Annotated in this window: 51 protein-coding genes and 2 pseudogenes; 14 read left to right on the top strand and 39 right to left on the bottom strand. The window is 38.9% G+C overall.

Annotated elements, in window-relative coordinates:
• Window positions 1-135 precede the first annotated feature (135 nt).
• Entirely contained in the window at window positions 136-552 is a 417-nt protein-coding gene (locus tag H5186_RS19940) for a VF530 family DNA-binding protein (protein WP_145233938.1), read from the bottom strand.
• A gap of 189 nt (window positions 553-741) precedes the next feature.
• On the opposite strand from H5186_RS19940, the gene H5186_RS19935 reads away from it, so the two are divergent.
• A complete protein-coding gene (locus H5186_RS19935; protein WP_182718835.1) occupies window positions 742-1,308 on the top strand; it encodes a hypothetical protein in 567 nt (188 codons plus the stop codon).
• A gap of 211 nt (window positions 1,309-1,519) precedes the next feature.
• Here the strand turns inward: H5186_RS19935 and H5186_RS19930 are convergent, their stop codons facing one another.
• Both H5186_RS19930 and H5186_RS19925 read right to left on the bottom strand, forming a co-directional pair.
• Window positions 1,520-2,512 (bottom strand): MDR family oxidoreductase, encoded by a 993-nt coding sequence (locus H5186_RS19930; RefSeq protein ID WP_182761831.1) that lies wholly within the window; start codon window positions 2,510-2,512, stop codon window positions 1,520-1,522.
• A 63-nt stretch (window positions 2,513-2,575) separates the two neighbouring features.
• Entirely contained in the window at window positions 2,576-3,211 is a 636-nt protein-coding gene (locus H5186_RS19925; RefSeq protein WP_149981105.1) for a TetR/AcrR family transcriptional regulator, read from the bottom strand.
• 729 nt (window positions 3,212-3,940) lie between these two features.
• Here H5186_RS19925 and rmf point away from each other — a divergent pair.
• Complete coding sequence (gene rmf / locus H5186_RS19920; protein ID WP_182718838.1) at window positions 3,941-4,111, top strand: ribosome modulation factor; 171 nt, start codon at window positions 3,941-3,943, stop codon at window positions 4,109-4,111.
• A gap of 80 nt (window positions 4,112-4,191) precedes the next feature.
• Here the strand turns inward: rmf and fabA are convergent, their stop codons facing one another.
• Window positions 4,192-4,707 carry a bifunctional 3-hydroxydecanoyl-ACP dehydratase/trans-2-decenoyl-ACP isomerase gene (fabA, locus tag H5186_RS19915; RefSeq protein WP_182718839.1) on the bottom strand — a complete coding sequence of 172 codons (516 nt, stop codon included), beginning with the start codon at window positions 4,705-4,707 and terminating at the stop codon, window positions 4,192-4,194.
• A gap of 204 nt (window positions 4,708-4,911) precedes the next feature.
• On the opposite strand from fabA, the gene H5186_RS19910 reads away from it, so the two are divergent.
• From H5186_RS19910 to H5186_RS19900, 3 genes are read left to right on the top strand one after another with little or no spacing between them, the layout of a single operon-like run.
• Complete coding sequence (locus H5186_RS19910) at window positions 4,912-5,769, top strand: 6-carboxytetrahydropterin synthase (protein ID WP_149981106.1); 858 nt, start codon at window positions 4,912-4,914, stop codon at window positions 5,767-5,769.
• Window positions 5,762-6,577 (top strand): M23 family metallopeptidase, encoded by an 816-nt coding sequence (locus H5186_RS19905; protein ID WP_182759275.1) that lies wholly within the window; start codon window positions 5,762-5,764, stop codon window positions 6,575-6,577. The genes H5186_RS19910 and H5186_RS19905 overlap by 8 nt, the downstream gene beginning before the upstream one ends.
• Before the next feature lie 5 nt (window positions 6,578-6,582).
• Window positions 6,583-7,014 (top strand): acyl-CoA thioesterase, encoded by a 432-nt coding sequence (locus H5186_RS19900; RefSeq protein WP_064666260.1) that lies wholly within the window; start codon window positions 6,583-6,585, stop codon window positions 7,012-7,014.
• Between the two features lie 174 nt (window positions 7,015-7,188).
• Here the strand turns inward: H5186_RS19900 and H5186_RS19895 are convergent, their stop codons facing one another.
• From H5186_RS19895 to H5186_RS19875, 5 genes are all read right to left on the bottom strand, one after another.
• Complete coding sequence (locus H5186_RS19895; RefSeq protein ID WP_145233952.1) at window positions 7,189-8,511, bottom strand: Na+/H+ antiporter family protein; 1,323 nt, start codon at window positions 8,509-8,511, stop codon at window positions 7,189-7,191.
• Entirely contained in the window at window positions 8,508-10,505 is a 1,998-nt protein-coding gene (locus tag H5186_RS19890) for a DUF3488 and transglutaminase-like domain-containing protein (RefSeq protein ID WP_182794855.1), read from the bottom strand. Before H5186_RS19890 ends, H5186_RS19895 begins: the two co-directional genes overlap by 4 nt.
• The gene (locus H5186_RS19885) at window positions 10,492-11,319 is read right to left on the bottom strand and encodes a DUF58 domain-containing protein (protein ID WP_182779199.1); all 828 of its coding nucleotides are present in this window, start codon (window positions 11,317-11,319) and stop codon (window positions 10,492-10,494) included. Before H5186_RS19885 ends, H5186_RS19890 begins: the two co-directional genes overlap by 14 nt.
• A gap of 168 nt (window positions 11,320-11,487) precedes the next feature.
• Window positions 11,488-12,393, bottom strand: coding sequence for a MoxR family ATPase (locus H5186_RS19880; RefSeq protein ID WP_182794854.1), 906 nt, complete (start codon window positions 12,391-12,393; stop codon window positions 11,488-11,490).
• A 27-nt stretch (window positions 12,394-12,420) separates the two neighbouring features.
• Window positions 12,421-12,801 carry a response regulator gene (locus H5186_RS19875; RefSeq protein WP_145233960.1) on the bottom strand — a complete coding sequence of 127 codons (381 nt, stop codon included), beginning with the start codon at window positions 12,799-12,801 and terminating at the stop codon, window positions 12,421-12,423.
• A gap of 701 nt (window positions 12,802-13,502) precedes the next feature.
• Between H5186_RS19875 and H5186_RS19870 the strand changes: the two genes are divergently transcribed.
• The gene (locus H5186_RS19870; protein WP_182761820.1) at window positions 13,503-14,210 is read left to right on the top strand and encodes a metallophosphoesterase; all 708 of its coding nucleotides are present in this window, start codon (window positions 13,503-13,505) and stop codon (window positions 14,208-14,210) included.
• Window positions 14,211-14,263: 53 nt separating this feature from the next.
• Here H5186_RS19870 and H5186_RS19865 read toward each other — a convergent pair whose 3' ends face one another.
• The 3 genes from H5186_RS19865 to H5186_RS19855 form a co-directional block, all read right to left on the bottom strand.
• Window positions 14,264-14,836 (bottom strand): tRNA-(ms[2]io[6]A)-hydroxylase, encoded by a 573-nt coding sequence (locus tag H5186_RS19865; RefSeq protein WP_149981156.1) that lies wholly within the window; start codon window positions 14,834-14,836, stop codon window positions 14,264-14,266.
• A gap of 101 nt (window positions 14,837-14,937) precedes the next feature.
• Window positions 14,938-15,570, bottom strand: coding sequence for a sulfotransferase family protein (locus H5186_RS19860; protein ID WP_182718846.1), 633 nt, complete (start codon window positions 15,568-15,570; stop codon window positions 14,938-14,940).
• Window positions 15,571-15,945 carry an MAPEG family protein gene (locus H5186_RS19855; RefSeq protein ID WP_182718847.1) on the bottom strand — a complete coding sequence of 125 codons (375 nt, stop codon included), beginning with the start codon at window positions 15,943-15,945 and terminating at the stop codon, window positions 15,571-15,573. It lies immediately after the preceding gene.
• Window positions 15,946-16,308: 363 nt separating this feature from the next.
• Here H5186_RS19855 and H5186_RS19850 point away from each other — a divergent pair, with 363 nt between their 5' ends.
• Entirely contained in the window at window positions 16,309-17,658 is a 1,350-nt protein-coding gene (locus tag H5186_RS19850) for a DUF2254 domain-containing protein (RefSeq protein ID WP_182740523.1), read from the top strand.
• 8 nt (window positions 17,659-17,666) lie between these two features.
• Here H5186_RS19850 and H5186_RS19845 read toward each other — a convergent pair whose 3' ends face one another.
• From H5186_RS19845 to ggt, 3 genes are all read right to left on the bottom strand, one after another.
• Window positions 17,667-18,377, bottom strand: a complete 711-nt coding sequence (locus H5186_RS19845; protein WP_182794853.1) for an SIMPL domain-containing protein — start codon at window positions 18,375-18,377, stop codon at window positions 17,667-17,669.
• Between the two features lie 126 nt (window positions 18,378-18,503).
• The gene (locus H5186_RS19840; protein ID WP_182718850.1) at window positions 18,504-20,198 is read right to left on the bottom strand and encodes an NAD-dependent malic enzyme; all 1,695 of its coding nucleotides are present in this window, start codon (window positions 20,196-20,198) and stop codon (window positions 18,504-18,506) included.
• Window positions 20,199-20,359: 161 nt separating this feature from the next.
• Window positions 20,360-22,153, bottom strand: coding sequence for a gamma-glutamyltransferase (ggt, locus tag H5186_RS19835; protein ID WP_182794852.1), 1,794 nt, complete (start codon window positions 22,151-22,153; stop codon window positions 20,360-20,362).
• An 88-nt stretch (window positions 22,154-22,241) separates the two neighbouring features.
• On the opposite strand from ggt, the gene rrtA reads away from it, so the two are divergent.
• Window positions 22,242-22,829, top strand: coding sequence for a rhombosortase (rrtA, locus tag H5186_RS19830; RefSeq protein ID WP_182794851.1), 588 nt, complete (start codon window positions 22,242-22,244; stop codon window positions 22,827-22,829).
• 28 nt (window positions 22,830-22,857) lie between these two features.
• On the opposite strand, the gene H5186_RS19825 is transcribed toward rrtA, so the two are convergent.
• From H5186_RS19825 to H5186_RS19795, 7 genes are all read right to left on the bottom strand, one after another.
• Entirely contained in the window at window positions 22,858-25,350 is a 2,493-nt protein-coding gene (locus H5186_RS19825; protein ID WP_182794850.1) for a prolyl oligopeptidase family serine peptidase, read from the bottom strand.
• 105 nt (window positions 25,351-25,455) lie between these two features.
• Complete coding sequence (locus H5186_RS19820; protein ID WP_182794849.1) at window positions 25,456-26,625, bottom strand: endonuclease/exonuclease/phosphatase family protein; 1,170 nt, start codon at window positions 26,623-26,625, stop codon at window positions 25,456-25,458.
• Complete coding sequence (locus tag H5186_RS19815) at window positions 26,622-27,557, bottom strand: putative sulfate exporter family transporter (RefSeq protein ID WP_220496400.1); 936 nt, start codon at window positions 27,555-27,557, stop codon at window positions 26,622-26,624. Before H5186_RS19815 ends, H5186_RS19820 begins: the two co-directional genes overlap by 4 nt.
• 13 nt (window positions 27,558-27,570) lie before the next feature.
• On the bottom strand, window positions 27,571-27,795 hold the full coding sequence (locus H5186_RS19810) for a DUF2798 domain-containing protein (RefSeq protein WP_145233348.1): 225 nt from the start codon (window positions 27,793-27,795) through the stop codon (window positions 27,571-27,573).
• Window positions 27,796-27,842: 47 nt separating this feature from the next.
• Complete coding sequence (locus H5186_RS19805) at window positions 27,843-28,991, bottom strand: 5-(carboxyamino)imidazole ribonucleotide synthase (RefSeq protein ID WP_182794847.1); 1,149 nt, start codon at window positions 28,989-28,991, stop codon at window positions 27,843-27,845.
• 1 nt (window position 28,992) lies between these two features.
• On the bottom strand, window positions 28,993-29,475 hold the full coding sequence (purE, locus tag H5186_RS19800) for a 5-(carboxyamino)imidazole ribonucleotide mutase (RefSeq protein WP_145233343.1): 483 nt from the start codon (window positions 29,473-29,475) through the stop codon (window positions 28,993-28,995).
• Between the two features lie 153 nt (window positions 29,476-29,628).
• Entirely contained in the window at window positions 29,629-31,215 is a 1,587-nt protein-coding gene (locus H5186_RS19795; protein WP_145233417.1) for an ABC-F family ATPase, read from the bottom strand.
• 301 nt (window positions 31,216-31,516) lie between these two features.
• Between H5186_RS19795 and H5186_RS19790 the strand changes: the two genes are divergently transcribed.
• Window positions 31,517-32,725: a porin gene (locus H5186_RS19790; RefSeq protein ID WP_149981168.1), complete on the top strand. Its 1,209-nt coding sequence runs from the start codon at window positions 31,517-31,519 to the stop codon at window positions 32,723-32,725.
• Window positions 32,726-32,789: 64 nt separating this feature from the next.
• Here H5186_RS19790 and H5186_RS19785 read toward each other — a convergent pair whose 3' ends face one another.
• Window positions 32,790-32,990: a hypothetical protein gene (locus H5186_RS19785; RefSeq protein ID WP_182740530.1), complete on the bottom strand. Its 201-nt coding sequence runs from the start codon at window positions 32,988-32,990 to the stop codon at window positions 32,790-32,792.
• A gap of 110 nt (window positions 32,991-33,100) precedes the next feature.
• Here H5186_RS19785 and H5186_RS19780 point away from each other — a divergent pair, with 110 nt between their 5' ends.
• Window positions 33,101-33,622, top strand: coding sequence for a TetR/AcrR family transcriptional regulator (locus H5186_RS19780; protein ID WP_182794846.1), 522 nt, complete (start codon window positions 33,101-33,103; stop codon window positions 33,620-33,622).
• 403 nt (window positions 33,623-34,025) lie between these two features.
• Here H5186_RS19780 and H5186_RS19775 read toward each other — a convergent pair whose 3' ends face one another.
• Window positions 34,026-34,904 (bottom strand): alpha/beta hydrolase, encoded by an 879-nt coding sequence (locus tag H5186_RS19775; RefSeq protein ID WP_182761815.1) that lies wholly within the window; start codon window positions 34,902-34,904, stop codon window positions 34,026-34,028.
• Window positions 34,905-34,985: 81 nt separating this feature from the next.
• The gene (locus H5186_RS19770) at window positions 34,986-35,483 is read right to left on the bottom strand and encodes a GNAT family N-acetyltransferase (RefSeq protein WP_182718859.1); all 498 of its coding nucleotides are present in this window, start codon (window positions 35,481-35,483) and stop codon (window positions 34,986-34,988) included.
• Window positions 35,484-35,564: 81 nt separating this feature from the next.
• Between H5186_RS19770 and H5186_RS19765 the strand changes: the two genes are divergently transcribed.
• Window positions 35,565-35,768 carry a hypothetical protein gene (locus H5186_RS19765; protein ID WP_182794845.1) on the top strand — a complete coding sequence of 68 codons (204 nt, stop codon included), beginning with the start codon at window positions 35,565-35,567 and terminating at the stop codon, window positions 35,766-35,768.
• A 20-nt stretch (window positions 35,769-35,788) separates the two neighbouring features.
• Here the strand turns inward: H5186_RS19765 and H5186_RS19760 are convergent, their stop codons facing one another.
• The 3 genes from H5186_RS19760 to H5186_RS19750 all read right to left on the bottom strand — a co-directional run bounded on the left by H5186_RS19760 (window position 35,789) and on the right by H5186_RS19750 (window position 37,051).
• Window positions 35,789-36,133: a hypothetical protein gene (locus H5186_RS19760; protein ID WP_182794844.1), complete on the bottom strand. Its 345-nt coding sequence runs from the start codon at window positions 36,131-36,133 to the stop codon at window positions 35,789-35,791.
• Between the two features lie 162 nt (window positions 36,134-36,295).
• Window positions 36,296-36,673: a hypothetical protein gene (locus H5186_RS19755; protein WP_182794843.1), complete on the bottom strand. Its 378-nt coding sequence runs from the start codon at window positions 36,671-36,673 to the stop codon at window positions 36,296-36,298.
• A gap of 90 nt (window positions 36,674-36,763) precedes the next feature.
• The gene (locus H5186_RS19750) at window positions 36,764-37,051 is read right to left on the bottom strand and encodes a hypothetical protein (RefSeq protein WP_182794842.1); all 288 of its coding nucleotides are present in this window, start codon (window positions 37,049-37,051) and stop codon (window positions 36,764-36,766) included.
• Window positions 37,052-37,377: 326 nt separating this feature from the next.
• Between H5186_RS19750 and H5186_RS19745 the strand changes: the two genes are divergently transcribed.
• Both H5186_RS19745 and H5186_RS19740 read left to right on the top strand, forming a co-directional pair.
• Window positions 37,378-38,433 carry a hypothetical protein gene (locus H5186_RS19745; RefSeq protein ID WP_182794841.1) on the top strand — a complete coding sequence of 352 codons (1,056 nt, stop codon included), beginning with the start codon at window positions 37,378-37,380 and terminating at the stop codon, window positions 38,431-38,433.
• Between the two features lie 39 nt (window positions 38,434-38,472).
• Complete coding sequence (locus H5186_RS19740; protein WP_182794840.1) at window positions 38,473-39,120, top strand: leucine-rich repeat domain-containing protein; 648 nt, start codon at window positions 38,473-38,475, stop codon at window positions 39,118-39,120.
• Between the two features lie 71 nt (window positions 39,121-39,191).
• On the opposite strand, the gene H5186_RS19735 is transcribed toward H5186_RS19740, so the two are convergent.
• The 5 genes from H5186_RS19735 to H5186_RS19715 form a co-directional block, all read right to left on the bottom strand.
• Window positions 39,192-39,596: a hypothetical protein gene (locus H5186_RS19735; RefSeq protein WP_182794839.1), complete on the bottom strand. Its 405-nt coding sequence runs from the start codon at window positions 39,594-39,596 to the stop codon at window positions 39,192-39,194.
• A gap of 96 nt (window positions 39,597-39,692) precedes the next feature.
• Window positions 39,693-40,124, bottom strand: a complete 432-nt coding sequence (locus tag H5186_RS19730; protein ID WP_182794838.1) for a hypothetical protein — start codon at window positions 40,122-40,124, stop codon at window positions 39,693-39,695.
• Between the two features lie 702 nt (window positions 40,125-40,826).
• Complete coding sequence (locus tag H5186_RS19725) at window positions 40,827-41,051, bottom strand: DUF4304 domain-containing protein (protein WP_182794837.1); 225 nt, start codon at window positions 41,049-41,051, stop codon at window positions 40,827-40,829.
• Between the two features lie 74 nt (window positions 41,052-41,125).
• Window positions 41,126-41,569: a GNAT family N-acetyltransferase gene (locus tag H5186_RS19720; protein WP_220493326.1), complete on the bottom strand. Its 444-nt coding sequence runs from the start codon at window positions 41,567-41,569 to the stop codon at window positions 41,126-41,128.
• Between the two features lie 166 nt (window positions 41,570-41,735).
• Window positions 41,736-42,293 (bottom strand): GNAT family N-acetyltransferase, encoded by a 558-nt coding sequence (locus tag H5186_RS19715; protein WP_182794836.1) that lies wholly within the window; start codon window positions 42,291-42,293, stop codon window positions 41,736-41,738.
• A gap of 452 nt (window positions 42,294-42,745) precedes the next feature.
• On the opposite strand from H5186_RS19715, the pseudogene H5186_RS19710 reads away from it, so the two are divergent.
• Window positions 42,746-43,036: pseudogene (locus tag H5186_RS19710) on the top strand (hypothetical protein); the annotation flags it as partial.
• 267 nt (window positions 43,037-43,303) lie between these two features.
• On the opposite strand, the gene H5186_RS19705 reads toward H5186_RS19710, so the two are convergent.
• The 6 genes and pseudogenes from H5186_RS19705 to H5186_RS23400 all read right to left on the bottom strand — a co-directional run.
• On the bottom strand, window positions 43,304-44,332 hold the full coding sequence (locus H5186_RS19705; RefSeq protein WP_182794834.1) for an effector-associated domain EAD1-containing protein: 1,029 nt from the start codon (window positions 44,330-44,332) through the stop codon (window positions 43,304-43,306).
• Window positions 44,329-46,821 carry a hypothetical protein gene (locus H5186_RS19700; protein WP_182794833.1) on the bottom strand — a complete coding sequence of 831 codons (2,493 nt, stop codon included), beginning with the start codon at window positions 46,819-46,821 and terminating at the stop codon, window positions 44,329-44,331. Before H5186_RS19700 ends, H5186_RS19705 begins: the two co-directional genes overlap by 4 nt.
• Window positions 46,818-47,645, bottom strand: coding sequence for a hypothetical protein (locus H5186_RS19695; protein ID WP_182794832.1), 828 nt, complete (start codon window positions 47,643-47,645; stop codon window positions 46,818-46,820). Before H5186_RS19695 ends, H5186_RS19700 begins: the two co-directional genes overlap by 4 nt.
• Window positions 47,632-48,338: pseudogene (locus tag H5186_RS19690) on the bottom strand (hypothetical protein). Before H5186_RS19690 ends, H5186_RS19695 begins: the two are co-directional and overlap by 14 nt.
• A 281-nt stretch (window positions 48,339-48,619) precedes the next feature.
• On the bottom strand, window positions 48,620-49,576 hold the full coding sequence (locus H5186_RS19680) for a GTPase-associated system all-helical protein GASH (protein WP_182794829.1): 957 nt from the start codon (window positions 49,574-49,576) through the stop codon (window positions 48,620-48,622).
• Window positions 49,577-49,606: 30 nt separating this feature from the next.
• Window positions 49,607-49,700, bottom strand: a 94-nt coding sequence (locus H5186_RS23400; RefSeq protein WP_404936147.1) for an IS3 family transposase, incomplete at its 5' end; no start/stop codon positions are given.

Here is a 49,700-nt window from a genome sequence, read left to right as displayed (position 1 = left end):
GCCCGCAAAAAATAACAACATAATACTCAGAGATGCATTGGGTGCAAACCAAGTAATAACGCCAAAAATAATTGCAATGAGGCCGCGTACTAACAGTACTGACCAGTTTTTTGAAAGTGTGGTGGCACCTAGCACCTAGTTACCCCAAGGATTACTGGCATTTGAGCGTTGTTTGCGCGTCCGTGCACGATCTTTGGCTTCTTTTTTCGCTTGAATACGTTTTGCGTCACTAAAACTTAACTCACATGGTTCACCCGGTTTATGATCTTCAGGAATAACGCGGTCACGTGGTGGTAGTTCATATTGAACATCATCGGGTTTAGGAAGATTTTTTAATCTATAAAGATAAAAGTTTTCAACTTTATCTTGTGCCCACTGGGTTTTACGCAAAAATTTAACTGCAGATTTGATGTCAGGGTTGTTTTTAAAACAATTTAGCAGTAGATAAGCATGTAAAAGCTCCCACCCATATTGATCAACTAACTCTGATACAACTTGCTCAAGTTTAACGCCTTGTAGCGGGTTATTGCCGAATAAATCTTCATTACTCATGTTTTACACTCTTTTTCTAAAATCTAATCCCAGAATTATAATTTTTATCACGATAATTTGATACAAGAATATCAAGTCAGTTTGCTTGTGTAATTTACATTTGTTTAGTTTATCGGTAATATTAGTGCGCTTTAATAAGTATTGGCATGACGCCACAACATTGGATGATAGATTTAAGGAATAATATACATGGGTCTTTTTAATAAAATTAAAACACAAGCTACCACTATTGGTTCAAATATCAGCGAATCAACGTCTAAACTAAGCTCTGATATGAGCACCTCAATGAAAGAGAACTCAAAGTTATCGGCGATCCGCTCTGAGATCACTTCAATAGAAGGGCAGCTAAATATTGGTTATCAAGATATTGGTAAAAAATACGTAGAAAATTTACTAGAAAACCAAGGACAAAATATCGAAAGTGCTTTGCAAGAAGCATTAAACCGTGTTGAACCGTTACTTGAGAAAAAAATTGAGCTTGAAGATGAAGCTATTGAAATTGAGAAAAAGCTAAAAGATCAAATCATCATTCAAGAAAAAGCAATTTTTCAAAAAGAATACGATCAAGAAAAAGAGAAGCTTGAAAAAGCCGTTAAACTTGATGTGATCTCTGTAGCAGAAAAAGAACAGAAATTAGCTAAAGCACGATTAAAACTTGATAATTTCGACACTATTCGTAAAGTTAAAAAACAGTATGAAATGAGTTTAATTTCAAAAGACGAATTAAACGAAAAGCTTGCTGCTTTAGGCATGTAATGACGAAAAAATTAAAGCTTCTTTTACAAGAAGCTTTAATATACCAATTGAGTTAAATATTTAACCATTCTAGCGGGCTAAATGAAGCGCTAAATACGTCAGTAATTTTTCAAGTAGAACAACGGCATGTCAAAATTCCTGTCTTGTTATCACTGTATTTCTCCGTCGCTATAAATACTTAGTAACTTAACACGATTGGTATAACTTATTTTTACTGTTGGCAATTTACTACTACACGGCCTCGGATATTTCCGGCCATCAGCTCATCAGCCGCGTTAATAACCTGCTCTAAATTAATTTCAGTCGATATTTTATCTAAGTAGCTCTGCTCAACAAGCTCACCTAGACGTTGCCATGCTTGGATGCGGTCGACCTTTGGACGCATTACACTGTCTATGCCGATTAATGAAATACCACGCAAAATAAACGGCGCAACGGATGCAGGAAAATCCATGCCTTGTGCTAAACCGCAAGCAGTAACTACACCGCCATACTTTAAAGAAGCACAAATATTAGCAAGGGTATGACTGCCAACCGAATCAATGGCTGCAGCAAAACGTTCTTTTGCTAATGGCTTACCTGGATTTGATAGCTCATTTCGATCGATCACTTCAGAGGCGCCAAGTTGTTTTAAATGTTTGCTTTGATCTACACGACCTGTTGCTGCAACTACGGTAAAACCTAGTAGATTAAGTAAATAGACGGCAAAACTACCTACACCACCGTTTGCACCCGTAACTAAAATATCACCAGATTCGGGAGTGATGCCTTGCTTTTCAAGCGCAATAATACTGAGCATCGCGGTGTAACCGGCAGTACCAATTTGCATGGCCTGTTTAGGTGTTAACGACGTTGGGAGTGGGAGCAACCAATTGCCATTAACAGCGGCTTGTTGAGCCAGACCCCCCCAGTATTTTTCGCCAACACCAAAGCCATTTAGTAATACCAACTGATCAATAGCGAACTCGCTAGAATCACTGGCTGTTACTTTACCCACTAAATCAATACCCGGCACCATAGGAAATGAGCGCACCACGGGGCCTTTTCCTGTAATAGCTAGACCATCTTTATAATTTAGGGTGCTGTAAAGCACATCTAGTTTGACAGGGAGATTGGGTAATTCGCTATTATTTAGTGTTTGTACTGACGCGGTATACTTATCGTCAGTATTATTTATAACAATGGCTTTAAATTGATTGTTCATCTGGACTCCATTTAGACCGATCGTCTTTTAATTGTTATGAATAAAGAGCAATTACTTAAGCCGTTACCTAAGCAATGCACGTAAAAACATTTCAGTATATAAAATAAGTGGCTGAGTATTTTTAGTTAGCTTGGCACGCATTACAGCACCTTCCCAGCCAATCCAAAAAAATTCACTCATTTGTGTGGTATTCACGTTGGCTGCAATAACACGATCCTGCTGAGCTTGTGCCAGGCAAACTTGCACATGTTGTTGCCAAATCTCGTAGCTGGTTAATAGTTTATTTTTAAAGTCATCGCTGAGATGGTTTAGTTCCTGATTTAAATTACCGACTAGACAACCGCGACTAAAATCGTACTTTTGCATACCCCTTGCTGCACTTTGGGTGAAATTGATTAGTCGCTCTAAAGGAGGGATATCGCTTGCCCCTAGATAGCGAATAAGTTTAGCAACAAAGTAATCGTTATAAGCGTCTATAACAGCTAAGCCGTAGGCATCTTTATTATTAAAGTAGTGGTAAAAAGAACCTTTTGGAACACCTACTTTTTTTAAAATAGTATCAAGTCCTGTGGCACTGAAGCCAAACTCGGTAAGTGTTTCTACCCCCGTAGCAATAAGTAACGCTTTGGTGTCGGCATTACTGCGGGCAACTTTTGGTGGGCGACCACGTCGTGGTGGATTTTGACTGTTTTTTAGCATAAACACATATTAGACCGATCGTATTAATATACCCAAACCACCTCAAGATGCGAGTTTCAGTTGGAATTAAAAGCGATTTAGGCAAGGCATTGATTGCAAGTAATAGTGGTTCTATTGTTAAAATCAATAACGCAGTATAAATCGCTTTTAAACCAACCCGTTGGGCGTTTCACAGGCACTTACTCTCAGCGTTGTTACTTCTTAAAAGGGGCTGCCATTGTTGCAAAGTAACGCCTTGATACTAAGCCCCTGTGAAACGCTGAATTCTGTATATTGAGGTGGTTTGGGTATAGTTGCAAGGATTAATTATTAAACAATTTAAAAATGTACGTGAAATGTGGGCTAATTAAGTGTGAATAAGCCGCAGTAAAGTGGTCTGAAATAAGTTCAAAAATTAAACTTCTTTACTATTAATGAGTTGAAATAAATTTGTCATAATTACATTTTTTATAGGAACTTCACCCATAAACCGCAGTCACAATTAGAGCAGGAAACTGCGTGTTAGTGATTAGATAGTCGTAATTTTTTGTACATATATGGGTCGCACAGAAGATGGTACGACCACTTTACTTTTTTATATGTTAATTCATTTTTGCATCAGCAGCTTAGTTAAAGTCAATTTATTTAATTGCTTTTGTGATTTGAATTTAACAGTTTTATTAACTATTCATTAAATGTAGATGTCACGAACACTACAAATATATAAATATAAAAGGTGAGGATTTACCTATGAAGAGACAGAAAAGAGATCGGTTAGAAAGAGCTCATTCTCAAGGCTTTAAAGCAGGCCTCGCGGGCCGTTCAAAAGACCTATGCCCTTATCAACAAATAGACCCAAAATCAGAGTGGTTAGGCGGTTGGCGCGAAGCGATAGAAAATCGCAATATGTATAAAACCTAATTTTTAAGTATTGAATTAAAGCAAAAACGCCGCTGTTTATGAAACAGCGGCGTTTTTGTAGCTGGGTTTTAATTACAAAATTAAAACGCGCTAGTATCTTGGAATAAACCAACTTTTAAATCTTTTGCTTCGTAGATAACGCGGCCATCTACTTCAACAGTACCATCAGCCATCCCCATGAATAATTTACGTTTAATAACGCGCTTCATGGTCAAACGGTAGGTCACTTTTTTTGCTGTTGGTAAAATTTGCCCAGTAAATTTAACTTCACCTACACCTAGCGCACGGCCAAGACCAGGACCACCAGACCAACCAAGGAAAAAGCCAACCAGTTGCCACATTGCATCTAAACCAAGACAACCTGGCATGACTGGATCACCTTTAAAGTGACAAGCAAAAAACCAAAGATCAGGGTTAATATCAAGCTCAGCAACGATTTCACCCTTACCATGCTCTCCACCGTCATCAGTGATTGAGACGATACGGTCCATCATTAACATGTTGTCACTTGGTAGACGACAATTGCCTTCTCCAAACATTTCACCTTGACCACATAGGATCAAATCTTCTTTTGTATAACTATTTTTAGGTTCCATAACACTTTTCATCGCTTAGAAATTGCCACGTACTTTAGCGTACACTTGTACGCTAAACAACTCGGAGCAGTTAAAAAAATAATTTATTTGCACGAAATACCACCGCTTAGGTGAAGAACATGCTAATTACACGATTAAATCGCGCAATTACTAGCAAAAATCATTATAATTACCGTGATTTTTTAACCAGTATAAAGGAAGTTTATGATCCTTTTTGTTAACGCACTTACCGTAATTGATTTTTCTTACTTGTGTAATAAACGAGGCGCAGTTGGCGAGAGCTGGATTGTTGATTTAACCTTGCATGGCAAGTTAAATGAAGAGTCTATGGTGCTTGATTTTGGCTTAGTTAAAAAGCAAATCAAAGGCATTATCGACCAATGTATTGATCACAAGCTGGCCATTGGCAACCAAATTAACGGCCAAGTTGAAAACCATGGTGACTACACAACACTTGATTGTACTTTTGGTGATGATCACCACTTAGCAATGAGCGCGCCAAACCAAGCGTTTTGTTTAATTGATGCTGATGTTATTAATGAGCAGTCAGTTATTGAATTTTTAATTGCTACAATCATGCCGCAGTTACCAAGCAATATCGATAAAATCGAAATTGAGTTAAAGCCAGAGCATAGTAAGAGCTTTTATTATCACTATAGTCATGGCCTTAAAAAGCACGACGGTAATTGCCAGCGTATTATTCATGGTCACCGTTCGCAAATTGGTATTGCCCTTGATGGAATGGCAATGCCACGATTACAAAAGCAATGGGCTGATAAATGGCAAGATATTTATTTAGCTACAGCAGAAGATCAAATTCAAGCGCCGCAGCTACAGCACATCAGCGCCAAAGAAAATGACCTCTGTTTTGCCTATACCGCCGCACAAGGCTATTTTGAAATGGCAATAAGTAAAGAACGGTGTGATATTTTACCCATTGATACTACGGTTGAATGTATTGCAGGTTACCTTGCTGAGCAAGTTAAAGCGCAGCATCCTGACAATGACGTAAAAGTCACAGCATACGAAGGTGTGGCCAAAGGGTCCATTTGTTATGCGTAAATTATTAGCCGTTTCGTTATTTGCTACTGTGAGCTTTTTTGCTGATGCAGTGGAGCTAAAAGGTCACTTAACCCAAGGCGGGTTAGTGACTGGTCAAATTGATGGGGTTAAGTCAGTTATTTTTAATGGCCAAGCATTAAAAACCACCGCACAAGGTGAGTTTGTATTTGGCTTTGGCCGTGATGCTGAATTAACCCATCAATTAGCCTGGGTTGATGCAGACGGTGTCAAACATCAGCAAGCGATTGAGATCACTAAACGTGATTATAAAATTGATAAAATTACTGGAGTGGCAAGTAAATATGTGTCACCGCCAAAAGCGGTAAGTGAACGTATCAGCCGCGAAGCTGTGGCAGTAAGAAATGCCCGAAAAGTTGACTCTGAGCTTAGGTATTTTTTAGATCCAGTTTACAAACCTGCACAAGGGCGTATTTCGGGTGTGTATGGTAGCCAACGCTATTTTAATGGTGAGCCTCGTCGGCCACATTTTGGTTTAGATATAGCCAACAAAACAGGCAGCCCTGTTTATGCGCCTGTCAGTGGTACCGTTGTTTTTGCTGATAACGACCTTTATTACTCTGGCGGCACTTTAATTTTAGATCATGGCCACAGTGTCACGTCTACCTACATACACTTAAGTAAGCTTGATGTAAAAGTAGGGGATACCATTAAACGTGGTGATAAAATAGCTGAAATTGGTGCGACTGGTCGTGTAACTGGTCCTCATCTGGATTGGCGTTTTAATTGGAAAGGCGAACGCCTTGATCCTGCACTTATGATGTTAGATAAATTAGCAAACCAAAAGTAGAGAACATGACAACTCAAGTAAACCGTGAAGAAATAATTGCTCAGCGCATTAAAGACTCAACGACTTCGGTCACAAAAACAGTATTTCCTGGGCGCACTAATCACCACAATACCTTGTTTGGTGGTGATGCATTGGCATGGATGGACGAAGTTGCATTTATTGCTGCAACGCGCTTTTGCCGTAAACCATTGGTAACCATTTCATCAGATAGAGTTGATTTTAAAGAAGCTATTCCAGCTGGAACCTTCGCTGAATTGATCTCAAAAGTTGTGCATGTAGGCAATACAAGTTTAAGAGTAGACGTTGAAATATTCTTAGAAACAATGCACAGGGATGATAAACACTCGGCAATTACTGGGAGTTTTACATTCGTTGCGGTCGATGACAATCACAGACCTACGCCGGTTGTATGCGATAAGATGATTTATGGTTTTTAAACCGAGTTGTTAAGTTAAGAAAGCACTTTTATGGTGCTTTCTTTGCTATATAAAAAGAACACATCATACTATGTTGCACTGTTATATATCTTTAGCATCTGCGTTAAAACAATAATTGAGTAACCAAGTAGGGGTCTTAATCTATTCTCTGCTTGGTTACTCACATTCAAGGTATTAAAGCACCATAGCGGCTATCCAGCCAAATATTAGTAATGGAATATTAAAGTGGATAAAAGTAGGCACAACTGAATCCCATATATGATCATGCTGACCGTCAGCGTTTAAGCCGGAAGTTGGTCCTAAGGTTGAATCGGAAGCAGGGGAGCCAGCATCGCCTAAAGCACCTGCGGTTCCCACTAAAGCTGCGGTTGCCATCATTGAAAAGTTAAGCTCTAAGCACAGTGGCACAAACAAGGTTGCTATTATTGGCACTGTGGAAAATGAGCTGCCAATCCCCATGGTGATCATTAAACCAACTAATAAAATTAGTGCAGCTGCCAAAGGTTTGTTGCCATCAATAATCAATGCGGCGCTTTGTACTAAGCTAGTCACATCGCCTGTCGCTTTCATTACAGAGGCAAACCCTTGAGCTGAGATCATTATAAATCCAATCATTGCCATCATTGCTACGCCTTTACTAAATACGTCGCTATTTTGCTCCCACTTAACTACGCCAAACAAACTAAAAATCATCACCCCAACTAAGCCACCTAAAATCATTGAACCACTGACATTTTGTGCTGCTAAAGAGGCTAATACCGCTGTAATACCGACTAACAATACTTTTTTAGGTTGTTCTACAACCACATTAGTTGCGTGCTCTTGATGTTCGTCATGCTGATAATCTCGATGTTTTCTATAACTGATAAACACCGCTACAATTAATCCAACTAACATGCCACAGGCAGGAATGATCATCGCCATAGGTACTTGGGTATTAATGATTTCTAAGCCATTTTCCACTAAGTTTTTATGTAAAATCGAGTATAAATAAATTCCACCAAAGCCATAGGGTAAAACCATATATGAGGTTGCTAGACCAAACGTTAAAATACAGGCAATAGCACGTCTGTCTAACCTTAGTTTATTAAATATAACCAGTAGCGGGGGGATCAAAATTGGTATAAAAGCTATATGAACTGGGACTAGGTTCTGCGATGAAATTGCACACACTAAAATTATCAGTAAAATAAAATAGCTTAAATTTGTTTCGCTATTACTACTATTGTTATTTACTTTAGCGAGTAGTTTTGCAGCTAAAATGCGCGTTAAGCCTGATTTTGAAATCGCAACAGCGAATGCGCCTAGCATTGCATAGCTTAGAGCGATCTCAGCTCCGCCAGAGAGGCCTGCGTTAAATGCGTTTAGGGTATCGTTTAAGCTAAGTCCGGCGGTTAAACCGGCGACTAAAGCACTTAAAGTCATAGCAACAATTACATTAACGCGGGCTAAAGTAAGGCCAAGCATTAAAATAACGCCAATCACGACTGCATTCATAGAGTTCTCTTAGTTGTTGTTTTAATTAATTTTACCAGATTTTTACTGTGTTTTTTACGATAAGCGCTAAATATTAGCTGGCGATAACGCACATCGGAGTATAATTGCGCAAATTGCATGATATATGTCCGCTTGTTAGGCAGCTGTTGAGCTGCATATGCTAAAAATTGCAGCGGCGTTTGATTTGACGGTGCAGAAATACCTTGCTTATTACACCAACGCACAACAGTAAGGTAGTCTTTTGCGAGTGAATGCGCTGGCGATTCTGGCTTTTTAGGCCAAGACAAATACACAAAGTAACAAATAAAGGCTAAACATACGGTTGCTATCACGATCAGTGAAATTTGCCAAAACTGTTTATTACCGAATAATTCTTTTAGCAGGGAAGATTGCTTTTGCTGGTCAAAACCTAACACCCAATTTGTCCATTGGTAATCAAGATTTTCAAGCTTAAGCCTTAACCAGTTAATACCAGCAATATTACTCAATCGTAATAAGCCAAAACTCAAGTTGCTAGTAAATTCGCTATTAAGCTGCAAGTGCTGTGATAAAGATCCGTTTAATCGTTCAGGTGAAACAACCGCAGTTGCATCAAAAATTTGCCAACCTTTATTTTTTATAAATACTTCAACCCATGCATGGGCATCATATTGATAGATGCTCATATAACTATTTTGTTGATTATACTCACCACCTAAGTACCCCGAAACAACGCGGGCAGGAATACCAACACTTCTAAACATAAATGCAGCCGTGCTGGCATAATGGCCACAAAAACCACGTTTATTAGCAAATAAAAACTGGTCAAGGGTGTTGTTACCGGTAATTGGATCCGGCGTTAAGGTATAGCTAAAGTTATTATTGGCAAAGTAGTCATCCAGTGCTGAATAAAAAGCCTGATCATCGTTATTATGTTGTTCATACAGACGTTTAGCTAAAGACTGCGACTGTAAATTAGTCTCTTTAGCTAATAAACTAAGCTGCACGTTTTGATAGTGTGCAGAGCGAGAGAGTTCAGCCAAGCTAAAAGCATAACTCTGGGCTGTATAGCTGATACTATTAGCTAAAAAACGTTTCCGCAGTAGTAATCCATTGCTGGTTGTTTTTACATCTTGATGGGCCGAGTCGGCAAACTGTAAACCATAAAGCCAAGGCTTAGCGCCAGGCTCTGCAAAAATTTGATAACTATATAATGGTTCACCACGTTCAGCTGAGGTGATTTGGTCAATTACTTGCTGGCTTTTTAAAATGTCCGATATTAACCAGCGTTTACCATCAAACTCATCATGTATAATCGCTCGCCAGTAATAGGGGGAAGATGGCTTTTGCTGATCAAATTTAGCTCGAAATACTAACTCATCTGAATTAGACAGTTTGGCTATATCAAATGGATCAACACTTTCTGACAAACCGGTTTTAGCGAGTTTTGGCCCCGGTAATTGCCAAAATGCGGGAAGTTTCGGTAACAATAATAATAAAAATATCGCTAAAGGTAGTGCTAGCAACAAAAGTTTGCAGCTGTCTTTAGCTGCAATTTTTAAACTATGTTTAGATTCAATCAGCGCTAAAAGCGCAAAATTTAAAATATATAGCATGCTAATTACTAGCGTAGCAAATAAGCTCTGAGAAAATAGATATACTGTTGAGAGACTAAAAAAACTTAACAAAATGATAGTTTGATAATGCTTTTTTGTATTGGCTTGCAGTAATTTAAATAAGCTAGAGAGGATCAGCATCGCAACAAATAAAGTCACCGTATCGCTAAAACCTACGTCATAAAACAAGATCAATAGACTCAAACCGGCCAAAGTATTTGCTAATATGGCAGTGGGTTTATTTCTTTTCAATAAGGTAACGGCTAGATTCCAAATACACAAACTAGCTAATAATGTATTAAATAGAGGAGGTAACTCAGTAAAAATAAAACTCAGCACTAAAATATAAACAATAGATAACGACAAATTGATCGCGGTTAAATTATCAGTGACTTTCATTTTCATCCTTTGCAAAACGGCTTAGTGCTTCTAAACACTGTTTACAATGTTCTTTGGTATCACTGATCGCGTATAGTCCTGCTTCTAATTGCAGGCCATAACTAACGCCTTGTGAGTAAGCCTGAGTTACTAAATAGCTTAATTGTTGTAGGCGGGATTCGGTATTTCCTTGTAACTGATTAAAATCAAAAACAACACTTTGGGCTGAATAATTTACAAACTCTTTTACCATTAATTGCTGAGTTTTTGCGTAATGTTTCCATGATATTCGTTTCATATTCATACCAGGTTGATGAATATTTAAACCATCAAATTCATCACTACCATGGCTGTTTTTATGCAGGCCATCATCAGTGTTGTGGTTATTTTGCAAACTAGCTTCATGCAATGGTTTGAGTTGTTGCGGGTAGACAAATACCGTATGTGCTAATTGCATATAGCTCCATACCGATACTAATCCAAACGGGTACTTGCTGATTATTTTTAATCGGCGCAAGGGGTATTCACCACGTTCTTTTAATCCTAAATCTAAATTAACTATTTGCTTTTGACTGGTTATTTCATCAACGGTTGTGAGGGTTTTATTTTCATAAATAAACTGCAATGATTGACATTTTTTTTCGGTTTTTAGTTGCAGCTCTAATAATGCAGAGCAGGGAGCATAGCTAGCTATATGATTTTTATAATCAATTTTTAATCCTTTAAGATTGCTATAACCCATAAGTAGCGAAAATATCATTACTACAAGCATTAAATAAGCCATCGCTAAAATCAGATTATTCTGATAATTAATGCCTAATATAAAATTAAGCATAGTAACCACTAAAAAGCTCACGCCCAATTTTGATGGCAAAACATATATTGTGTTATGCGTTAAGGTAAGATGTTCGGTATTATGTTTATTTCTTAGTAATAGCTTGAAAATCTTAGCTTTAAACTGAAACCAAAAAGTAGGGCGCTTTCCTGTTTTATTGTTCATACCTTAAAGTGGCACATCAACAGTATTTATTAATTGTTTGATCTGTTGTGAGCTAACATCATGCTGCAGACCTAAACGATGTTCGGTAACACTAGCAAAAATAGTTTGCACATCATCAGGGGTAACAAAGTCACGACCATCAATAAACGCCCATGCTTTCGCGGCTTTGCCAACTGCAATACTGGCCCGTGGAGATAACGCATTAGCAAATTGGCTGTTATTTCGGGTAGCAGATACAAGCGCCAAAATATAATCAACAACTGGTTCACTTAACATAACAGCACTTACTTTATTTTGTATTTCAATTAATTGTTGTGTATCGATACGTACAGGTAAGTGTGCATAATCACGATTATGTTGGCCTAAAATGAGTTTACGTTCAGCTTCTTTAGGTGGAAAACCCAAACTAATACGCATAAAAAAACGGTCTAATTGAGATTCAGGTAAAGGATAAGTACCTGATTGATATAAAGGGTTTTTAGTTGCTATAACAAAAAATGGTGTTGGTAGGGCATGTTTATCACCATCCATAGTAACTTGGTTTTCTTCCATTGCCTCTAATAAAGCGCTTTGTGTTTTTGGACCTGCGCGATTTATTTCGTCCGCTAAAACAACTTGACTGAAGATAGGCCCTTTATGAAAAGTAAATTTATGCTCATTGGCATTAAAAATACTTGAGCCCAGTATGTCTGAGGGTAATAAATCACTGGTAAATTGCACTCGTTGATATGATAAACCTAATACCGCAGCAAGTGCATGCGATAAAGTGGTTTTACCCATACCTGGCAAATCTTCAATTAATAAATGACCTTGGCTAAATAAGCAGGTTAACGCGAGTTTTATTTGTTGCTGTTTGCCAAAAATAACCTGAGATAAATCATCAATGATCGCTTGTACGGACTGTTTCATAGTAACCTTGTAGGTTGATAAATTACATTAAATGAGTTCGAGGCGTTTCATGACCGTATCAACTTTTTTAGCATTAAATGGTTTTGCAATAAAACCTTTAGCACCTAGTTCCCAAGTATTTTGAACATTTTCGAGGCTGTTATGGCCAGAGCACATGACAACATGTGTATGTGGGTAATTGTCATTTAAGTATTCAAGAATTTCTGTACCATCGGTATCGGGCAGTTCAATATCGAGAAAGATAACATTCGGGGATTTTTCATCAATCAACGTTTTAGCCGATTCAAAATCTCTGCTTTCAAGAATATCTTCAAAACCTAACTCAGTTAAGATCTGATTTAAGTAGTCACGTATATCTTGAACATCATCAATTATTAGGATTGGTTCTAACGGGCGCACAAATTCCATATTGTTTACTTCTTGTGATACAGCTTAAATTGTATTTTTAATACTATGCTAAGCGATAATGAAGCTCAAGAAAGATACTCGAATTAAACTGTATTATTGAAATAAACCACCACTAAGTCCGATACCGACTAGTATTGGACTTAGTGCCCATATAAACACACCCCAGTTAAGCTTATTAATTGATAGCCTATAATTTATATTATGTTAAATAGAGTGAGTTTTATAAGTAACAACCTAATTACCGTGATAAATAAACGCTATTTTCCCTACTTGCATGCAAATTTAGATTAAATCAGTTACATCAATTTCAAATACCTAACTCACACATAACTAATTGTTAAGGCTGGTCGTTTAACTTTGATTCTAAGCGCACTTTAAATCTGTTTTATATTAGCTGACTTTGAGCATTGCTCATTTACACACAACTATATGGTTGAACTATGGTCCTAGCTCTACGATCATTCGTTCGTGTATTTGCTCAATTGTACGTGACAGCTCGTTTAGTATATTCACAGGCAAGTGCCCTAGCGTAAGATGCGTTTTTTATTGCTGACTATCTGGTAGCGACTTTTTAAGCGAGAACTACGGCTTGATTATTTATGACCAGTAAACACTTCGCTTATTTATAAATTGTTTTAGCTTACATAGCTACAATGTTAGCGTATGAAGAATTAGTAAAATCACAGGAGTAATTTGTTTTGATGGGAATTAGCACGAATAAAATACGGTATGCGTCCCCTAATAAAGTTATTGATATTCCGGCTGATAAACGTGTGTTTGTGATTGGTGATTTAGATGCTGATTATAATAAATTTCTACAAGCCATCCATTCAGTAAGTTTTGATCCGCACGCTGATGTACTAATTTCATTAGGTGATGTTATCGACCGTGGCAATGATAGTTTAAAGTTGTTAGATACCTTTTCACAGTTGGGTGTCTATATGGTCTTGGGTAACCATGAGCATATGATGCTCGAGGCACTTGCTAAAGATCAACAAGCGTATGACTTATGGATAAAAAATGGCGGTCTATGGCACAAACATAGTGATAAAAATAGCCTACTAAATGCCTGTAATAAATTAATATCATGCCCACTATCAATTTTATTGAACTACCAAGGCGAAAAAATTGGTTTGTCGCATACTTTAGCTACATGTTGGGATTGGCAGCAACCTATGAAAGTAAATGCTCAACTGATCAGTGACTTATTATGGGATAGACAAATAACGCAGAGTAAAAAACTGGTTCAAAACCTTGGCGTGCTGTTCTCTATTCATGGACATAACGCAACCGCTAAGCCATATTGGATCGACAATACGTACCATATTGATACCAATTATTTAGGCGGGAGCCCTACAATTGTTGAGTTAAGTGAATTAATCAAAAATTTTAAAACGTTGATAAGTTAGTAACTTACAGTTAGGCACTAGATAAATAAAATTACCAGCTAGTGCCCATATGTTTAATGCAGCGCTGCAGTAAATGGAATGTTTTTACATATTTCAGCTTCAGCGATAAGAATTTCTTCTAATCGTGCATCGACCTCATTTTTATCAAAATATTCATAAGCCAGCTCGACAAATAAGTTCTTATGTTTTTCTTCCGATTTAGCTATTGCCACATAAAAATCTTTTTCTTTGCCGATTGGTAATGCTTGTGCAACTAAAGAGAAACGCTCGTGTCCCCTCGCCTCAATTACGGCACCGACTAATAATCTATCCATTAAGAACTCGTCGCGGCCATTTCTAAAAATCGCGCGAATTTGTTTCACGTAGGGATCTTTTTGGTCGTTGCCTAAGTTAACATCACGATCAAGCAGTAGCTTTAATACTTGTTTAAAGTGGATCATTTCTTCCAGTGCTAAATCTGTCATTGCTTTTACAAGCTTGCGGCGATCTGGATAATGCGACAACATCGACATAGCCATACCGGATGCTTTTTTTTCTGCAGCGGCATGATCTTGTAAAAAGGTGTCAAAGTCTGCCATCACAGCTTCGGTCCATGCAAATGGAGTGTGGTATTTTAATTCGAACATAAATATTTTACCTAAAAACTAATGGCGAGATTTTAACGCAATTGAACTACAAAATCTTGTTACAGCAATAATTTTTAATCACCTTGAGTAGTTACTTCCTATCAAGACGATGGGTATAGATATTTATCGATTTTACCATTTGCTGTTGAAGCAACTTTTAGTGGATGTTTTACTGCATTCCAAGCTGTTACTTTGCCACCAATATTCATTTTTTCAAACTCTGTCAGTTCAGTTTGTAATTGCAAAAAATCACAAAGCTGATTAAAACTGTTTGGATGGGCGATATCTATTGATAAAAAGTCAGCTGTTCGCTTAGCAAAATAGTTATGCGCAGCACTTTTGTGTTGCTCATAGCATTGTTGCAAATAGGCATCACTGTGTAACTCATCAACAGAAAAACGGCCAAAGGTATGCAGATAACAACGCTTAATATGAGGGTTGAACCCCCCATCCGCTCGCATCAAGTTGGTGTGCATTCTCAGTAATAATTGGCGAATTGAAGGCAGCCATTTATCTGCTTCTCGCTCTAAATAGATAAATTTAGCACCTGGATAAAGTGAATCTAAATATTCGTAATCATTAAAAATTGGGGTGTCAGCGATCACTTGCGCTTGGTTAAAACATTGCTTGGTATAGGCTGTATGGGCACAACTAAAACCAAGTTGTAAAAATGCATGGCATACACTGGTTGTGCCCGTACGAGGTAGGCCAATTATAAAGATTCTCTCTGACATTTAATAAAGGCGTGTAAGTAATAAGATAAACGCATTTAACACTATTATTAAGAAGGTTGTTAGCGCGCCAATTTGGCGATAGCGGAGATTTTTATCGACAATACCCAAATTATGAAATACGCGCCCTATCAGTAATGCTGCCCCAAATGCGTGGCAATAATGACTGGCTAAACCTTGATACTCGACTAAAAACAATAAAATAATTGCAAGAGGAACATACTCAATAAAATTACCATGCGCGCGCATGGCGCATTGCAGTTGTTGATTACCACCATCACCAAGTGAAATTCGTTCAGCTCGACGAACTTTAACTACGTTCATCGTTAAATAAATATAAAAAAGTGCTAATAAAGCAGCATATAAAGATACAATCACAATAAACCTAATTTTTATCTAAGTGTTTATAAAAACTTGTGTATTACCAAGTCTCCCTAATTATTGGTAGTACTATACAACTATTGTTATTTAAATAACAAATGATAATCAACCAGTACAGTATCAATGGCGTTTACTATTTATCCGATTAATCATGATGAAATATAAATAAAGTAACAACATCTTACCGCCCGCGATTAGAAGCCCATATATTATAGATTTTAAACCTGCAGCGGACAAAAAATACGTTCCTATTGGCACTGTTACTATTAATAATTAGACCTGCAACAAAGTTTGTTGTTAAGCTTACTGCATAAACTAGCTGTTGTTGGTGCAACAACTAAGTCATCTTAGGGTTCATATATGTTTACTCCGCGAAAATTTGCCGATAATTACCGAGAATTAGTCAGTAGTATTGGTTTCTATCCATCGTTATTATCGGTGATATTTTTATTGTTTGCAGTACTTGTTACCACAACAGAGTACACCTCTTTTGTTATGGAGCTTAAGTCGCTGCTTGAGGTACTATTGGTTGATAGCGAAGAAAATGCACGAACGATTCTAAGTACATTAACGGGTAGTATTATTTCGCTAACTGTTTTTAGTTTTTCTATGGTTATGGTGGTACTAAATAGTGCCAGCGCAAGTCTATCACCAAGAGTATTACCGGGGCTTATAACGCGTAAATCACATCAACTTGTTTTGGGTTTTTATCTCGGCAGTATTATTTTTTCAATCGTTATGCTGATCAACATCCGTACTATGGATAATGGTGAAATAGGAATTCCTTCATTGGGCATACTTTTTTCACTTGTTTTTGGCCTGATATCGTTAGGCTTTTTTGTATTTTTCATCCATTCAATTTCAAGGGCTATTCAAGTCGATAACGTATTAAACGACTTATATAAGAATACTAAAAATGAATTGAAATCGATTATTAGCATGCAAAAAGATAACCCTATCGATGTATTTCCTAACTTTGACGATTGGTCGAGTATTTCAAGTAAAACAGAAGGTTACTTTAAAGGCGTGAATAGCGATAAACTATGTGCCCTTTGCCAACAACATGATATAAAAATTTATGTTGTAGTTAAGCAGGGTTTTTTTACTGTTGAAGGCTATCCGTTTTTAAAATGTAATCATGATTTATCTGATAACGTGCAACTCCTTGAAGATCTACTTAATTGCTTTATTTTTTATATCGAAGAATATGTAAGTGACAATTATAGGTTTGGAATGACACAGATTTCAGAGATTGCAGTGAAAGCGATGAGCCCGGGTATTAACGATCCTGGTACTGCGGTAAAGGCGATCGATATGCTCAGTATTTTACTCATTGATCGATTAAGCATATATAACGTTAATTACTCTTTAAAACATAGTGATGATAAACAGCCACTGTTATATTTCCATGAAACATCATTTGATGAATTATTGCATGATAACTTCACGCCAATCCGCAACTATGCAAAAAGTGATGGTTATGTGATGAATAATGTACTCGAAGCGTTCAAAAACATTTTGTTCAGAACCCACCAGAACAGTAAAGCAGCGCAGAGTCTATTTACTTATTTAGATGCTATTATCGATGATGTAAATGAGAATATTAGTAATCAGTATGATCGCGACCAAATAATTAATATGCTTAATGCTATCGCGAGGATCTCCCCTGAAATGGGAGATAAATTGGTGGCGAAATTTCGCCACCAATGAGTTGAGTGTTAATTTTTAATTAAATAAATTGCATAACTGTCTGCTGAAATTGTGATTTCGCCAGCATGATAGGCATCAGGTACGAAATTGCCTGAATTACTGTCTGACAGCATGGTTTTTTCAGCACGCATGTAAGGTTGAGCTGATACGTTCATAGGGGCATTTGAAGCACTATACAAACCTTTGAGTTCTACGTCGTATTCAGCTGCAAATTCTTTTGCCGCTGATTTTGCATCTGCAATTGCCATTTTTTGCACTTTCTTTTGCAATGACTCGTAACGACTCGATGTGAACTCAGTTTGATTTATTTCATTAATGCCTGCGTTCACTAAACTTTGCAGCAGTAATGGATATTTTGTTACATCCGTCAGTGTGAGTGAAAGTGTGCGACTAACTCGGTAACCAATAAAGTCTTGTTTACCTGTTTCACGGTTGTATTGATTTTCTCGGTTAATTGAGATTTGTGAACCATAAATACTTTTTTCATCAATCCCCTGCTGCTTTGCTAATTTAATCGCTTTAGCCATAGTTTGATCAGCTTTTTGTTTAGCGATCATCAAGTCCTTATCAACTTCAACAATTGCAACGCCTAACTTTACATTATCGGCAATAGTGGAGATTTGCGCTTGGCCTTGAATATAAATGTGTGGGGCATCTGGTGTACTGGCTGCAAATACATTGAAACTTAGAGTCGCGGCTAACAATGGTAAATAACGCATACATATCCTTAATAGTTTTAATAACGTTATTAGATACCGTACGCGGTTAATTTAAAATGAACAAGCATAAAAAAACAGGCCGAAGCCTGTTTCTAGATAATTTACTAGTTAATCAGCAGTGATCACTTAGATACTACAACGTTTGTAATTACGGTATTTTGGTAACCAGTAATTTCTGTCAATTGCCGCCCATAACATATCATCGCTGATCTCAAGTGCAGCCCCCTCTTCGATGGCTTTTTTAGCCACCCCAAAAGCAATGCGTTTACTCAGTGTTTCAATTTCTGTTAGTGCAGGTAATAAACTCCCTTTACCGGTATTAGCTCGAGGTGATGATTCTGCCAATATTTCACTCGACACCATGAGCATTGCATCAGTAATACGGGTGGCCTTCGCCGCAATGACACCTAAACCAATACCAGGGAAAATATAGCTGTTATTACATTGTGGGATTACAAATGTTTCACCGTCATAAACAACCGGTGCAAATGGGCTGCCAGTTGCAACAATCGCTTTGCCTTGTGTCCAATTGATCACATCTTCCGGCAGTGCTTCAACTTGCTTAGATGGATTACTTAACGGGAAAATAACGGGCTGTTCGCATCCATTATGCATGGCGCGAATAACTTGCTCAGTAAATAAACCAGGTTGCCCTGATACACCAATGAGAATATCAGGAGCTGTGCAGTGCATCACATCTAGCAATGATGCGTATTCACCGCTGTATGTCCAATCAGCTAATTTATCTGTAGGTTGAGCAAGTGCTTGCTGGAAGTCGCGCAGTCCTTCCATACCTTGAGTTAACAAACCAAAACGATCAACCATGAAAACTTGGCTGCGAGCTTGTTCGTCAGAAATACCTTCCGACACCATTTGCGTAATGATTTGCTCGGCAATACCACAACCTGCGGAGCCTGCGCCTACAAACACTACTTTTTGTTCTGATAATTGTTCATTCTTCACACGACATGCAGCAAGCAACGAACCAACTGTAACCGCTGCTGTGCCTTGAATATCATCATTAAAACTGCAAATTTCATCACGGTAGCGTTTTAATAAAGGCATCGCATTAGGCTGTGCAAAGTCTTCAAATTGTAATAACACATTTGGCCAACGACGCTTAACGGCTTTAATAAATAGATCTAAAAATTCATCGTATTCATCTTGTGCAATACGTTTATGGCGAGCACCCATATACATAGGATCGTTTAATAACTTTTCGTTATTCGTTCCTACATCAAGCATAACCGGTAGCGTATAGGCTGGGCTTATACCACCACAGGCGGTATAAAGTGATAGTTTACCAATTGGAATACCCATGCCACCAATACCTTGGTCGCCTAAACCAAGAATACGTTCACCATCGGTAACAACGATAACTTTTACTTTGCCTTTGGTCGCATTACGTAAAATATCATCGATTTGATAACGATCTTCATAAGAGATAAATAAACCGCGCGCGCTACGATAAATATCTGAGAATTTTTCACAGGCATCACCCACGGTTGGGGTGTAAATAATAGGCAACATTTCTTCAAGATGGTCACGCACTAAACGGTAGTAAAGTGTTTCGTTGTTATCTTGGATGGCGCGTAAATAAATGTGTTTATTTAGGTTGTCTTTAAAACTTGAATATTGTTGATAACAACGTTCAACCTGCTCTTCAATCGTTTCATAGCGTGGAGGCAGTAATCCCGCAAGGTTGAAACTTTCACGCTCTTTTTGAGTAAATGCACTGCCTTTATTTAAGAGTGGCGTTTCGATCAGACCAGGGCCTGAGTGATGAATATAAAGATAATTTGGGTCAGTATTTGTAGTCATAAGTCCAAGCTTAACGAAGTCTTTAAGTTACGATCTGTCATTATTACTGTTGAATATTAAAAAGCAATGATATTCAATCTTGTCAGACCATTAGGAGAAAATAAGACGTGTGTGCTTAACACACACGTAAAAGTAGATTGTACATTAAATCACGATGTCAATTAAGGCTTATTCACTGGCATTTCGTGCTCTTTAAGAACAATACTTTGCTCACTTAAAGCGATCCCTTCGCGGCGAGGATCTGCGGCACCAAATAAAGTGCCATTGACGACTTCAACCGCATGCAAGCCAGAGTTTAAATCGACCACTTTTACTGTATGACCCCGCTTTTGTAAATCAGGAATAATCGCCTCGATAGCGGTGCCTTTTTCAATACTAGTGTAATTATTATTACGATTAGTAATTCTTGGCAAGTCAATGGCTTGTTGAGCAGTTAGTTGCCAATCTAGTACGCCAATAACCACTTGCGCGACATAGTCGATAATTCGGCTACCGCCAGGTGAGCCGACCACTAAGCGTAAACTGCCATCGTTATTAAACACCATCACCGGTGACATTGAGCTGCGCGGACGTTTACCTGCTTCAACGCGGTTGGCCAATAATTTGCCGTTTTTTCGCGGCGACAAGGCAAAGTCGGTTAATTGGTTGTTTAATATATAACCGTTCACCATAACCGTTGAACCAAACGCCATTTCTATTGAGCTGGTCATTGATACCGCGTTCCCTTCACTGTCAACAATAGATACATGGGTAGTAGATGGCAATTCATACGCATCATCTTGTGCGTAACTTAGTAATGGACGAGGCTGCCCTGCATAGGCTTTTTCATCTCGCTCACTTATTAATTTTGTTCGTTGCTCGATATAGCGTTTATCGAGTAGCTCATTAGTAGGAATATCTGCAAAATCAGGGTCGCCCATATACACATTACGATCCGCAAAAGCGAGTCGCGATGCTTGGCTAAAATAATGCAGGGCTTGTGCAGAATTAGCTTTAAATTGACCCATGTTCTTATCTTCAAGCAAAGCGAGAATTTGTAACACCGCGACTCCGCCACTGCTCGGTGGTGCCATGGAACATACTTTATAACTGTGGTACGGGGTGCAAACTGCATCACGTTGTTTACTTTTATAATTAGCTAAATCGGTTAATGCTAAAGTACCTGGTGCCACAATAGAATGAGTGACCGCATCAACCATTTTCTTAGCGTTATCGCCTTTATAAAAAGCATCAATCCCTTTACTGGCGATTTTTTTGTAAACTTCAGCAAGTGGTTGGTTCGTTTTAACAGTGCCAACAGCAAGCGGTTTACCATCTGGGAAAAAATAATCACGGATCACCGGAAGTGTTGTCACCCCAGGATTTATTTGTTTGGCTAACAAAGCGTGTAAACGCGGCGATACTACAAATCCTTGTTCAGCAAGTTCTATGGCTGGTTTAAACAGCTCCGCCCATGCAAGTTTGCCATATTGTTGATGCGCTTTAGCGAAGGCATGCAATAAACCAGGTACACCCACTGAACGGCCGCCAACCACTGCTTCAATCCAAGGTGCCGCGTTACCTTTTTCATCTAAAAACAATGTTTCGTCAGCATTACTTGGCGCTGTTTCGCGGCCATCAAAGCTGGTTAGCTTATTATGACCTTTGTCAAAATACAGCATAAAAGTACCACCACCGATCCCGGATGATTGCGGCTCGACCAAAGTCAGCACTAATTGTGTTGCAATGGCAGCATCAACAGCACTGCCGCCCTTAGCGAGTATGGTTTGTCCAGCTTTAGCTGCATAGGGGTTTGCCGCAGCAACCATATACTGCTGACCGGTGACATGTTGCTTTAGTTGATGGCCAGTGGCGGCTTCTGGCTCGCGTACTTCCCGTGGTGTTTGAGTGGCTAAAACCGGTAAAGTAAAAAGAGTTAAACTAAAGACGACGCTGGTTTTAAAAGGTAAAAACATAAAAAGACCTTAATTGCATTGAGATGTTTGGCATCTTAAAGTTAAACGGGCACAATATGCAAAATTTTGCTGTAAAAATAAGAATAAAATGGTCAATTTACCACTTCAACCCCGATATATTTTACCCCCGCTGTGTTTAATGGCATTAAGCGCCCTATTTGCAGCGTTTAATTTAAATGATGTTTTAGAGTTTAATCGCCAGCTCATTGACCAAGGCCAAGTTTGGCGTTTGATCACGAGCCAATATGTGCATGCTAACTGGGCGCACTTAGCATTAAATTGTGCCGGTATCGTACTGATATGGGCGTTACATGCTGAGTATACAAAACCGACGCAATATGCATTGCACACCTTGTTTTTGGCTGCTTGGTGCGGTATTGGGGTTTACTTTTTTTGTCCTGACATTCACATTTACACCGGATTGAGTGCACTACTGCATGGTGTCATTGTGTGGGGGGCAATCAAAGATATTGAAGTTGGCATGAAAAGCGGCGGTTTATTGTTTATCGGTATTTGGCTTAAAATTGCTTATGAACAATTTCATGGCCCCAGTGCTGAAGTGAGTAAATTAATTGCCTCTCGGGTTGCTGTTGATGCTCACTTAATAGGTGCAATTGGCGGAATAGTACTCGCAACGCCACTGCTGATCAATTATATAAAAAAATGCCAAGCATAAGCTTGGCGTTGCACTAAAATTTTAGTGCTTATAAACTTTCTTTAAATAGTTTATGAATACGACGGTATTCATCTAACCAACTAGAAGGCTGTACAAAACCATGTGGTTCGACTGGAAATATAGCCGTTTCAAAGTTTTCTTTTTCAAGCTCAATTAAACGCTGTACTAAGCGTACTGAGTCTTGGAAAAACACATTATTATCAACCATAGGGGCGTTGATCAATAAGCGGTTTTTAAGTCCCTGCGCATAATATATAGGCGAACTTTTTTCATACGCAATTGGATCAACATCTGGGTGATTTAAAATGTTTGATGTGTATGGACCATTATAGTGTGCCCAATCGGTAACTGGACGAAGCGCAGCCCCTGCTTGAAATAAATCAGGCTGAGTAAATAACGCCATAAAGGTCATAAAGCCACCATAAGAGCCGCCATATGTACCCACAGCACCGGTATCAACATTGGCATTTTCAGCCATCCATTTAACACCATCGGCTAAGTCTTCAATTTCTGGGGTACCCATTTGACGGTAAATCGCCGTACGCCAATCACGTCCATAACCTTTTGATGCGCGATAATCCATGTCCATCACTACATAACCTTCAGAGGCTAGTAATGAATGAAACATAAATTCGCGGAAGTAACCTGACCAACCCATGTGTGAGTTTTGTAGATAACCTGCGCCATGGTTAAAAATGATCGCTTTGCGGTTTTTGCCGCTCTCACCTTCTACATAGTCTGCTGGGTAATATACTTTAGCGTATACCGGTTGTTCGGTATGACTTGACGGTACCGCAACAATTTTAGGCGCAATTAATTGTTTTGCTAAAAATTCACTCGATACTGTATGAGTTAGCTGCGTTGCAGTTGTATTCGCTTTTGCATCAGCAACATATAACTCTGGTGGAGCCATGATTTTGGAATGTGTTAACAATAATTTGCTTTGATCAGGGCTTAATTTATAGTCGGTCATACCGTCTAAGTTGGTTACTTGCTCTGATTTTGCCGTTTGTGGATCAACGCGGTAGATTTCATATAGACCAGGATGCTCAACATTGGCTTTGTAATAAATTGCACTGTCGTCATCTGTTAGTGTGAGGTTCGATACGACAAACTGGCCTTTGGTAAGTTGTGTTGCTTTACCATTGAGTGGTTTTTTATATAGGTGGCTATAGCCAGTTTCTTCAGATAAATAATACAAGGTATCTGAATTATTTAACCAGCCAAAATCGTTATAAGCATAGTTAACCCATGCATCATCGTGTAAACGGTGTTGTGAAACAAGTTTTGAATTTTCAGCATCAACAGTAGCTAACCAACGGTCTTTGTTATCCCATGCTTCAAGCATAATCGCGACTTGCGTGCCGGCTTTGTTCCAGACGATAGCACTTTGATCCCATCCCCAATCCATCATTAGGTTGATAGCACGAAGTTCTTTTTTAGATTCATATGTTTTGCCGTCACGGGCATAGTTTTCTTTTTTAACTGAAGCTAGCACGTCTTCATCAAAACCAGGTAAGGTATCAAATGCGAGTGCTGTTTGCGTTTGCTCAGTTAAATCTATGTAGATAACTTTCGAGGTTTGTGGTTTTTCATCAGCAACACGACGACGTACTTTTTCAGCTTTTACCCGTGCATCATCAGCAATATAGTTTGGCATGATGTCGGCTTCATCTCGCCAAGGTCTGGCTTCTGTGACAACAGCAATTAAGGCTTTACCATTTGGTGATAACTGCACATCGGCTAACTCATTGCCTTTACCTAAGTAAAACTGAGCATTGGCAATTGAACTATTTTGCTGGTTGAGTTGCTCTTTGCGCGCTTGTTTATCTTTTTTATTTTTATGGGTCAGCGCAATGTAATCAATCAGTTTATGCTGTTCTTTAGCGATGTAAGTTTCAGGCTCTGTAACTCCTTTTGGTGCATCGCTCAAATGAAGATTTACAAGCTCAGCTTGCAGTCCCGTTGCCAGATCTACTTTATAAAAAGAGTTTGCTTGACGATAAGCTAAATTACCATCAGTTAAAAATTGTGGTTTAGATTGTTTAGCACTGTCGTGAGTAATTTGTGTAATTGCACCTGTATTAATGTTCTTTACAAATATATTACCTTCAAATACATAGGCTTGCTGTGTACGATCTGCTGAATAAACAGCATCATCAGCCCCTAATGTATGCAACTTATTTAACGCTACTTGGCTTGCAGCTTGGCTATCAACAGCTTGTGTAAATAAGTCTCGAAGCTCATTACCTTGTTGTTTTTGCGCATAGACAACTGTTTTTGAATCAGTAGCCCAAAACGCACGCTCTGCTTGGCGGCCTAACCAATCAGGATGAGCCATTGCTTGCTCAAGTGTGATTGCGCTGCTGCCTGTATCAGCAGGCGTTACAACAACGCTGGCAACAGTTGATTGTGGTTGCTCTGTAGGGGTAGATGCGGTTGATTGACAACCGGACAACATAACGCTGGACGCGACGGCAAGTGCAATTAAGGTTTTTTGAGTAGAAGATTTAAAAATCATAGGGCTTCTGTAAGGTTATTGTAATTCCCCCAATTTAAGCAGAAGCACCTATGTAATAGCAATTATTTCAGACAAACAGCCAAACTTTGCTGTTTAATAACCAAGTTACTTTATAGAAATATCTAACCACACCATGCGATGATCTGACGATGCATTACGATCTTTAATTAACCGGTACAACTCGCTACTTTTAGTTGGCCAAAATACCCCACCATCATGGACTTCAATGCCATAACTTGAAGGCAAAACATAATCTGCACGAGCTTGCCAGTTTGCAGTGTAAGCCGCAGCATACTTTTCACTGTAGCTGGTTTTAGCGCCCTTACTGGTTGGTGTAAATTTGCTGTTTATTAATGGATTTTTTAAAAGTTGATCCGTTGTTTCTGGGCGTTTTTTATCTCCTTCAGGAGCCGCATTTAAATCTCCGACTATAACAAATCGTGATTTTTCAGCTAACCCGCCTTTGACACCATGATCGTCATAGAGGTAATCTGCGCTGGCGATATAATCTTTAATCAAACGTACTTCATCATGATTACGTAAGCCGTTTCTATCTTCAGCACCATCAAATACAGGAGGCGTTGGGTGCGATGCGATAACGTGCAGCGTTTTACCTTTTACAGTAACCGGAATATCCCAAAACGATTTTGAACTGAGTCTCAAAGCTTGCCATTCTTCGTTGTTATACCAATTTTCACCTGTAGTTGGATCAATAGGCATTTTAGCATCTGGCATATCTTTGTATTTAAAGGTTTGTAAGGTACGAATTTTATCAAAATCAATTGGGTAGCGAGATAAAACGGCCATACCATAATGGCCTTCAAAAAAGCCAAAACCAAATGCATCCCCTTTAATACCAGTTGCTTGGCCGTCATTATCTAGATCAAATGGCGTTTTCAAACCTGTGTTTACTGGGCCAACATAGCTGTACGGATAATCTATAGCGGGCTGTTTATTTTGGCTTTTAGCAAGGTAGTGCGTTTTAAAATAATCAATGCCTTGCGCTTTGCTGACATAATCAAATTCATTTAATAATAAAATGTCAGGGCGAATACGTTGAATGATCTCGGCAATATTTTTGATTTGTGGATGATCACTTTGTAATGCATTTACCAAACCTTTGGCATCAAGGGGGTTATCATTTTCAGCATAATTTGTTGCATCCATGCTCACATTAAACGTGGCTACACGTAAAGATGACGCGGCCATTGCTGAGTTAGAAAAACCACTGATTAATAGGCACGCTAATGTGGCGATAGAAAACTGCTTCTTCATACGATATATCCATCTAAAATTAATAACAAAATGACACTACTTACGACTATCCATAAAATAATTGCCATTATAAAGGGCTTTAGTCCTGCTTGTTTTAATACAGCCAGTGATAAGCCACTGCCAATTAAGAATAAAGTCATTACCAATAGTTGTTTTGCTACGGTGTTGATCAGCTGCCAGAGATCCGTAAATTGAGGCAAATACGTATTGATCAATGCAGCAGCTAAAAAACCAACAATAAATAAAGGAATGCTGGCCTTTTCTTCTGAGCGCCAAAAGACACCTGCAATCGTAGTGTAGGGAATGATCCACATCGCACGTGTGAGCTTAACTGTTGTAGCAATACTTAGTGCCACAGCTCCATAAGCTGCTGACGCCCCTACTACACTGCTGGTATCATGAATAGCTAACGCTGCCCATAAACCAAATTGGTGTTGGCTTAAACTAAAGTAATGACCAATGGTTGGAAATAGTAGCAAACCGACACCGTTTAATAAAAACACTACATCAAGTGCAACCGCTACTTCGTGATCTTTAGCTTTAATTACCGGCGCCATCGCTGCAATCGCACTGCCTCCACAAATGGCCGTACCGAATGATATTAATACACCTGTGTTACGATTTAATTTAAAGACTTGCGTTAAAATTTCACCAAGACCAATGATCGCTGTAATACTGACTATGGTCAGTACCAGCGAACTGCGACCAACTTCAATCACCTGATTAAAATCAACAGCAAAACCTAAGCCAACCACCGCGGCTTTGAGCATCCATTTACTCGCCTTTTGGGATAGCTCTGCAAATGGATTACCGAGCAAAATTGCAAACATCGCGCCACAAATTAGGGCACTACCACCACCAATCAAAGGGGTGATACACAGGACAAAACAAAGCAGGTATAGAGGCTTTTTAATCCGATCAGACACAGACAAAATAATCCCTTCGTTACGAGCGCACAATCTTTGTAGTGAGCTTATGCACAACTGGCGCTACAAGAATTACGGTAGGAAATGCGACACAAAATGCAAAAGCCCACGCCGCTAACCAAATAGAAACTATGTTATCAATTAAACCAACATTAAAAATTGAAATTACCAATGACATAAAACCAGACATAAATAATGCCATGAAAAAAGCGAATACCACGGTTCTGTATTTAGCGCTAATCATAAAACCATTCCTCAAGTAAAAAGCCGAGATAAACTCGGCTTTTTTAGTTAATTTAAAATCAACGCGGTGCTGGCCGCTAATACGCCGGGATAATCTTCCTCCGGAAGATACTCCGACAATTGTGCTAAGCGTTCACCTAACTCATGAAGGTTCGCAGCAGATACATTAATATGGCCCATTTTACGACCAGGCTTTGCTGTTTTACCATACCAATGACTCGTAACCTCAGCAATGCTTAGTACTTGCTGAGGAATCGCGGCTTGTCCGAGCACATTCACCATTGCCGTAACACGCTGCAATTGTGTGCTACCTAATGGCAGCCCAGCGACTGCACGCATATGATTTTCAAATTGACTGCAATGCGCGCCTTGTTGGGTCCAATGACCAGAATTATGAACCCGAGGAGCAATTTCATTGACCAATAACTGCCCTGCCACATCGAAAAACTCAATCGCCAATACACCAACGTAATCAAGCTCATTAGCCAATTTATTAAATGCATCTTCAGCTTGTTGTTGAATCACAGATTTTTCTTTACCGGCGATAGATAAGGTTAAAACACCATTGGTATGCTGGTTTTCAGTAAGTGGGTAAATAGCGGTATTACCTCTTTTATCGCGAACACCTATGATTGATACTTCACGATCAAATGGGATCATTTGTTCGGCAATAATAGTGTGTGGCGCGGATTCAGTACCGGAGGCAATAAAATCAGCCATTTGTGACCATATCTGCTCAATTTGATCATCTGATTTTAAACGCCACTGGCCTTTTCCATCGTAACCGGCTTGACAGGTTTTGATCACTAATGGCTTACCCAAGCTAGCAACGGCTTGTTCTAAATGGGCTTTTTCAGTGATTAACTGATATGGTGCGCACTTAACCGCGGTTTTACTTAGTAATGCTTTTTCTAGGGCGCGATCGCCACCCGTTTTAATCGCGGCTTTACCCGGATAAAACTTTTTGCTTGCACAGCATAGCGTTAGCACATCATCAGGAATATGCTCAAACTCAGCAGTGATCGCATGAGCATCTACAATGGCTTGCTCTAACGTTGTAGTATAGATTTGCCCAGTTAATGGGTGAACAATTTTTTTACTACCAACATCATACGCAACCACATTTAAATTCAATGGCGCACCAGCTAAACACATCATACGTGCTAATTGGCCGGCTCCTAAAATTAAAATAGTCATATTACTCTGCTGGATTTGGGTTAGCTAAAATAGTTTCGGTTTGTTCTTTACGGAACGCTTCAACTTTGGCAAATATCTCCGGTTGCTGACAACCTAAAATCTGTGCAGCTAATAATCCTGCATTTGCAGCACCAGCTTCACCAATTGCTAATGTACCTACCGCAACACCTTTTGGCATTTGGCAAATCGACAGCAATGAATCAATGCCATTTAACGTTTTAGACTTAACCGGCACACCTAATACTGGTAACGATGTGAAAGCAGCGGCCATACCTGGTAAATGCGCTGCACCACCGGCACCGGCAATAATTACTTTAATACCACGTTCTGCTGCTGAACTTGCGTAATCAGCGAGTAGTTGAGGAGTACGATGAGCCGATACAACTTTAGTTTCGTAAGCGATGCCAAATTTATCTAGCATGATCGCCGCATGTTCCATAGTTGGCCAATCTGACTTGGAACCCATAATAATGCCAACAGTCATAAATACTCCTCAGTAATGGTTTTAATACCTATAGCGGACTTATGTCCGCATTAAAGGCGGTCATTATACACGTATTAATTGTTAAATTGCGAATATCGAGTAACAAAAAAGCCATGACTAGCATGGCTTTTTGATCAGTATGTAAATTGAGCTTTAGCCTTCTTTACTGGCTAAATATTCAGAGTAAGTACCTCTGAAATCAATTATTTTGCCGTCTTTGATTTCCCAAATACGGGTTGCAACTGAGGATACAAATTGACGGTCGTGAGATACAAACATTAACGTACCTTCATATGCTTCTAGCGCAAGGTTTAATGCTTCTATTGACTCCATATCCATGTGGTTCGTTGGCTCATCCATTAATAGGATATTTGGTTTATGCATCATAATCTTACCAAATAGCATGCGGCCTTGCTCACCACCAGATATTACTTTTACAGACTTTTTAATATCATTTTGTGAGAACAACATACGGCCTAAGAAACTGCGAACAACTTGTTCATCATCGCCTTCTTGCTGCCATTGCTCCATCCACTGAAATAAGTTCATATCGGTGGCAAATTCATCAGCATGATCTTGCGCATAATAACCGATATTATGGTTTTCAGACCATTTAAACTCGCCTTGCTTCGGTGCCAAACGACCTGCTAAAGTATTTAATAGTGTTGTTTTACCAACCCCATTTTCACCAATGATAGCGATACGCTCGCCTACTTCAACTAAGCCTTCAAGGCCAGTGAACAGCATATCGTCAAAACCTTGGCCTAAGTTTGTTAATTCAAGGGCATTACGGAATAACTGTTTTTCTTGCTCAAAACGAATGAACGGTGTTTGACGTGACGATGCTTTAACTTCATCTAATTGAATCTTGTCAATTCGCTTGGCACGAGATGTTGCTTGTTTTGCTTTAGATGCATTAGCTGAAAAGCGTGAAACAAACTGTTGTAGCTCAGCAATTTGATTTTTCTTCTTGGCATTTTCACTTAATAAGCGTTCACGAGCTTGCGTTGCTGCAAACATATATTCGTCATAGTTACCCGGGTAAATACGCAATTCACCATAGTCAATATCAGCCATATGCGTACATACAGAGTTTAAGAAATGACGGTCATGGGAAATGATGATCATTGTGCAATCACGTTGATTCAGTACATCTTCGAGCCACTTGATAGTATAAATATCCAAGTTATTAGTTGGCTCATCGAGTAGCATGATATCTGGATCTGAAAATAACACTTGCGCAAGAAGCACACGCAGTTTAAAACCAGGAGCAATCTCTGACATCGGACCGTAATGCTGATCAGTTGCAATACCTACGCCCATTAGTAGCTCGCCGGCTTTAGATTCTGCAGAATAGCCATCCATTTCAGCAAACTCAGTTTCAAGATCGGCAACCTTCATGCCATCCTCTTCACTCATTTCAGGCAAGCTATAGATTCGATCACGCTCTTGTTTAATTGCCCACAGCTCTTTGTGGCCCATTATCACAGTATCAATAACTGAATATTCTTCGTAAGCGAACTGGTCTTGGTTTAGTTTAGCAACACGTTCATTTGGATCAGTACTTACATTACCAGCTGACGGTTCCAATTCCCCACTTAAGATTTTCATAAATGTTGATTTACCACAGCCATTTGCGCCAATTAAACCATAACGGTTACCTTCGCCAAATTTAGCTGAAATATTCTCAAATAACGGTTTAGCACCAAATTGCATGGTGATGTTAGCTGTACTGATGATAGCGCTACCCTCCAACGGGGAAAATCAAAGAAATAAAATTGGCTGGAGTGTAAACCAAATAGGCTTATTTTTCCATGAATTATTAGCTTCGTGGGCTATAGCTGCTGTCCATCGAAATAAGCTAATTTAGGTCAATTTATTATGCTAGTATTGTGTAGCTGCACACAAAAAGAACATAAATTAACAATTCAAATTTCCTCTATCATTTTTTGATGATATTTTTTCACTTTAGCCATTAATTTAGCTTTGTTAGTCTGCGCGACCAAAGGACAATGATAAATAGCACACAAGGCAATATTAAATGAATAGAAAATTAATTGGGGTCATCATCGCAAGCGCGTTGATAGCACCGAGCGTAAACGCTGTTGAGGTTTATGATGACGGAAAAAACAATTTAACCATCGGTGGTTTTATTGACGCCAGAATAATCCACACACAAGGGCAAACTGAAATAGTTAATGGTGCATCACGGATTAGCTTTGATTTTAGTCGCAAACTAAAAGATCAGTGGTCAGCTTTAGCCTTATTAGAATGGGGTGTAAACCCTGTTGGTAGTAGCGATATTATCTATAACAACCGCTTTGAATCTATTCAAGATAAATTTTTATATAACCGACTTGGTTATGTAGGTATAGCACATGAAAAATACGGACAAGTGACAATTGGTAAACAATGGGGTGCTTGGTACGACGTAGTTTATAGTACTAACTATAGCCTAGTTTGGGATGGTAATGCAGCCGGTGTTTACACCTACAACAAAGACGATGGTGCAATTAATGGTACCGGGCGCGGTGACAAGTTATTGCAGTATCGTAATACGTTCGGTGATTTTAGTATTGCAACACAAGTGCAATTTAAAAATAATGATTTTTATACTTGCGATATCGAAGCCATTTCTGAAGCTGCTTGTCAGACTTTGTGGGAAAATGGCAGTGATCTTGCTCAACAAGTAGAATTTAATTCAACCTATGGGGCAGCCGTTACCTATTCAGTAAGCGACGACTTAAAACTTTCTGCTGGGTTTAACCGCGGAGAACTGACCGTAAATTACGCCGCAGGACGAATTCAGTCTGTTAATGATTTTATTTATGGCGCAGGCGTTACTTGGGGTAACTTCAACAATGATGGCCTTTATTTTGCCGCAAATATCAACAAAAATGAAAATCATGATACCGATAACTTAGGCCGTCTTATCAAAGACGCGATTGGGGTAGAGTCTTTATTATCTTATAAGTTTGATAATGACATTCGTACCTTCATTGCATATAACGTCTATGATGCTGGAACAGATTACGTGATCCAACCAAATTTTAACGCCGATCCTAATGACAACTTTAAACGTCAATTTACAGTACTTGGCTTTCACTATCTATTCGACGAAGATACGATTTTTTACATTGAAGCACGTAAAGACTTTAGTGATTTTTCAAGTGCCGATAAAGAACAAGAATATCAAATGGGTCTATCAGAAGATGATGGCATTGCATTTGGTTTTCATTACACATTATAACTAGAACACTGACAGGCTGATTATTTAATCAGCCTGCTTTGCTAATATTTAGCACCCGCTGCGATCACATTTTTTTTGCTTTACCTTTAGTTGCAAACGCTTTTGTCAAAGCCAAATAACCTTCCTTAGGTCCTAAAATTATCCATAACATTAAAATTCCCCCCGGTAATAAAATTGCTTTAAGTAATGGTCCTAGCATGTAAGAATAAAAAATAATAAATGGGATAAATAGTCCGTAACCAATAACTTGTTTGATAAAGTTCATATAAGTTCCTTGTTTAAATGACTGCGCTCACAAATATAATTGAGCGCAGTCACTTTTTCAAGTAACTTCATCTTTACTATCACAAGTTAAATATAATTAATTGATATACAATGAATAAAAAAACGCAAACCTATAATAAAATTCTTACCTCGGCTTGGCTGTTATTCTTAGAGCAAGGTTATGCTCATACATCTACACGAGAAATTGCAAAAGCGGCTAATGTGGCCGTTGGTACTGTGTTTAGTCATTTCGAAAATAAAATCGACTTACTAAAAGCAGGAATGCAGCAACAAATAGATACGATCATTCATCAGGCTAGTTTAACTGATCGCCAACATGCACCAAGGCTTAAGTTACGTCACTATGCCCTACCGTTGTTTGAATTTTATTGTAATAACATTGAATTTAGTAAAATATTGATAAGCGATATGATTTGGCAAGCAGCTTTTTTTGAACAGCAAATGAGTGAGTTTAAAAAACGGCTGTTCGATAAACAGCAAGAGTTTGACGATATAAAAGCAAGTGTGATGTTAGATTGTTATTTTATGACCATTATTTCAGGGTTAAATGAACCTGCGCCAGAACCTGAAAAAATGCTACGTCAACTCACCAGCAAAATATCTATTCTTTAGCGACAACTTATTTCACTCTGTGTTTCACTCTGTGTTTCACTTTGGGCATTAAATTTAAGCTTTTAACTTACCCTTTGTTTAAGTTAAAAGCTTAACTTAAAGTAATAGCGCTTTTCTATGTGGTTAAGTGCATTTTTATTTGACCTGAACCTGATTACTTTAAGAACTCTGTAACTGCCCTATTAGTAAATCGTTGTATCAATGAAGATCCCTCCATAGCCAAATAAACATAACTCTTGTGATACGTTTAATCGAATTACTAACTTTGATTTATCAAGCTCATGATTCTTCTTGATAGCTTTTAGTTGAAAATAACTTTTTATGCAGAGTTATCTTAATTAACAAATATAGTATGATGTGTTCTTTTGTGGTTTATTACTGTCTTATTATTTAGTTAAGCATATTAGTTTATTGATGAATTATAGAAATCGAGTGCCTGCTTAACACTATGCACCGGGTTTTCCCTGTGCTCTAAACCTTCATTAATTCTGCTATTCCAAATAATATCATTAGCATATATGTTAAGGCTATTATTAAGACCAGCAAAGGCACTTAACATTAAAGGATGCTCGGCGCCTCCTACTGTTATATAGAGCGACAGCGGTATGTTATCGTCTGTATTGAGGCATCGTTGCGATAAGAATCGATCAAACTCTTTTACAACGGTCATATCGTCGTACCAAGCAGCCGGACTAAATGCAAAATAACCGTTAAACAGCCAAGGCTTTGTACTCATAGTGTATAAAACAAAACTCCCTCCTGCTGAATAGCCCGACAAAACACGATTATTATCTAGCTTATAATGTGATTCTAAATACGGTAATAACTCACCTTCAATAAAAGCCAAAAATTGATCTGCTTGACCAAATAATTCTGGTGAATTTTCACTTGCAGGACGAGCTTGGGTATTCACATCTTGGCGTGCATACGGCGGCACTAAATCACGATTTCTGGTAAAGGTCCAAAATTGATTAGGAATAGACACTAAAATTGTATCTTGCTGCGCTGGTAACTCAGCCATCACTGAATCCCACTGCGTAAGATTAAAGTTACCATCGGTTCTAATGATCAAGGAGTAGCGCTTATTTGGCTCAAAATTGTTAGGTAAACGAATAAACACTTTCCTACTTTCATCCAATACCTGAGAATAAATAGTGATGTCTTTAAAATTTGACGTGTAATGCGCGTTATATTTATAAATGACAATAGCGCATGCAATGAAGCCGGCTGTACTCAATAGAATTATGATTGCAGTGCGATTTAGTTTTTTTAATAGCAGCATAGCTTTCAGGTAAAGATTGTTTTAAAAACAATACCCTTTCTGTATTTTTAATTAAACTACCGTTATGTAACAAAGTGTGATTTACAGTTGATACAACCATTGTTCACTCGCTACATGAGTGAATTTAAAACGGCGAAGTAGTTGCTGGCTTTGGCTATTTTCTGTCGCCACTTTCGCCTGTAAATTAGTAATGCTCAACTCATTGCCTAACTGCGCAACAACGGCTGTTATATTTGTTAGCATAAATGCTAATGCTTCAGACATAAACCCATTCCCCCAATGATTTGGTGACAACTCAAAACCTAACCAAGCAGTATCTTCTTCAATATCATATAAACCAATGCAGCCAATCAAGGTCGACGTATTTAGTAAGTACATTCCAAAGCGCAGCGTATTTCCTTCATACATGCCAGTAATATCATCTTGGATCAGTTGTTTTACGTCATCACGTGCAAGTGGCACTGCATAGTCATTAAACTGAGCAACTAACGGCTCAGACAAAATAGCCCACAACGCACTACAGTCCCTATGCTTAATTGGCTTTAATGTGATTCGACTTAGTGCAAACTCATTGTTCATAAATAAAATTAAATTACGGCTTTAAAGCCCGCTATTATTCCCTTAAGATACCCGCCATACAAGTTAATAACTGAGCTAATTATGAATGACGAATTTAAAGTAATACAACCAACAACCACTGTTTATTGCCCTGAGCGCGGTGAAGGATGGACATTAACAGGTATAACAAGTATTGATGAATTTACATCTGTAATGTTCGATGGCGTGCGTTACACATTGCCAGCAAGGGAAATTGTAGAGCAGTTATTACCTAATCAATTAGCGCGTGAAAAGAAAAATAGCTAAGCTATTTATAAATATAAGATTTAACGTTTTAAAATATAGGTTCCAATTGGTGTATCAAGATGAAGATTATGTTTATCTACAAGTAATACTTCCCATTTAGTTGTCTCTCCAGCTGAGGTTACATGTAATATGTTCCCTTCTCTGTGATAAGGATGATACCTGTTCCCATACTCTTTCATCATCTCAAGGATCCCCGCATCATCAATTTTAACAAAGTTACCATCTTTAATTTCTATGGTATTTGTATCTGAAGCAATGATTTGCGTTAATTTCCATTTAAATTGAATATCGTTTTCTTTTGAGAAAGTCGAAGTAGAGCATAGTAAAATGCTTAAAGTGAAAAAGTATTTAATAATATTTTTCATATTCTTATTATCCATAAATCTAACTGAAAAATTGACCTGTAATCTATTGATCAACGGCCTAAAATGCCGATGATAAATAGTTTAATGTTTGGGGTGCGCGAACGATAATACACCAACAAAATTAATGACTGAACATACGCTAACTAGTAAATGAAAGGCGTATTATTTGTATTGGCTAAAATCAACCTCTTCTTTAATAAACTTACCGCTAGCCAATAAAACACCTTCGATATCTGATATTACTTGTCGATTGTTTTTAGGGGCATGAATGAAAAAAGCCCATATATCGTCATCTAATTCATATTCTCCATTTGAGTACTTCCAGAAGGTCAGAAACTCATCTGCAGCTACGGCCATTGTAGCAATATCAAAAGAAGAGTATTGAGTTGGATCAAAAGACTTAAGTTGATCAGGTTCAGCTTTTAATCCTTTTACAAGAATTTCTTGTATATCAGGAAACTGAGGCTCTCTATGGTCTCCCAAAAATTCAACTAAAAGCTCTTCTGTTTTATATCCAGGTCTTACTAGAAATTTTTCCATTTTGGTTAACGCCTCATACACCAGTACAGTGTTTGCATATTTAAAAAAGATGTAATTAAGTATTCAAATTTTAATTGAACAATACAAAAACTATTGCTTTTTATCTGGTGCTACGCGATATAGTGCGGGCTTGTTATTTCTAATTACAGAGATAGTGTTGCCTTCAAATACTACTTGCTTCCACTCAATATTAAAACTGTCTTTATCAATAATAAGTGATTCATCGCCTGTAATTTCATAATCTAAAACTGGAGCACAGATTGGACCATCTTTGATACCGATAGTTGCTATGACGAAATTATCAGTAAAACAAAAATCCTCGATACGAGTGTCATCGATTATCGATAACATTAACCCTTCAAGTTTATTCTTTATCATCACGATCTCATTAGACAAATGACGTCATATTAAACTGTAAACACAAAGACATAAGCACTGAATTACTGAAGTATAAAAATTTAGACAATCAATACCATATATATTTCAATATGTTACTTTATTTAACAGCACAATACTATGGCTGTAATTATCAAAAAACATCAATTAAAAATTTAAGTCAATAAAAGTTCGTAACCTTGCTCTGGTTCTTGCCCAAGGTTAAAATAGCCAGACTAAAACGATTTAGCCTTCGATGAACTCGGAACGATACAGCTTATTAGCTCATAAATTACAGCACATAGGCTTACCTAACTTAAAGGAATAAAATGAAATATACCGACTTTATGGATACTTACTATTTACCCCCTGATAATTTCACTGATTATGAGTTTTGGGGATTACAAGAATTTGTATCTAAAGAATCGCCTTCCCCATTAGGACTTTATATTCGAGACAGAAAGCTTGTTGGTTTAAAAGTGAATTGCAAACTCGACGCGACAAAGCGTAAAGCGATAGCTGAGATGGAAAATTTAGAACTTCTTGATTTAGGAATGCTAAAGGGGTTTTCTAATCCGTGGATGGCAGATTTAGCCAAGCTTCCTCATTTAAAGCTACTAATACTTTGGTATACTTCACTTAACGATGCTGGCATCAAAAAGCTTTCACAATCAAAGTCTTTAGAAGAGCTCGATATTAGATCGACTAAAGTAAGAGAGGCCGGTATTGAAAGTTTAGGAGAGTTAAAAAGTTTACGTGCTTTAAAAACATCCACTCCTTCATCAATTAACTTTACTTGTTTTGAAAGTCTATCTCAGCTAAGCCATTTGAAAATGCTCGACATAAGTCGTGCAAGTAATGTTTATCGTTCTAACTATATTGACGCTGATAGCATTCATAAAATGACTGAGGGATTGACAGCATTGGAGTATCTCAACCTTGACTGTATAGCTAGAGGTTCAGAGACAGGTTTTAAATTTTTAAAAAATTTACCTAATCTAAAGCGACTCTCACTGGAAAGTTTTGTTTTTGATGATGAGTCTATTGATACTTTACAGTTGTTCCAACAGATTGAATACTTAAATCTCAAATGGGCTAGTATACATACAATATCTCAAGCAAATCGTTTATTCCAAAACCTAAAAGTTAATCACTTAAATATCAATTACTTACTTATTCAAGTTTTTGATGAAAAACCACAATTAATCAAAAATATTCCTAATATATACTTTCAAAAGAGACTTGTTTTAGAATCAGAACGCAAATTGAGAGAGGTTTGTAAGCAATTTTCTCCTAATTTTATTGATAGTGAAAAAGATAATAGCGCTGATAATCTTGACTATTTTATTCGATTTGACCGTTGGACTGAAGCTAACATTGATTAGATAAATCTATTGATATTATTCAAACTTTAAGGAAATATTTTGACTCTTAATACTTTATTTGTGTGCGAAAGCTACGACAAAGGACTTTCTATTGTTGATTATATTGGCTCAGCTAAAGATGTAATCATACCCAATGAAATAGAAGGTAAAACAATATTGAGTATTGGCCCAAAAGCTTTTTCAGAAAAAGAACTCACCTCTGTAAGCCTGCCTGACTCTTTACAGAAGATTGGGTTAGAAGCTTTTTGCGAGAACTTTTTAACAACAATTAATTTACCCTTAGGATTAACTCATATTGGTGGTGATGCTTTTTATAAAAATAAACTTAAAGAACTCATGATACCTGAAACGGTTATGAGCTTAGACGCAGGTGCTTTTTGTCGAAACGAAATTGAAAAGTTGACTATCGAAGCCCCTTTATTAACCATAGCTAGTCATTGTTTTTGCAAAAATTTATTAACTGAATTACGATTACCAGACACAGTAAAGTTTATTCGTGACTATAGTTTTTCAAATAATAATTTTCAGCATTTATCTCTTCCCACTCATATTGAGGCGATAGAAGATAGCGCCTTTGCAGAATCTGAAAAGCTAGAAACCGTTCGAATGAAAAAAAGTTTTATGCACAAAGTCCCTCGGATTTTCCGAGGATCGCCGATTGATGATATTGATTATTCAATATGGTAGCCTTGTCTTAAAACATAGATTAACTTTATTGGTAGGTGTTTTCCCTAACAAAATACACCTACAAAGAAAGACTATGTAAATTTTCGTACCTTAATAACTTTACTTAATAAGTGCTTTTTCGGGTAGTTAATTGTTAACTCAAATCGCTCGAATTGATTAAAAATTAATTCATAACAGTTGTTAGATAGCTCGTTAAAATCAGTTAATAGAAAGCTGTTGTAAAATGGCGTAAAACTATACGTCGCTACTAGCTTAATCTGCTTATTTAAAATAACAACTTCACAGCCTTCTTCAAATAGGCAGTCCCAGTTAAGTAGAAGAAGATAATAATCAGCGAGCTCAAATTGTTTTTCTATTTCATAACCGGAGACTTGCAATTCAGTTTTGTCACCGCAAACATATAAATAAGACTTTAAAGGGCGATCTTCGTACTTACTTTTATGCTGCTGCAAACTAAATATTTTAATCGGAGTCAAAAGCTTTCCTTTTTGAATAATTCTGAGCTCGTAAATGTGTTGTAGTCTCTTGTTTGGTCTTCATTATAGAGAACAGCTAATTTAACTTAGGTTTCACTATCCACCCCATATAATTACGATAGCATTGTTATTAGATGCTGCGCTCTTTAAAAAATTAAACATTGAGTCAAACAGCCAAAAATCTGACGAACAATTCACTTCATTGAGCAACTCTTGAAAATATGGCTTCGACTTGTTTTCTAGCTCTGTCACAATTGACGCTATCATTTCTTTGCCAACAAATACAACATCGGGATCATCATATTCATTAGGTTCTGCACGGAGCTCCCCTTGGAATAACAAACTCAATGGTTCACCTTGGTTCTTTAATGCTAAAACCCAGGCGGGTATTGATTCTTCAGCATCGCAAGATTCATAATTCTGAATCTCAATTTCTCCTAAAACATCATACCATTCGCTTTTCGCTACCTTTCCTTCGAAAGCAGACCGAACTTCGTCTTCAACTTTATAAAATGTACCGAAACTCATTTTCACCTCTAACGAGCCTGTAGATTAACTCGCTTTTTATTTATGCATCAACCATAGCCGAGTTGCTATTTTGCTTCAATCGGTTGCTTCGATTTTACGTAAAATATAAAAAGAGGATTTGCTGTTGCTTTAATTAGCGTTTTGGAAGGTATGACAGGTGTTTAAGTGGCTTATTTGGAGAGGTAGCAGCTTACCTTTATTAATGCATCGTGTTTTGCAGCTTTTCTATATTATGAACTAAGCAATACAGTTGCCGCAGTATGAAGTGAAAGCATTCACTTTCGTTTGACCGCGTAAGGTCAATTTATTCAGCGAAATTGATCGGAATGAATTTATTTTGGCAAGATAAGTCAGGCTTGACTCCTTACCTAATGAAAGAGCCATAACAATTTACCGTGGGTGAATAATATCTATTAGATCACAGTAACCCAGTGGATTCAAGGTTAAAAAACAATCAAGTCAAATGTGAAGAATTAGTTCCTAAAAAGAGTAATTCTACAGCCTCAACGCCCGCTTAAATTGCGTAAAAAGCTGGCTTTAGTTTTTGCTCCGCAAAAAATATGAGCGCTTTTGGAGTCAAATTTAAAGCCCTTGTTATATGTATTAAGCACAAAGCTTAATTGCTATCTCTTTACCGTTATTCCAGTACATATGAGGCCTAATTTCTTCATCAGAACTTAACAGCTGCTCAAATCGAAAGCGTTAATGGCAATCTAGTTCTTTTGGGTAGTCTACTTCTTTTGTTGCTTGAAAATAGATACGAACATTAAAGTAAACACAACCGCTGTTCCGAGAACATTGGATGTTGAACCACTTTGCTAATTCACCCTCAGCACAAGCCCAAGAAGCCCCTTTCTTTTTAAATCCAAAAGCTTTGAATTGAGCTTTTAATGCTTCTTGAAGTTTTTTACTTATAATCGACGACATATAGCACAATCTCTAAAATACATATAACGCCCTTGTTATACGCAAAAAAATCACCGTACAATTAAGATATACGACTAACTAAGATGTTCGAAACGTAGATTGCCGTCATTAACTCCAACTTCTCTAAAACCACTAGAAATCAAAACTTTTTTAGACGCGTCATTTTCCGGCGAAGTATGAGCAATAATACTATTTGTTTTTTCAAAAGAATATGCATGAGAAACGAGCGTATTAACTATTTCTGTAGCATAACCACGACGCTGCCACTCAGGTAGAACGGAATAACCGATCTCAACTATCCCATTACTATCTGGAGGCCCGAAATAACCACCTGAGCCAATTAGAGATCTTTCTCCTGAAATAGGATCAATATTTATTGCATACCAGCCATACCAACCTTGGGAAGCTTCACCGCCATTTTCGAAACAGGAAAGAAAAAACTCCATTGCATCTCTGTCGTATTCACCAGAAGGCCAACCATTTGAAACCGTAGCATTTAATTTTTCAGCAAGTAACAGAGGTGTTTCAAGTTCTATACGAATATGAGTAGCTGAGGATGATATTAATTCGATGCGGTCTGATTTTATAATTTTGATTTACTCCAATGTTAGAATTTGCAGCGTATAACGCCCCAATATGCCGACGAAACAAGCGCATCGAGTTGAGGTCGGAATAATTGGATTGTTATATTTCACTATACTCTGACTTAATTAAACCAAAGCATTTAAGATCATGAAACTGGTTTTTCCAGTACCCACTTTGACGTCTTACCCCTTCTTCTTTAAACCCTACTTTTAAAAGTAATGATTCTGATGCGGTGTTCCCTGGAACGGTATCGCCTTGTATACGATTAAGATTTCCGCAAGATAAGTCACCTGAAAATGCTGCTTTAACTATTCGATGAACTGCTTCAGTGGTAAAACCCTTACCCCAATATTTAGGCAGTAAATCATATCCAAGAACAGCGTTTTTCATTTTAGGACTCCAAGTATTAAAACCGCAAGTACCGATAAGTTGATTTGTTTCTTTTAGGCGAATAGCCCAACGAATACCTGATTTTTCCTTAAAACGAGAGTTAAAAAACTCAATTAAATGGCTTGCTTGTGACAGTTCAGTAAATGCCTCTAAATCATAATATTCGACAACTGAAATGTCCGAGAACAACTCAAATAAACTATTTGAATCTTCTTTTGATAATTGATCTAACCTTAAGCGATTTGTCTCTAAAGTTGGAAATGACAACCTAAATCCTCCGTGAAATATAACGAGCCTGTAGAATAACTCGTTTTTAATTTATTTTTATTGATGCTTCAACCATAGCTGAGTTCCTATTTTGATTCAATCGACAACTGACTTTCACGTGAAAATATAAAAAGAGGATTTGCTGTTGCTTTAAGGGGCGTTTTGGCGGGTATTCCAGTTGGTTTACTGGCTATATTACGGCTTAAGTGGTTTTAATGAAGCCTGTTTGCAGCTTTTCTATATTATGAACTAAGCAATACAGTTGTATTGGGAGTTTACTTTCGTTTGAACCCGTAAGATCAGTTTTTTCATGCCTTTGTTGACCGTAAAATTTCGCTTTTCACCTCAGTAAAGCGGCTCTATAAAACCACGTTGTTTGCCATTCCTTCAAGAAAAACCTGTCGTCGCGCCATTGGACTGTCTATTTTGACCTTCATTTTAATTAGCTAACGGTGGATTTAGATCACTGGATCCGCCGTAGGATAAGAATGTGCTACTGGCGGCAGTGGCGCTCTTTATAAAAAATAGCACGCACTAAAGTACGCAGTTTAATGAAATTGGGTGTTAGCGAACGACTCGCCATTGCATGTGGTATCACCAGTACCAAAGCGCTTGGAAGCGAAGGTCCTTGTAGAAGCTCAAAAACAAAAGGAATTAACATTGCGATAGGCAATGACTATCTAGCGTCACAAGGTTTAGCGTCATTGAGAGATATTTGGATCAATATTCATTACGGGAGATGAACCGCCCATTGCACTTCCTATTAATAAAAAGCGCATGATGGGTGGTGTGCCTCCAGCTACCCGATTCAAAAACATTTTCAGAACACCGTTTTGATCACTTTTTACCCCCCACGAATTCAAGCGCGTCCTCTTTTGTAGGCCCCCGATCTGCAATGATCGCAAATACTCCGAAAAGTCACCTAGATGCTCAAATTGAGTAAGCATCCCATATTTTTGGAATGATCCCTAAAGTCCCTAATCTTTTGTACTAGACTGATTCCGTCCAATCTACATAATCTCTTTAACATCTTCATTACTTCCATACTCTTCTGCAACAGTTTTAATTAAACTATCTAAACTCACACTTCCTCCACCGCCAAACTTCAAAGCTCGAATAGCTTCGACCCATTGACCTTTGCCAGTTTGGCCTAGATTAATTAAAGACAAATCACCACCTGCTGCAATCCATATTTGATTATCTTTCAATCCGCCTGGATAAAGTTTACACATAATTTCAACCAGCTTTTGCTCTCGGTTTGGTTTAGTTGTGGTATCTGAAAAATCCAGTTGTTCAAGCAGACCGAACATAAAGGCAGCTACATTTGCTGAGGCGTAGGGCTGGGAGCCTTTGCTATCCATATGATTTTTGCCGTCTACTAGGTCGGAGATGCCGCGAAGCAGCAAGGTTTTAACAAGCGGACGCATACGACAGACTTCCAGAAAGCCGAGGCCTTCCATTTCGATGCCGAGGGCATGGCTAGCGTTTTGTTTAAGGAATTGATGAAGATCTGAATCGATGGAAGCATCTACCTTTTCACCAGAAGCAATGGTTCCGGTGTAAGTGCGGATGACGGGAGCAAAATCCGAGTTTAGTAGTTCTTTAATTTTTTGATTCCATGCGATACTTTTTGCGTACAGACTGGCCAACCGTTCCAGAGCATATGAAGAAGCACCAAATTGTGGACGAGGTTTAAAATTGTTTTCTTCGGCCTTTCCTCGCTCAAAACCGTAAACGTCCCGACCAATAATAATGTCACCAACTTCTACATCTTTCAGACCACCTGCCACACCTGCAAAAAAGACATACTCCGGTTCGAAATGAGCTATGGCACGCTCTGTTTCTATAGCAGCATTCACATTGGTTTGATCAGTACGGGCGACTATCACTTCAAGGACTCTACCGTTGCAGTTGTAATCGCCTTTGGTATAATCGGTACAGGTTGAGGGGTGTAGTACTGTCTCGATGTTATTTAAATGCTGCTCGATAGCCAGGCGCTCCACTTCCAAAGCAGTAAGAATCAGAATAGGTTTGTTCATAAAGTCCCTTGTAGATTTTTAAGAATTTCGTTTAAAGAATATATATCACGCATTTTACTTAACAGTTTTTTACGTGTTGGATTTCCATTATTTCGCATGATTTGCACTGCATGACTCCACTTGTCTCGGCCTGTACCGGCTGTTATAAGTTGTGACTGGTCACCGCCTGCACTTACCCACAATCCATTTTGGTCTGGTCCACTTGGGAACAGCTGAATAGCAATTTCGAAAAATTCATCCATCCATTCTTCTGAGCTGATTGCATCTGGCTTTAACCCACTGGAAGCAAGTGCCATGCGTTGCCAAAACCCAAGTAAGTGGCTGCATTGTAATAAAGCTGGTAGTAGATCGTTTCTATGAGAGCGTTTATTGTAAAGCTCATCAACTACCGTTTTCCAGTGGCCTGTAGTTGCAACAATCCGACCAAATTCTTTAGCTTCTGCTGGTGAAAATTGATTATCCTGTATTAACTGCCGTGCGTGATATTCTCCCAAACTCGACAACACACCGAACAACTGTAGTTTTTTGGTGAGGGGGATTGCTTTGCTGCTGAAAATATATTGTTGCACTTTTTGCGATTGCAGTTCCTTTTTTAACTCAGGTTCGAGGACGTTATAGTTAAATTTACCGCTAGCATTATCAACCATTAGCGCGACAAGCGTTGCATTAACGAACTCGTTACGTGCATGCTCGGGCAATACATCCCAGATAGATGCGCGCTGTCGGTAATCTTTCAGGTTGTTATACTTGCCTGTGCTTATTGAGTTTAACAGTGTTCTGTTAAACGAATTTCCTGCCAGAAGATGATCAAGAATTTCAACTAGAATGTGCGGTGGGTTGGAAATACCTTGCCAAACTTCATTTCCTTGCTCTATGGCTGCTTTCCAGCATTGCTGCCAACCTTCACTGGTAATGTCGACACCTTTCATTAACTCGCTGTCTTCGACAATTAACTTTCCTGCGATGTGGTGCAAGCGGGCATCAGAGTGACCGGCTGCAACGGATACAAATGAGTTGCTCCTGATGCTTCCGGAAAGAGTTTGGAGCGCTCGAGTATGATTTTCATCAGTATCGATACGCAACTGAGCTTCGATGGCTTTTTCAGCAGAATAAAGCTGTACTGCCACTTGCGCGTGTAGCACAAGCCAATTCTTCTGTTCGGACATTTGCAGAACCGATTCCGCTACTGTTTTTTCCAGTAGTGGAATTTTTTCGGTTAGCTCATTTTCAATATCATCCGGCAACCAGGAATGGTGTCGGATAATCAACATAGGTTCCTTTTCCATCCATTGCCACAAAATGGAGGCGTCGCGAGATTGCCAGTTTTTAAGCCGTTTATTCAAATAACTCAAAACCGTGCTGCTCCACCAGTTTTTCGTTTCAGCCTCCAATGCTTTTTCCAGCACAGCACCACACTCTTTTGCTTGTTTTCCGTTAATAAGATTATTGGTGAGCCAGTCACGCAGAGAATCCGACAAAGATGTAACTGCTTTCGGAAATCCTTTCCAAGTTTGGTATATGAGCGCGATTAAGATATTAATTGGGGCATTGGGAATAGCTTGAAGTATGGCATTCATCAGCCTGCTTTTCCCCTTGATTCCAACTTTTTCACTGGGACTAATTCTCGAAACAAAATTAGCCAACACCAATAAATGGTTAAGCTCAGAGGTATTGTTAATCTGATGGTAGGCTTTACCATAATCCTCAAGCTGCTTTAGCGTTTCTATGGAATCAATTATCGGACCAAAATCATCGATCAAGACCTCGAGGGAAGCTGACTTTTTAGCAACTCCTACCAACCAATTTGCGGTTAAGGACTCAAGGTTCTGCGATTCTTCCGTATCGACGACACGAAAGGAATGCCTTACCCACAGAGTTTTAGCACCTTTGGGAATGTAGAGTAGGTTGAGGTTTTCTTTTTTTACATAGGAGGGGCCGAATGCCGCTCCGATTTTTAAGGTGCATTTCTCTTTGGCCGGTAACCTAGGCCAGATTCGGGCTAGCCAGTCCCAGTAGCCTTCCTCCCCCAACCAAACAAATGGCTGCTTTTCTATCAAGGCATTAGTAGCTGCTGCTTCCCTTCCATCCACTGCCCCTGTTATCGTTATGGCTCCATGCGAGCGGTAGTCTATCGAATGCATTTTCGCTTCTTTTTGAATATCAGGCAGGAGATATTGAAATAGGTTGCTGAGGTTGTGTACTCGATGTAAGTCTGCTTTTGGTATAAATAAAGCATGCGAAAAAACGCGTCCAGAACGCAATCCAGGACTTTTATCGGGAAATGTCTTAATAAGCAGAAAGTGATCTTCAGCAAATAAACCACGCATCACAGAGCTGGATAAAACTCCCCCTTCAGGTCGGTCGGCCAGATCGGTATGGCCGCTCACTCGTCTGAATAGTTCATTTTTTTCATCGGAAGCGGCTAGCAGTTCGTGCCCTGAAGTTTTCCCCTGCACTTCTCCATATATGGCCTGCTGGATAATGGTCATAGAGTCAGAGCTTCTTCGATGAGTCGGGTCAGATCCTTTTCCTTAGGATTATCGTCCAATACCAGGTAGCCGAAATTTTGAGGCATCTCGTCCAGGTATTTGTCGCGATCCTCATTGGTTTTTAAAGGGAATTCCTGTGCTGATACTCCAATGATTTTGAAGGACCCCGGCAACCAACTGGCTGCAATGAACTGTGTGAACAACGGCATCTTCTGCTGCAAGATTTCCTCCGGTGTCGAATCGGTCTTCAACTCATCCCAGCAGGTTAATGCAATGAGTAACCTAGGGGTATCAATAAGATCTTTCATTCCCGTGCCGCGCGCGTGCATCAGGACTTGCACTAGCTCGATAAATTGGGATTGCTCGGAAGTGCCGGAAATTGAGGCATTCGATTCTTTCTGATCTTTTTCAGCATACCCCTTCTTACTTAAGTCGAAGCGCTGTTCAATTTCTGAGGGGCGAATGAAAAGAATCCAACGGTCGTTCGTTTTCGCCCGTTCGATCCACGTTTTGTCATATTCCATCAATGCTATGAGGTCGCGTACCTGCTCCCCGCCATAATCTTTGCAATGCAACACTAATTCCAGCCCTTCGTGAATGACCGGTATTTTGACCTCCAGGTTATCTGTAGAAGGTGTTGGTTCCGTTTCTTCCCCGTCAGTAAGTCGATCGTAGGCGCTTTTGATCCCATCGATATTTCCAGGTGCGGAAGCTAATTGCAGCTTTCCTTTTTTATCTAATAGGCGGCCATACAATTGGGCTAGAAAGGTAGTTTTTCCCGTTTTAGGCGGTCCAATGATCAATATTTCGTTATTTGCTACCATAGCTGCCTCGGTATAAAAGGAAGAAATCATCTGCTTGAATAGATGCAGCAGGTGCGATACGCAGTCGTTTCGGGTTAGCCAGTAAGTTGAGTACCGTTTCTGCCACACTTATATTATTAATGTGACATAACTGGTCGGAGTCAGATTTCGAATAATTGCTGATCTCCAGTGAGATGGCTCCGGGAAAGATTTCAGAAAGATTTCGTTTGATGGCATCCACAATGTTTTCGCGCATATTCTTAGCCAGGTCGGCTTTCGACCATAAGATCACTACCGGTCTACCTCGAAGGCTGCTTTTGACCTGTTCGGCTACTTGAACAATGTCACGTCTCGCCCTGCCTCTTTGCCCAATAATTGCCTCGCAATCAACAAAAAACAGAAATGCATGGGCGTTGTCATAAATCCAGCGCGCATTTTCAGCTGCAGGATCGTTCACATTATTCGCCCATTTGGAAAATACTTCGCCTGATGAGTCAGCAAACAAGATGTCCTGTAAAAAACCGTCATGGCGCAAAGCTAGATGGTAGAGACTGTAAAAATCATTATCGGAAGGCGTGGCATCTGGGTTTCGAACCGTACCATCGTCCTGGACTTGCAATGTTTTGGTCTGCAGTTCCCATCCGTTCAGCGTATAGCTTCCGGCAAATCCCAGTTTTCGATGCGTCTGCCGTTGAATAGTAGCGAATACAACATGGCAAGGTAAGTGGTTTTACCTGCACCAGACGACCCTACCAAACCGATGATCCTGGGCGTCCCTCGATGTGTCAGAATTTCGAGCTGTTCCGGCCGCAACCATTCTCCGGTCCAAGGAATGGACGCAGCCAATTTTTTTGAAGTTGTGGCCGATGGTTCTGTGGCTCCTGACTCTGCGAAAAACTGACATTGTTCGTGCAGAGGGCCCGCGAGTTCAAGACAAAAATCCTTCGGTGCATAGCAGCCTTCTTTAGTACATCTTTCCTTTGCCATGTTTCGCCTTATTTATCGGTTGCCAGTTTTTGCGCTTGTAACCCATGAAATAACCACACCGCCAGATCGGATGCCGTCAGTGTGGCTTTTTTGTCTATGCCCGTTTCTATGAAAAAACTGGTGGGTTCGCTCAAATGCAATGTATTGCCCCATGCGCTAAGCAGGGATTTGCGCTGCTCTCCTTGTTCTGAATATGCTTTCAATGCTGATTGAATGTTACCATGCAGGCTAAGGCTATCCTTTAACCACTCTATCAGTGGACGCTCTTCGGATGCCCTATCCCCATGCACGTCTTTCAGCGTTTCTCGCAGCAAGTAATCCAGGCTTTCTGGGTAGATTGGATCTACTTGTTCGGCAAGGTCATGCGCCATACAAACGGCCGCGTTCAATCGATCAAGGCTACGATAACTAGCATTCAGAGAACCAGAATACAGCGATTGTTTCCACCACAGTAGCTCACTGCGCTTATTGTTGGCAGTGATGCTGTTGACGATAGAATCATTCACGTCTTCGAAAAACGGTTGGAGTTGGGAGAAATAATCATCCAAATTCTTTTTAATGGAGGAAGAAACCGTAGAAAGGGATTGGGCTTGCTGGGATAAGGCGGAGTTCACAACCTCAGCAATTCCTGTTGCTGAATTTTCAGCTGCAAACTGAGGCCACTGCCAGCTATTATGAGCTGCAGAGTGAGGGTTCTTTCCTCCTCCAGCTTGCTGACTCCATCCAGAGTGAACCATCGCATCGAGTAATTGTGTCTTTAGTGATGCTTCATCTATTTGAGCCGCTTTAACTGCTGAAATAGAAATCTCAACTCCATTAAATTTACTGGCCTGAAATTTGTGACCAATTCCCCATGCCGCTTGTCCATTCTCCTCCACTCTGTCGGCCAGTCCCTGAAGAAGCGCACAAATCGAATTCTCCTCCGCATCAAGCTGGTAATGTCCGATCACATCACGGGCTGTCAACTGTAATGGTCAACAAATTCTGTAGAGATTCTAAGCGGCATTTTTTAATTCATTATATTTCTGATGTGGCGTCATATAATTAAGCGTAGAATGCCTACGTTTGTAATTGTAAAACTGAATATAA

This window comes from Pseudoalteromonas sp. SG41-2, assembly GCF_014164535.1.
Classification (GTDB): Bacteria; Pseudomonadota; Gammaproteobacteria; order Enterobacterales; family Alteromonadaceae; genus Pseudoalteromonas; species Pseudoalteromonas rhizosphaerae.
The sequence above is the reverse complement of the archived record's forward strand: the minus strand, read 5'-3'. Positions and strand labels throughout refer to the sequence as shown.

What these genes read in the sequence shown, in the direction of transcription:
- H5186_RS19900 (WP_064666260.1), top strand. Translation starts at nt 6,583, where the DNA reads ATGACAACTCAAGTAAACCGTGAAGAAATAATTGCTCAGCGCATTAAA.
- H5186_RS19890 (WP_182794855.1), bottom strand. Translation starts at nt 10,505, where the DNA reads ATGAAAGTCACTGATAATTTAACCGCGATCAATTTGTCGTTATCTATT.
- H5186_RS19780 (WP_182794846.1), top strand. Translation starts at nt 33,101, where the DNA reads ATGAATAAAAAAACGCAAACCTATAATAAAATTCTTACCTCGGCTTGG.
- H5186_RS19905 (WP_182759275.1), top strand. Translation starts at nt 5,762, where the DNA reads ATGCGTAAATTATTAGCCGTTTCGTTATTTGCTACTGTGAGCTTTTTT.
- H5186_RS19705 (WP_182794834.1), bottom strand. Translation starts at nt 44,332, where the DNA reads ATGAACAAACCTATTCTGATTCTTACTGCTTTGGAAGTGGAGCGCCTG.
- H5186_RS19885 (WP_182779199.1), bottom strand. Translation starts at nt 11,319, where the DNA reads ATGCTTAATTTTATATTAGGCATTAATTATCAGAATAATCTGATTTTA.
- H5186_RS19760 (WP_182794844.1), bottom strand. Translation starts at nt 36,133, where the DNA reads ATGAAAAATATTATTAAATACTTTTTCACTTTAAGCATTTTACTATGC.
- fabA (WP_182718839.1), bottom strand. Translation starts at nt 4,707, where the DNA reads ATGGAACCTAAAAATAGTTATACAAAAGAAGATTTGATCCTATGTGGT.
- H5186_RS19845 (WP_182794853.1), bottom strand. Translation starts at nt 18,377, where the DNA reads ATGCGTTATTTACCATTGTTAGCCGCGACTCTAAGTTTCAATGTATTT.
- H5186_RS19940 (WP_145233938.1), bottom strand. Translation starts at nt 552, where the DNA reads ATGAGTAATGAAGATTTATTCGGCAATAACCCGCTACAAGGCGTTAAA.
- H5186_RS19865 (WP_149981156.1), bottom strand. Translation starts at nt 14,836, where the DNA reads ATGTTCGAATTAAAATACCACACTCCATTTGCATGGACCGAAGCTGTG.
- H5186_RS19745 (WP_182794841.1), top strand. Translation starts at nt 37,378, where the DNA reads ATGAAATATACCGACTTTATGGATACTTACTATTTACCCCCTGATAAT.
- H5186_RS19925 (WP_149981105.1), bottom strand. Translation starts at nt 3,211, where the DNA reads ATGCTAAAAAACAGTCAAAATCCACCACGACGTGGTCGCCCACCAAAA.
- H5186_RS19840 (WP_182718850.1), bottom strand. Translation starts at nt 20,198, where the DNA reads ATGACTACAAATACTGACCCAAATTATCTTTATATTCATCACTCAGGC.
- H5186_RS19805 (WP_182794847.1), bottom strand. Translation starts at nt 28,991, where the DNA reads ATGACTATTTTAATTTTAGGAGCCGGCCAATTAGCACGTATGATGTGT.
- purE (WP_145233343.1), bottom strand. Translation starts at nt 29,475, where the DNA reads ATGACTGTTGGCATTATTATGGGTTCCAAGTCAGATTGGCCAACTATG.
- H5186_RS19860 (WP_182718846.1), bottom strand. Translation starts at nt 15,570, where the DNA reads ATGTCAGAGAGAATCTTTATAATTGGCCTACCTCGTACGGGCACAACC.
- H5186_RS19895 (WP_145233952.1), bottom strand. Translation starts at nt 8,511, where the DNA reads ATGAATGCAGTCGTGATTGGCGTTATTTTAATGCTTGGCCTTACTTTA.
- H5186_RS19825 (WP_182794850.1), bottom strand. Translation starts at nt 25,350, where the DNA reads ATGATTTTTAAATCTTCTACTCAAAAAACCTTAATTGCACTTGCCGTC.
- H5186_RS19785 (WP_182740530.1), bottom strand. Translation starts at nt 32,990, where the DNA reads ATGAACTTTATCAAACAAGTTATTGGTTACGGACTATTTATCCCATTT.
- H5186_RS19755 (WP_182794843.1), bottom strand. Translation starts at nt 36,673, where the DNA reads ATGGAAAAATTTCTAGTAAGACCTGGATATAAAACAGAAGAGCTTTTA.
- rrtA (WP_182794851.1), top strand. Translation starts at nt 22,242, where the DNA reads ATGGTCAATTTACCACTTCAACCCCGATATATTTTACCCCCGCTGTGT.
- H5186_RS19750 (WP_182794842.1), bottom strand. Translation starts at nt 37,051, where the DNA reads ATGATAAAGAATAAACTTGAAGGGTTAATGTTATCGATAATCGATGAC.
- H5186_RS19695 (WP_182794832.1), bottom strand. Translation starts at nt 47,645, where the DNA reads ATGGTAGCAAATAACGAAATATTGATCATTGGACCGCCTAAAACGGGA.
- H5186_RS19725 (WP_182794837.1), bottom strand. Translation starts at nt 41,051, where the DNA reads ATGTCGTCGATTATAAGTAAAAAACTTCAAGAAGCATTAAAAGCTCAA.
- H5186_RS19875 (WP_145233960.1), bottom strand. Translation starts at nt 12,801, where the DNA reads ATGGAATTTGTGCGCCCGTTAGAACCAATCCTAATAATTGATGATGTT.
- H5186_RS19700 (WP_182794833.1), bottom strand. Translation starts at nt 46,821, where the DNA reads ATGACCATTATCCAGCAGGCCATATATGGAGAAGTGCAGGGGAAAACT.
- H5186_RS19930 (WP_182761831.1), bottom strand. Translation starts at nt 2,512, where the DNA reads ATGAACAATCAATTTAAAGCCATTGTTATAAATAATACTGACGATAAG.
- rmf (WP_182718838.1), top strand. Translation starts at nt 3,941, where the DNA reads ATGAAGAGACAGAAAAGAGATCGGTTAGAAAGAGCTCATTCTCAAGGC.
- H5186_RS19935 (WP_182718835.1), top strand. Translation starts at nt 742, where the DNA reads ATGGGTCTTTTTAATAAAATTAAAACACAAGCTACCACTATTGGTTCA.
- H5186_RS19810 (WP_145233348.1), bottom strand. Translation starts at nt 27,795, where the DNA reads ATGATTAGCGCTAAATACAGAACCGTGGTATTCGCTTTTTTCATGGCA.
- H5186_RS19850 (WP_182740523.1), top strand. Translation starts at nt 16,309, where the DNA reads ATGTTTACTCCGCGAAAATTTGCCGATAATTACCGAGAATTAGTCAGT.
- ggt (WP_182794852.1), bottom strand. Translation starts at nt 22,153, where the DNA reads ATGTTTTTACCTTTTAAAACCAGCGTCGTCTTTAGTTTAACTCTTTTT.
- H5186_RS19870 (WP_182761820.1), top strand. Translation starts at nt 13,503, where the DNA reads ATGGGAATTAGCACGAATAAAATACGGTATGCGTCCCCTAATAAAGTT.
- H5186_RS19880 (WP_182794854.1), bottom strand. Translation starts at nt 12,393, where the DNA reads ATGAAACAGTCCGTACAAGCGATCATTGATGATTTATCTCAGGTTATT.
- H5186_RS19770 (WP_182718859.1), bottom strand. Translation starts at nt 35,483, where the DNA reads ATGAACAATGAGTTTGCACTAAGTCGAATCACATTAAAGCCAATTAAG.
- H5186_RS19820 (WP_182794849.1), bottom strand. Translation starts at nt 26,625, where the DNA reads ATGAAGAAGCAGTTTTCTATCGCCACATTAGCGTGCCTATTAATCAGT.
- H5186_RS19910 (WP_149981106.1), top strand. Translation starts at nt 4,912, where the DNA reads ATGATCCTTTTTGTTAACGCACTTACCGTAATTGATTTTTCTTACTTG.
- H5186_RS19765 (WP_182794845.1), top strand. Translation starts at nt 35,565, where the DNA reads ATGAATGACGAATTTAAAGTAATACAACCAACAACCACTGTTTATTGC.
- H5186_RS19790 (WP_149981168.1), top strand. Translation starts at nt 31,517, where the DNA reads ATGAATAGAAAATTAATTGGGGTCATCATCGCAAGCGCGTTGATAGCA.
- H5186_RS19730 (WP_182794838.1), bottom strand. Translation starts at nt 40,124, where the DNA reads ATGAGTTTCGGTACATTTTATAAAGTTGAAGACGAAGTTCGGTCTGCT.
- H5186_RS19775 (WP_182761815.1), bottom strand. Translation starts at nt 34,904, where the DNA reads ATGCTGCTATTAAAAAAACTAAATCGCACTGCAATCATAATTCTATTG.